The sequence below is a fragment of the Natronococcus sp. A-GB1 genome (genome assembly GCF_029688845.1).
Classification (GTDB): Archaea; Halobacteriota; Halobacteria; order Halobacteriales; family Natrialbaceae; genus Natronococcus.
The window spans coordinates 111365-165847 of record NZ_JARUKW010000006.1; the positions used below are offsets into that span (position 1 = coordinate 111365).

62 protein-coding genes, 1 tRNA gene and 2 pseudogenes (2 of these 65 only partly in view) are annotated in these 54483 nt (G+C 65.9%); 38 read left to right on the forward strand and 27 right to left on the reverse strand.

Annotated elements, in window-relative coordinates; genetic code table 11:
* Positions 1-643 carry the 3' portion of an FAD-binding oxidoreductase gene (locus QA600_RS08800; protein ID WP_278291576.1) on the forward strand. It extends 524 nt beyond the left edge of the window, so 643 of the gene's 1167 nt are visible here — the last part of the coding sequence; its start codon lies off the left edge, out of view; its stop codon occupies positions 641-643.
* 234 nt (positions 644-877) lie between these two features.
* The gene (locus tag QA600_RS08805; protein WP_278291577.1) at positions 878-1210 is read left to right on the forward strand and encodes a 2Fe-2S iron-sulfur cluster-binding protein; all 333 of its coding nucleotides are present in this window, start codon (positions 878-880) and stop codon (positions 1208-1210) included.
* Here QA600_RS08805 and QA600_RS08810 read toward each other — a convergent pair.
* The 4 genes from QA600_RS08810 to QA600_RS08825 form a co-directional block, all read right to left on the reverse strand.
* Positions 1207-2406, reverse strand: a complete 1200-nt coding sequence (locus tag QA600_RS08810; protein ID WP_278291578.1) for a GNAT family N-acetyltransferase — start codon at positions 2404-2406, stop codon at positions 1207-1209. The genes QA600_RS08805 and QA600_RS08810 overlap by 4 nt on opposite strands.
* 45 nt (positions 2407-2451) lie before the next feature.
* Complete coding sequence (locus QA600_RS08815; protein WP_278291579.1) at positions 2452-3627, reverse strand: aminotransferase class I/II-fold pyridoxal phosphate-dependent enzyme; 1176 nt, start codon at positions 3625-3627, stop codon at positions 2452-2454.
* The gene (locus tag QA600_RS08820) at positions 3624-4109 is read right to left on the reverse strand and encodes an Lrp/AsnC family transcriptional regulator (protein ID WP_278291580.1); all 486 of its coding nucleotides are present in this window, start codon (positions 4107-4109) and stop codon (positions 3624-3626) included. Before QA600_RS08820 ends, QA600_RS08815 begins: the two co-directional genes overlap by 4 nt.
* 92 nt (positions 4110-4201) lie before the next feature.
* Complete coding sequence (locus QA600_RS08825; protein WP_278291581.1) at positions 4202-4906, reverse strand: hypothetical protein; 705 nt, start codon at positions 4904-4906, stop codon at positions 4202-4204.
* A gap of 170 nt (positions 4907-5076) precedes the next feature.
* Here QA600_RS08825 and QA600_RS08830 point away from each other — a divergent pair, with 170 nt between their 5' ends.
* Together QA600_RS08830 and QA600_RS08835 are read left to right on the forward strand one after the other, a co-directional pair.
* A complete protein-coding gene (locus QA600_RS08830) occupies positions 5077-5640 on the forward strand; it encodes a thioredoxin family protein (RefSeq protein ID WP_278291582.1) in 564 nt (187 codons plus the stop codon).
* A 99-nt stretch (positions 5641-5739) separates the two neighbouring features.
* A complete protein-coding gene (locus QA600_RS08835) occupies positions 5740-6906 on the forward strand; it encodes a mechanosensitive ion channel family protein (protein WP_278291583.1) in 1167 nt (388 codons plus the stop codon).
* Between the two features lie 115 nt (positions 6907-7021).
* Here the strand turns inward: QA600_RS08835 and QA600_RS08840 are convergent, their stop codons facing one another.
* Both QA600_RS08840 and QA600_RS08845 read right to left on the reverse strand, forming a co-directional pair.
* The gene (locus QA600_RS08840; RefSeq protein ID WP_278291584.1) at positions 7022-7474 is read right to left on the reverse strand and encodes a twin-arginine translocation signal domain-containing protein; all 453 of its coding nucleotides are present in this window, start codon (positions 7472-7474) and stop codon (positions 7022-7024) included.
* Positions 7475-7580: 106 nt separating this feature from the next.
* Positions 7581-8672, reverse strand: a complete 1092-nt coding sequence (locus QA600_RS08845; protein WP_278291585.1) for an NADH:flavin oxidoreductase/NADH oxidase — start codon at positions 8670-8672, stop codon at positions 7581-7583.
* A 109-nt stretch (positions 8673-8781) separates the two neighbouring features.
* Between QA600_RS08845 and QA600_RS08850 the strand changes: the two genes are divergently transcribed.
* Entirely contained in the window at positions 8782-9633 is an 852-nt protein-coding gene (locus QA600_RS08850; protein WP_278291586.1) for a BtpA/SgcQ family protein, read from the forward strand.
* Between the two features lie 188 nt (positions 9634-9821).
* Here the strand turns inward: QA600_RS08850 and QA600_RS08855 are convergent, their stop codons facing one another.
* The 4 genes from QA600_RS08855 to QA600_RS08870 form a co-directional block, all read right to left on the reverse strand.
* Entirely contained in the window at positions 9822-11051 is a 1230-nt protein-coding gene (locus QA600_RS08855) for a tripartite tricarboxylate transporter permease (protein WP_278291587.1), read from the reverse strand.
* 118 nt (positions 11052-11169) lie between these two features.
* On the reverse strand, positions 11170-11508 hold the full coding sequence (rpl12p, locus tag QA600_RS08860) for a 50S ribosomal protein P1 (RefSeq protein ID WP_278291588.1): 339 nt from the start codon (positions 11506-11508) through the stop codon (positions 11170-11172).
* Between the two features lie 19 nt (positions 11509-11527).
* Positions 11528-12568: a 50S ribosomal protein L10 gene (locus QA600_RS08865; protein ID WP_278291589.1), complete on the reverse strand. Its 1041-nt coding sequence runs from the start codon at positions 12566-12568 to the stop codon at positions 11528-11530.
* A gap of 1 nt (position 12569) precedes the next feature.
* A complete protein-coding gene (locus tag QA600_RS08870) occupies positions 12570-13202 on the reverse strand; it encodes a 50S ribosomal protein L1 (RefSeq protein ID WP_005555399.1) in 633 nt (210 codons plus the stop codon).
* Positions 13203-13391: 189 nt separating this feature from the next.
* Here QA600_RS08870 and QA600_RS08875 point away from each other — a divergent pair, with 189 nt between their 5' ends.
* The 6 genes from QA600_RS08875 to QA600_RS08900 all read left to right on the forward strand — a co-directional run bounded on the left by QA600_RS08875 (position 13392) and on the right by QA600_RS08900 (position 18130).
* On the forward strand, positions 13392-13772 hold the full coding sequence (locus tag QA600_RS08875; RefSeq protein WP_278291590.1) for a hypothetical protein: 381 nt from the start codon (positions 13392-13394) through the stop codon (positions 13770-13772).
* Entirely contained in the window at positions 13769-14518 is a 750-nt protein-coding gene (locus QA600_RS08880; RefSeq protein WP_278291591.1) for a CDP-alcohol phosphatidyltransferase family protein, read from the forward strand. Before QA600_RS08875 ends, QA600_RS08880 begins: the two co-directional genes overlap by 4 nt.
* A 115-nt stretch (positions 14519-14633) precedes the next feature.
* Complete coding sequence (locus QA600_RS08885; protein WP_278291592.1) at positions 14634-15647, forward strand: zinc-binding alcohol dehydrogenase; 1014 nt, start codon at positions 14634-14636, stop codon at positions 15645-15647.
* Between the two features lie 96 nt (positions 15648-15743).
* Positions 15744-16121: a 6-carboxytetrahydropterin synthase gene (locus QA600_RS08890; RefSeq protein WP_278291593.1), complete on the forward strand. Its 378-nt coding sequence runs from the start codon at positions 15744-15746 to the stop codon at positions 16119-16121.
* The gene (locus tag QA600_RS08895; RefSeq protein ID WP_278291594.1) at positions 16122-17198 is read left to right on the forward strand and encodes a glycosyltransferase family 4 protein; all 1077 of its coding nucleotides are present in this window, start codon (positions 16122-16124) and stop codon (positions 17196-17198) included.
* Entirely contained in the window at positions 17195-18130 is a 936-nt protein-coding gene (locus tag QA600_RS08900; protein ID WP_278291595.1) for a class I SAM-dependent methyltransferase, read from the forward strand. Before QA600_RS08895 ends, QA600_RS08900 begins: the two co-directional genes overlap by 4 nt.
* 59 nt (positions 18131-18189) lie before the next feature.
* Here QA600_RS08900 and QA600_RS08905 read toward each other — a convergent pair whose 3' ends face one another.
* From QA600_RS08905 to QA600_RS08930, 6 genes are all read right to left on the reverse strand, one after another.
* The gene (locus tag QA600_RS08905) at positions 18190-18666 is read right to left on the reverse strand and encodes a 50S ribosomal protein L11 (protein WP_005555412.1); all 477 of its coding nucleotides are present in this window, start codon (positions 18664-18666) and stop codon (positions 18190-18192) included.
* Between the two features lie 74 nt (positions 18667-18740).
* On the reverse strand, positions 18741-19043 hold the full coding sequence (gene cutA / locus QA600_RS08910) for a divalent-cation tolerance protein CutA (RefSeq protein WP_278291681.1): 303 nt from the start codon (positions 19041-19043) through the stop codon (positions 18741-18743).
* A gap of 76 nt (positions 19044-19119) precedes the next feature.
* Complete coding sequence (locus QA600_RS08915; protein WP_278291596.1) at positions 19120-19314, reverse strand: HEWD family protein; 195 nt, start codon at positions 19312-19314, stop codon at positions 19120-19122.
* A 207-nt stretch (positions 19315-19521) separates the two neighbouring features.
* The gene (locus tag QA600_RS08920; RefSeq protein ID WP_278291597.1) at positions 19522-21081 is read right to left on the reverse strand and encodes a hypothetical protein; all 1560 of its coding nucleotides are present in this window, start codon (positions 21079-21081) and stop codon (positions 19522-19524) included.
* A 301-nt stretch (positions 21082-21382) separates the two neighbouring features.
* A complete protein-coding gene (locus QA600_RS08925) occupies positions 21383-22894 on the reverse strand; it encodes a phosphoenolpyruvate carboxykinase (ATP) (protein ID WP_278291598.1) in 1512 nt (503 codons plus the stop codon).
* Between the two features lie 302 nt (positions 22895-23196).
* Positions 23197-23562: a cupin domain-containing protein gene (locus QA600_RS08930; protein WP_278291599.1), complete on the reverse strand. Its 366-nt coding sequence runs from the start codon at positions 23560-23562 to the stop codon at positions 23197-23199.
* Positions 23563-23713: 151 nt separating this feature from the next.
* On the opposite strand from QA600_RS08930, the gene QA600_RS08935 reads away from it, so the two are divergent.
* The 3 genes from QA600_RS08935 to QA600_RS08945 all read left to right on the forward strand — a co-directional run bounded on the left by QA600_RS08935 (position 23714) and on the right by QA600_RS08945 (position 24837).
* The gene (locus QA600_RS08935) at positions 23714-23950 is read left to right on the forward strand and encodes a hypothetical protein (RefSeq protein WP_278291600.1); all 237 of its coding nucleotides are present in this window, start codon (positions 23714-23716) and stop codon (positions 23948-23950) included.
* Positions 23951-24005: 55 nt separating this feature from the next.
* Positions 24006-24581 (forward strand): class I SAM-dependent methyltransferase, encoded by a 576-nt coding sequence (locus QA600_RS08940; protein WP_278291601.1) that lies wholly within the window; start codon positions 24006-24008, stop codon positions 24579-24581.
* Between the two features lie 118 nt (positions 24582-24699).
* Positions 24700-24837, forward strand: coding sequence for a rubrerythrin-like domain-containing protein (locus QA600_RS08945; RefSeq protein WP_278291602.1), 138 nt, complete (start codon positions 24700-24702; stop codon positions 24835-24837).
* Positions 24838-24884: 47 nt separating this feature from the next.
* On the opposite strand, the gene QA600_RS08950 is transcribed toward QA600_RS08945, so the two are convergent.
* Together QA600_RS08950 and QA600_RS08955 are read right to left on the reverse strand one after the other, a co-directional pair.
* On the reverse strand, positions 24885-25355 hold the full coding sequence (locus QA600_RS08950) for a hypothetical protein (protein ID WP_278291603.1): 471 nt from the start codon (positions 25353-25355) through the stop codon (positions 24885-24887).
* A 118-nt stretch (positions 25356-25473) separates the two neighbouring features.
* The gene (locus tag QA600_RS08955) at positions 25474-25968 is read right to left on the reverse strand and encodes a small multi-drug export protein (protein WP_278291604.1); all 495 of its coding nucleotides are present in this window, start codon (positions 25966-25968) and stop codon (positions 25474-25476) included.
* Between the two features lie 247 nt (positions 25969-26215).
* Between QA600_RS08955 and QA600_RS08960 the strand changes: the two genes are divergently transcribed.
* Entirely contained in the window at positions 26216-26995 is a 780-nt protein-coding gene (locus QA600_RS08960; protein WP_278291605.1) for an HAD-IIA family hydrolase, read from the forward strand.
* Position 26996: 1 nt separating this feature from the next.
* Here the strand turns inward: QA600_RS08960 and QA600_RS08965 are convergent, their stop codons facing one another.
* Both QA600_RS08965 and QA600_RS08970 read right to left on the reverse strand, forming a co-directional pair.
* The gene (locus QA600_RS08965) at positions 26997-27323 is read right to left on the reverse strand and encodes a hypothetical protein (RefSeq protein WP_278291606.1); all 327 of its coding nucleotides are present in this window, start codon (positions 27321-27323) and stop codon (positions 26997-26999) included.
* Between the two features lie 24 nt (positions 27324-27347).
* Positions 27348-27806, reverse strand: coding sequence for an acyl-CoA thioesterase (locus tag QA600_RS08970; RefSeq protein WP_278291607.1), 459 nt, complete (start codon positions 27804-27806; stop codon positions 27348-27350).
* Positions 27807-27923: 117 nt separating this feature from the next.
* Here QA600_RS08970 and QA600_RS08975 point away from each other — a divergent pair, with 117 nt between their 5' ends.
* Genes QA600_RS08975 through purM form a run of 3 tightly spaced genes read left to right on the forward strand, consistent with a single transcriptional unit; the run spans position 27924 to position 31378 of the window.
* Positions 27924-29693: a TraB/GumN family protein gene (locus QA600_RS08975; RefSeq protein ID WP_278291608.1), complete on the forward strand. Its 1770-nt coding sequence runs from the start codon at positions 27924-27926 to the stop codon at positions 29691-29693.
* A complete protein-coding gene (locus QA600_RS08980) occupies positions 29690-30325 on the forward strand; it encodes a metalloprotease (protein WP_278291609.1) in 636 nt (211 codons plus the stop codon). Before QA600_RS08975 ends, QA600_RS08980 begins: the two co-directional genes overlap by 4 nt.
* A gap of 57 nt (positions 30326-30382) precedes the next feature.
* Positions 30383-31378 carry a phosphoribosylformylglycinamidine cyclo-ligase gene (gene purM, locus QA600_RS08985; RefSeq protein WP_278291610.1) on the forward strand — a complete coding sequence of 332 codons (996 nt, stop codon included), beginning with the start codon at positions 30383-30385 and terminating at the stop codon, positions 31376-31378.
* Between the two features lie 73 nt (positions 31379-31451).
* Here purM and QA600_RS08990 read toward each other — a convergent pair whose 3' ends face one another.
* Together QA600_RS08990 and QA600_RS08995 are read right to left on the reverse strand one after the other, a co-directional pair.
* Positions 31452-31874 carry a universal stress protein gene (locus QA600_RS08990; RefSeq protein ID WP_278291611.1) on the reverse strand — a complete coding sequence of 141 codons (423 nt, stop codon included), beginning with the start codon at positions 31872-31874 and terminating at the stop codon, positions 31452-31454.
* Between the two features lie 118 nt (positions 31875-31992).
* Positions 31993-32487, reverse strand: coding sequence for a macro domain-containing protein (locus QA600_RS08995; protein WP_278291612.1), 495 nt, complete (start codon positions 32485-32487; stop codon positions 31993-31995).
* A gap of 129 nt (positions 32488-32616) precedes the next feature.
* On the opposite strand from QA600_RS08995, the gene QA600_RS09000 reads away from it, so the two are divergent.
* A complete protein-coding gene (locus QA600_RS09000; protein WP_278291613.1) occupies positions 32617-32784 on the forward strand; it encodes a hypothetical protein in 168 nt (55 codons plus the stop codon).
* A 110-nt stretch (positions 32785-32894) separates the two neighbouring features.
* Here the strand turns inward: QA600_RS09000 and dpsA are convergent, their stop codons facing one another.
* Positions 32895-33440, reverse strand: coding sequence for a DNA starvation/stationary phase protection protein DpsA (dpsA, locus tag QA600_RS09005; RefSeq protein ID WP_278291614.1), 546 nt, complete (start codon positions 33438-33440; stop codon positions 32895-32897).
* A 212-nt stretch (positions 33441-33652) separates the two neighbouring features.
* On the opposite strand from dpsA, the gene QA600_RS09010 reads away from it, so the two are divergent.
* The 11 genes from QA600_RS09010 (at position 33653) to QA600_RS09060 (ending at position 44348) form a co-directional block, all read left to right on the forward strand.
* Positions 33653-34771, forward strand: a complete 1119-nt coding sequence (locus QA600_RS09010) for a YhjD/YihY/BrkB family envelope integrity protein (RefSeq protein WP_278291615.1) — start codon at positions 33653-33655, stop codon at positions 34769-34771.
* Positions 34772-34819: 48 nt separating this feature from the next.
* Positions 34820-35230: a hypothetical protein gene (locus QA600_RS09015; protein ID WP_278291616.1), complete on the forward strand. Its 411-nt coding sequence runs from the start codon at positions 34820-34822 to the stop codon at positions 35228-35230.
* 49 nt (positions 35231-35279) lie between these two features.
* Positions 35280-35756 carry a YbaK/EbsC family protein gene (locus QA600_RS09020; RefSeq protein ID WP_278291617.1) on the forward strand — a complete coding sequence of 159 codons (477 nt, stop codon included), beginning with the start codon at positions 35280-35282 and terminating at the stop codon, positions 35754-35756.
* 215 nt (positions 35757-35971) lie between these two features.
* A complete protein-coding gene (locus QA600_RS09025) occupies positions 35972-36454 on the forward strand; it encodes a hypothetical protein (protein ID WP_278291618.1) in 483 nt (160 codons plus the stop codon).
* A 178-nt stretch (positions 36455-36632) separates the two neighbouring features.
* Positions 36633-37331, forward strand: a complete 699-nt coding sequence (locus tag QA600_RS09030) for a hypothetical protein (protein ID WP_278291619.1) — start codon at positions 36633-36635, stop codon at positions 37329-37331.
* 190 nt (positions 37332-37521) lie between these two features.
* Positions 37522-38901, forward strand: a complete 1380-nt coding sequence (locus QA600_RS09035) for a zinc ABC transporter substrate-binding protein (RefSeq protein ID WP_278291620.1) — start codon at positions 37522-37524, stop codon at positions 38899-38901.
* A gap of 56 nt (positions 38902-38957) precedes the next feature.
* On the forward strand, positions 38958-39698 hold the full coding sequence (locus QA600_RS09040; protein WP_278291621.1) for a metal ABC transporter ATP-binding protein: 741 nt from the start codon (positions 38958-38960) through the stop codon (positions 39696-39698).
* Positions 39698-40714 (forward strand): metal ABC transporter permease, encoded by a 1017-nt coding sequence (locus QA600_RS09045; RefSeq protein WP_278291622.1) that lies wholly within the window; start codon positions 39698-39700, stop codon positions 40712-40714. The genes QA600_RS09040 and QA600_RS09045 overlap by 1 nt, the downstream gene beginning before the upstream one ends.
* A 60-nt stretch (positions 40715-40774) precedes the next feature.
* Entirely contained in the window at positions 40775-42871 is a 2097-nt protein-coding gene (locus tag QA600_RS09050; protein ID WP_278291623.1) for an acetate--CoA ligase, read from the forward strand.
* The gene (locus tag QA600_RS09055; RefSeq protein WP_278291624.1) at positions 42868-43983 is read left to right on the forward strand and encodes a phosphotransacetylase family protein; all 1116 of its coding nucleotides are present in this window, start codon (positions 42868-42870) and stop codon (positions 43981-43983) included. Before QA600_RS09050 ends, QA600_RS09055 begins: the two co-directional genes overlap by 4 nt.
* A 68-nt stretch (positions 43984-44051) precedes the next feature.
* Positions 44052-44348 (forward strand): PRC-barrel domain-containing protein, encoded by a 297-nt coding sequence (locus QA600_RS09060; RefSeq protein ID WP_005555479.1) that lies wholly within the window; start codon positions 44052-44054, stop codon positions 44346-44348.
* On the opposite strand, the gene QA600_RS09065 is transcribed toward QA600_RS09060, so the two are convergent.
* Complete coding sequence (locus QA600_RS09065) at positions 44349-45800, reverse strand: DHH family phosphoesterase (RefSeq protein ID WP_278291625.1); 1452 nt, start codon at positions 45798-45800, stop codon at positions 44349-44351.
* A gap of 168 nt (positions 45801-45968) precedes the next feature.
* Here QA600_RS09065 and QA600_RS09070 point away from each other — a divergent pair.
* The 6 genes and pseudogenes from QA600_RS09070 to QA600_RS09095 all read left to right on the forward strand — a co-directional run bounded on the left by QA600_RS09070 (position 45969) and on the right by QA600_RS09095 (position 50640).
* Positions 45969-46042 (forward strand) — tRNA-Lys (locus QA600_RS09070).
* A 184-nt stretch (positions 46043-46226) separates the two neighbouring features.
* The gene (locus QA600_RS09075) at positions 46227-46889 is read left to right on the forward strand and encodes a helix-turn-helix domain-containing protein (RefSeq protein WP_278291626.1); all 663 of its coding nucleotides are present in this window, start codon (positions 46227-46229) and stop codon (positions 46887-46889) included.
* Positions 46890-47494: 605 nt separating this feature from the next.
* Positions 47495-48196, forward strand: a pseudogene (locus QA600_RS09080) (ATP-binding protein); the annotation flags it as partial.
* A gap of 121 nt (positions 48197-48317) precedes the next feature.
* Positions 48318-48841 (forward strand): annotated as a pseudogene (locus tag QA600_RS09085) (molybdopterin-guanine dinucleotide biosynthesis protein B).
* A 228-nt stretch (positions 48842-49069) separates the two neighbouring features.
* Positions 49070-49738: a helix-turn-helix domain-containing protein gene (locus QA600_RS09090; protein ID WP_278291627.1), complete on the forward strand. Its 669-nt coding sequence runs from the start codon at positions 49070-49072 to the stop codon at positions 49736-49738.
* A gap of 134 nt (positions 49739-49872) precedes the next feature.
* Positions 49873-50640, forward strand: coding sequence for an enoyl-CoA hydratase/isomerase family protein (locus QA600_RS09095; RefSeq protein WP_278291628.1), 768 nt, complete (start codon positions 49873-49875; stop codon positions 50638-50640).
* 50 nt (positions 50641-50690) lie between these two features.
* Here the strand turns inward: QA600_RS09095 and QA600_RS09100 are convergent, their stop codons facing one another.
* Positions 50691-51968, reverse strand: coding sequence for a transposase (locus tag QA600_RS09100; protein ID WP_278291629.1), 1278 nt, complete (start codon positions 51966-51968; stop codon positions 50691-50693).
* 53 nt (positions 51969-52021) lie between these two features.
* Here QA600_RS09100 and QA600_RS09105 point away from each other — a divergent pair, with 53 nt between their 5' ends.
* Together QA600_RS09105 and QA600_RS09110 are read left to right on the forward strand one after the other, a co-directional pair.
* Entirely contained in the window at positions 52022-52159 is a 138-nt protein-coding gene (locus QA600_RS09105; RefSeq protein WP_008528727.1) for a hypothetical protein, read from the forward strand.
* 175 nt (positions 52160-52334) lie between these two features.
* Positions 52335-53057, forward strand: a complete 723-nt coding sequence (locus QA600_RS09110) for a PRC-barrel domain containing protein (protein WP_278291630.1) — start codon at positions 52335-52337, stop codon at positions 53055-53057.
* A gap of 128 nt (positions 53058-53185) precedes the next feature.
* Here QA600_RS09110 and QA600_RS09115 read toward each other — a convergent pair whose 3' ends face one another.
* On the reverse strand, positions 53186-53668 hold the full coding sequence (locus QA600_RS09115; protein WP_278291631.1) for a universal stress protein: 483 nt from the start codon (positions 53666-53668) through the stop codon (positions 53186-53188).
* Between the two features lie 65 nt (positions 53669-53733).
* Positions 53734-54483, reverse strand: the 3' portion of a protein-coding gene (locus QA600_RS09120) for a hypothetical protein (RefSeq protein WP_278291632.1). Its footprint extends 87 nt past the window's final position; 750 of the gene's 837 nt are visible here — the last part of the coding sequence; the start codon falls outside the window, past its right edge; it ends in the stop codon at positions 53734-53736.

A 54483-nucleotide genomic window follows, 5' to 3' on the forward strand; every position in this document is an offset into this window, starting at 1 on the left:
GGACGACGGGACCGAATCGGGCGGACGCGTCGTCGGCGTCGAGACGCCCGACGGCCGCCTCGAGGCCGAGTACGTCGTCAACGCCGCGGGGCCGTGGGCGCGTCGGGTCGCCGCGATGGCCGACGTCGACTTGCCGATCGCGCCCAAGCGCCGCCAGATGATGGTCGTCGACTCCGAGACGCCCGTTCCCGAGACCGACCCGCTGACGGTCGACCTCGAGACGGGCACCTACTTCCGGCCCGAACGCGACGGCGAGGCGCTGGTTGGGGGCCACCTCGCGAACGACGATCCGGACCGGGACCCCGACGGCTACGACCGGGGGATCGACTTCGACTGGGCGGCCGACGTCCTCGAGACGACCGCGGAGTGGGCGACCTACTTCGGACCCGACTCGCGGATCAAGCGCGGCTGGGCGGGGCTGTACGCCGTCACTCCCGACGACAACGCCGTCCTCGAGGAGACGGTCCCCGGCCTGATCACGGCGGCGGGTTTTTCGGGCCACGGCTTCCAGCACGCCCCCGCGACGGGACGGATCGTCGCCGAGTTGATCGCCGACGGCGAGGCCTCGCTGGTCGATATCGGCGCGCTCTCGAGCGATCGGTTCGGGACCGAGCGCGAGCGGCTCGAGCGGAACGTCGTCTAGCGTCGGGACTTCGATTCGTGATCCTGGCTCGGGCCAACACGACGTCCTCGTGTACGATCACAATAACTGGCCTCCCGTTCGGTCGGCCAGTCGACAGCGTACGCCACCACAGCCAGACCGGGACTCGAACGGTTCCATTCGGGAGGAGAAGCGAGAGACAGACTGCAGTACTCGACAGCAGTTCCAATCCGTCGTTCCAGTAGAACCACGTGGCGTGAAACCGTACCGAAACCTATGGCCGAGGGAATTCCGGTACGGGTCGTCGCCGGAAACGAGGAAACGAGTATCGAGGTCGAACCCGGCACGAACCTCCGGGAGGCGTTGCTCGAGCGCGACTTCCCGGTGTACGGCACGGTGTCGCAGTACGCCAACTGCGGCGGCCGAGGACTCTGTTCGACGTGTACTGTCGAGGTCGATCCCGCACCGGAACCGGTCCACTGGCACGACGCTGCCGCCGTTCGGTTCGGCTATCCGCGGCTCTCCTGTTGTATCACGGTCGAGGAGCCGATGACGGTCAGACTCCTCGACAAACACGTCTGGGGACAGGTCGTTCCGCGCCGGTTCTAGAAGAAATGCCCGAAGTAGACGTCCGTCTCGGGAAAGAGCGTCTCGAGCGACCCCACCGTCTCACTGTCAGCCTCGAGCCGGCCCGCGTACGCGAGATCGCTCGCCGAGCGGGCGCCGACGGCGAGCTGTGAGAGCGCGCCGACGTCGAGGGCCGCGACGGGCTCGCCGTCCGGGTCGTTGCCAGCTCGCTCGCAGGTCGCGGTTCCATCGGCCGTCTCGAGGACGAACCGATCGTCGTTCCAGTCGGCAAGCGGGTCCGCGACCTCGAGTGAGAGCGCCGCGTCGACCTCGCCCGACGTCAGCGCGGGAAGCCCTTCGACGACGTCGACGAGCCGGACCATCGGGCCGTTCTCGACGGTCGTCTCGATCTCGTCGGGCTCGAGTGCGAGCTCCCGAACGGGGACTGCCTCGGAGACCCGCAGCTCCACGCGGTCGACCTGCGAGTCGTGGTCGGCACAGAAGGCAAACAGCGCGAGCAGCGCTTCGCCGTCGACCGCCGCCAGCTCCGAAACCCGCATCGTCCGCGCGCCGTCGTCGCGTTCGATGCGGTAGACGAGGTAGCCCGCGGGCTCGCCGTTGCGCTCGTAGCCGTAGACGAACGGATCCGTCTCGTGGCCCGCGAAGATCCGGTGGCGCCACCACGCCTCGTCGCGCTCGAGCGCCAGGCCCTCGCTCGCGGCGTCGTACACCGGCTCGAGGACGTCGTACTCGTCGGCTGCGAGCGGGCGGAACGAACCGTCGTCGGCACCCCTGGCGAATGCGAACACGTCGGGCGACGCGGCGTGGGTGACGATCCGGTTGGCGGTGTCCCAGCCGTACTTGCGGTAGAAGCGGTACTGGAACGGCCAGAGGATCGAGAGGCGGTCGCCCCGGTCGCGGTACTCCTCGAGCGAGCCCGCCAGCAGCTCGCGGACGTTGCCCTCCCGGCGGTACTCCGGGGGCGTCGCGACCGACGCCAGTCCAGCCACCGGATAGGTGTCGTCCCGGACGCGGGCCTCGAGCCAGTAGTGACGGCAGACGGTTCGCGGTCGGTCGTCGCCCGCTACGAAAACCCCGCGGCGAGCGCCTCGCGTCGACCGGGGATCCTCGTGCTCGTCGGGGTCGTAGGGTGGGATGCCCCCTTCGGGCCTGAACGCGTAGCTGCGGTACTCGTGGAAGATCTCCGGCTCGTCCGGGATCGGGCGATAGTCGGCCATACGAACGACCGCGTCGCCGGCGGAAAAGAAGGTTCTGGAGCGGGCCTACGTGTTGTTCTCGACGAACGACTCGATACGGGCCAGGGCCTTCCGGAGGTCCTCGAGCCCCGTCGCGTAGGAGATCCGCAGGTGGCCCTCCCCGCCGGGGCCGAAGACGTCGCCGGGGACGACGGCGACCCCTTCCTCGCGGAGGACCTCCTCGGCGAACTCCTCGGCGGTCCAGCCCTCGGGCACCTCGGGGAAGCAGTAGAAGGCGCCCTTGGCCTCGAAGACGTCCATCCCGATCTCCCGGAACCGCGAGAGCACGAACCGACGTCGGCGGTCGTACTGGTCGACCATGTCGCGGACGTCGTTCTCGCAGGACTCGAGGGCCTCGAGGGCGGCGTGCTGGGCGGTCGTCGGCGCCGACAGCATCGTGTACTGGTGGATCTTGTTCATCGCACCGATCGCCTCGCTCGGTCCGAGCGCGTAGCCCAGCCGGAGCCCGGTCATGGCGTGGGCCTTCGAGAACCCGTTGAAGACGATCGTTCGCTCGCGCATCCCGGGCAGGGTCGCGATCGACGTGTGATCGACGCCGTCCTTGCCGTCGTCGCCGTACGTTAGCTCAGCGTAAATCTCGTCGGACAGGACGGTCATGTCGTGCTCGCGGACGAACTCGGCGATCGGCTCGAGATCGCTCTCGCGCATGATCGCCCCCGTCGGGTTGTTCGGGTAACAGAGCACGAGGACGTCGGCCTCGTCGGCACCCGCCGCCTCGAGGGCGTCGACGGTGAGCCGAAAGTCGTCCGTCTCTTTCGTCGGCACCGACAGCACCTCGCCGCCGGCGAAGATCACGCCGGGCTCGTAGGAGATGTAGGAGGGCTGGGCGACGGCGACGGTGTCGCCGGGATCGACGAAGGCTCGAAAGGCCAGGTCGACGGCCTCGCTCGCGCCCGCAGTAACGAGGATCTCCTCGGCCGGATCGTACTCGAGGTCGAACCGGTCGGCGACGTACTCGCCGATAGCCTCGCGGAGCTCCCTCGTCCCGCGGTTTGCGGTGTAGGAGGTCCGCCCTCGCTCGAGGGAGGCGATCGCGGCGTCGCGGGCGGCCCACGGCGTCGAGAAGTCGGGCTCGCCGACGCCCAGCGAGATGACGTCGTCGCGCTCCTCCGCGATCTCGAAGAACCGCCGGATACCCGAGGGTGGCACCTCCTGGACCCGCTCGGAGAGTTCGAACGTCATGGCGAGAACGAGAGCCGGTCGTCCTCCTCGCCGTCGCCGAACTCGATCCCGTTCTCCTTGTAGGAGGTCATCACGTAGTGGGTGACCGTCTGCGTGATCTCGGGGACCGGGGCGACCTTCTCGCTGACGAACTGCGAGACCTCCCGGATCGAGTCGCCCTCGACCTCCATATCGAAGTCGTAGTCCCCGCTGACCAGCCGCAAGGCGGTCACCTCGGGAAACCGTGCGAGGCGCTCGGCGATCTCGCCGTAACCCGTCTCCCGGTCGAGGTGGACGTTGAGCTCGACCTCGGCCCGGACGCGCTCGTCCTCGAGTTTGTCCCAGTCGACGACGGCCTGGTAGCCACGAACTACGCCCGCTGCCTCGAGCTCCTGGATGGTCTCCTCGACCTCGCGCTCCTCGAGGTCGGTCATTCGCGCGATGTCGTCGGCCGAGTACCGCGCGTTCTCACGGAGCAACTCGAGCACCTCGCGTTCGCTCATATCCCTCCCAAGCGCGAGGGTGAAGTAAAACGTTGTCCATCCCCGGTTTTTTGCGTCCGGCGAGGCCCGGACGAGCCGGCGGAGTCGTCGCCCTACCGATAGTTCTTGAACAGCAGCGCGCGAACGTCGTCTTTCGTCTGGACCGTCTCGACCGAGCCGTCCGGGAGCGTGACCGCATACCTCGCCTCGCCCGACGGCGCCTCCTCCCACTTGTCGTCGTGGGTCCGAAGGAGGTTCATCATCTCGTCTAACATCTCGTCGTCGTCGGCGGCGCCGTCCGTTCCGTCGCCGAGCGGTTCGGGGTCGTCGTCGCCGTCGGTTCTGTCGCCAGGCGGTTCGGACTCGTGGTCGTCACCGGAATCGCCGTCGGCCGGCACGCCTGGCGTTCCCGCGAGCCCCTCGTCAGCGGAGGTGGCCGTGTCGTCGGCTTCCCGGTCGACGGACGGTCCCGGTTTCGCGTCGCCGTCGCCGGTGATCGGTTCGTCGGAGTCGACGGCGGAGGCATCCCGGCTCTCGGCGGGTTCGGCGTCGCGTCCCTCGTCGACCGACTCCGCCTCGTCGTACGAGACCGTCTGCAGGTCCGCGTCGTCGGCAGCGGTGACGTCCTCGCTTACCTCCACGTCGTCGCTTGCCGTTCCGGGCTCGAGCTCGAGTTCGTCGTGGAGGTTGTCGATCAGGAACTGCACGGCGTCGCGTTCCCGGACGTGGCCGTACTTGCCGACGACGTGGTCGCCGATCTCCTCGCGTAGCTGCTGGACGATCGCGTACTGGTCGTCGGTTACCTCGAGTGCCTGCATACCGGACCAGTCACCCTGCTGGTACAAATATATTCCTGGGGATTCAATACAGAATACTATAACGTAAGGGAGCGCGGCGTTCGCGAAGAGACGGTCGTTCCCGACGCGGCGACGGCGACTCGACGGCCGACGGCGTATCCTATAAGGGCGAATGGCTGTTACGTGCGGGTATGGCACTCCAGTCCGATTCCGAACTCGAGGCCGGTGACGTTGCCCCCGACTTCGAACTCGAGGGCGCGGATGGCGAGACGCACACGCTCGAGGAGTTCGCCGACAGCGAGGCGCTGCTCGTGGTCTTCACCTGCAACCACTGTCCGTACGCGGAGGCGAAGTTCGACCTGCTGAACGAGCTAGCCGACGAGTACGACGCGGTTTCGGTCGTCGGGATCAATCCCAACGACGCCGAGGAGTACCCCGAGGACTCCCTCGAGAAGATGCGCGAGTACGTCGCTGACGGTCGCATCGCCTACGACGCCTACCTCCGCGACGAGAGCCAGGACGTCGCTCGAGCCTACGGTGCTGTCTGTACGCCGGATCCGTTCCTGTTCGAACAGGACGACGGCGCGTTCCGGCTAGTTTATCAGGGTCGACTCGACGACGCGTTGAATCCCGAGGACGAACCGACCCGATTCCACATCCGCGAGGCCATCGAGAGCGTCCTCGCCGGCGAGGAGGTCGACCTCGAGTGGCAGCCCTCTCAGGGCTGTTCGATCAAGTGGACCGACGACGCGTAGGATCGAAACCGTCGGTGAACGACTCCGGACGATCCGACCGCCGCCGGACCACAAGAGATTCGTGTCCGGACCACCGTTCGTCTGACAGACTCCGCTCGCATGGCCGTCGATCTCTCCCTCCTTCCGTCGTCGCTCCCGCTCGACCTCGTGCTCCAGCCCGACGTCGTCGAGTGGATCCAGGAGACTTACCTCGACACGCTCGGCCCGAAGCTGCTTGCGACGGCTCTGCTTCTCGTGCTGATTCTGATCGGCGCCGCAAGCGCCTCTCGGGTCTATGACGCGCTCCGCCAGCGATACGGGCCGAAGCTCGGCGAGGTCGTCTCGCTTCTCATCCTCGGTATCGTGATCGTGATCGTCGTCTACAGCTTCAGCGCGATCTGGGAGGTGCTGTTCGTCCTCGAGTTCACCCTCCAGACGGCGACGATCGACCGGTGGGAGGCCGCCCAGCAGATCATCACGCTCGGCATCGCGGCCACCACGTATCTGGCGATCCGGTTCGTCAATCGCTCGATCGACACGCTCGCGGAGACGAGTGCGGTTACGAAACACCAGAGCGAGGTCGCCCACCACGTCGCCGACGTCGCGATCATCGCCGCGGCGGCGACGGTGATCCTCTCGCTGTGGGGGATCAACCTCACGAACATCTTCCTCGGCGCAGGCGCGATCACCGCGATCGTCGCACTGACCGCCCGAGAGACGCTGGCGGCGATGCTCGCGGGCTTCGTCCTGCTGTTCTCACGTCCGTTCCACGTCGGCGACTGGATCGAGGTCAACGAGACCAACGGGATTGTCACCGACGTCACCATCTTCACAACCAAGATCCAGACGTTCGACGACAAACACGTCCTCGTCCCGAACGACGAGGTGACGAGCAGTCAGCTGACGAACTACTCGCGGAACAACCAGCTCCGCGTCGAGGTCGAGGTCGGTGTCGACTACGACGCCGACGTCTCACGAGCTCGAGAGATCATCGTCGAGGCGGTCGACGACCTCGAGATTATCAAGAGTTCGCCGAACCCTCAGGTCGTCACGAAGGCGTTCGGCGACTCCTCGATCCTGCTCGAGTGTCACGTCTGGATCGGGAACCCGACGAAGCGCCGCACCCACGACGCCCGCACCGCGGTCATCGAGGCCGTTGCGGACGCGTTCGACCGGGAGGACATCTCGATCCCCTACCCCCATCGCGTTCACTCCCCGCGCGGGGACGGGTTCCGGATCGAGAACGGGACCCGCGAGGAGGCGGGAATCTCGACGACCGACGACTGAGGCCCCTGTCCGGTCGTCGTCGTGGGTCACTCGTCTCGACTCGTTCGGCGTCGCGTGCCGGTCGACTCGTCTCGAGGCGTCGATCGGAGAACCACCCCATCCCGCCGGAAAAGCGCTATTCGACGCGGATTTCGCCTTCCATGCTGCCGTGGGGTCGACACCGGTAGGCGGCCATCTCTTCAGTGGCCGTGATCGTGAGGATCTGGTCGTCGCCGGGGTCGTCGGTGAGGTCGGTCTCGTAATCGTCGACGACGTCGCCGTTCTCGTCCCAGATCTCGATGTTGTGCCGAACACCGTCTCCCTCCGGCCAGCCGATTTCGTACTCCTCGCCCTCCTCGAGGATCAACGTCGGGTTCTGCTCGCCCTCGATCGCTTCGGGCTCGATACCGACCCAGCCGCTCGTCCGCCCCTCGAACAGGATCGTCGTTCCGGGCTCGATCTCGTAGCCGTCGTCGGTCTCCTCGGCGCCGCCGTCGTCGTCGCCGTTGCTGGAACAGCCGGCGGCCGCCGTCACGAGGAGAGTCGCACCTGCACCTTTGAGCACCGTTCGTCGCGTCGGTCGCGTCATACCCAGTCTTGGTATCGAGGAACCAGAACGTTATCGATGACTCCCGGAAAGCGGGAGCGGTTCGATCGCGATCCGAGTTCGACTCGAGTACTCGAGCCGACTCGAGCTACTTGACGGCGCGTCGGTACTGGATCGGCCAGGACTCGGGCTCGTCGGCGAGTTCGTCGGCGGCCCGGAGCCCGAAGTACGGGTTACGAAGGAACTCCCGACCGACGAGGACAAGATCCGCGCGGCCGTTCCGAACGATCGCGTCGGCCTGCTCGGGCTCGGTGATTCCGCCGACCGCGCCGACGGCGATCCCGGTCTCCGCCCGGATCTGCTCGGCGAGGGGGACCTGGAAATTCGGTCCGCCGGGCGGGTTCTGGTCGGGGTGGAGCCCGCCCGAACTGACGTCGATCAGGTCGGCGCCGAACTCCTCGAGTTCCCGGGCCAGCCGAACGGACTGCTCGATATCCCACGACGGACGGTCGTCGAGCCAGTCGGTGCCCGAGATCCGAACGAACACGGGCTTGTCCTCGGGCCAGACCTCCCGGACGGCCTCGGTCACCTCGCGGACGAGCCGCGTGCGGTTCTCGAAGTTTCCACCATAGTCGTCCTCGCGGCGGTTCGTCGCCGGCGAGAGGAACTCGTGGAGCAGGTAGCCGTGGGCCGCGTGGACCTCGGCAATCTCGAAACCGGCCGACAGCGAGCGCTCGGCCGCGGTCCGGTAGGCGTCGATCACGCCCTCGATATCGTCGCGAGTCGCCTTCCGGATCGAGGGGTCGTCGCCGTCGAACGGCGGGTAGCCCGCTGGCGAAGGCGAGAGCACTTCCCAGGCCTCGTCGGTCTCCTCGGGACGGATCGGAACGTTCCCATCCCACGGACGGGTCTTGCTCGCCTTGTGGCCCGCGTGGGCGAGCTGGATCGCGGGGATGCTGCCCTGCTCGCGGACGAACTCGGTGATCGGCTCGAGCGCCGCGGCGTGTTCGTCGCTCCAGATCCCCAGGTCGGCGGGCGTGATCCGCCCGCGGGGTTCGACGGCCGTCGCCTCGGTCATCACGATCCCGGCGCCGCCGACGGCGCGGCTGCCGAGGTGGACCCGGTGCCACTCGGTCGCCAGCCCGTCCGGCTCACAGGAGTACTGGCACATCGGCGAGACGGCGAGCCGGTTCGGTACCTCCAGATCGCGCAGCGACAGCGTCGAGAACAGCTCTGACATCGGTCGTCGTTACGACTCTCGAGGGTTAACCACCCCGGAGGCCGACGCGCTTGCCGGTGTGTGACGGGAGAACGGACCGCTTATTTCGTCTCCGGAGACAGGAGACGGTATGATCGGCGACTGCGGTACGGCCACCGACTTCCTCGAGCGCTTCGACGCCTCCCGTCCCGTTATCGGAATGGTACACCTTCCCCCGCTCCCCGGCGCGCCGGGGTACGACGCGGACGCTGGCCGCGAAGCGGTCCACGAGCGAGCCCTCGAGGACGCCCGCCGGCTCGAGGCCGGCGGGATCGACGGGATCGTCGTCGAGAACTTCGGTGACGCCCCCTTCTACCCCGAGGACGTGCCGAGCCACACCGTCGCGGAGCTGACCGCTGTCGCCGCAGAGCTGACCGACGCGGTCGACGTCCCGGTCGGCGTCAACGTGCTCCGCAACGACGCCGAGGCTGCGCTCTCGGTCGCCGCGGCCAGCGGCGCCGACTTCGTTCGGGTCAACGTCCACGTCGGGACGGCGGCTACAGACCAGGGCCTCCTCGAGGGCCGGGCCCACGAGACCGTGCGCCTCCGCGAGCGGATCGCTGCCGACGTCGCGCTCCTCGCTGACGTCCACGTCAAGCACGCGGCGCCCGTCGGCGGGGACGACATCCGACGGGCCGCCCTCGAGACCACAGAGCGAGGCTGTGCCGACGGCGTGATCGTCTCGGGACCCGGAACGGGTGCGGAGACCGCCCTCGAGGACGTCGAGCGAGTCGCCGAGACACTCTCGGAACACGGGCACGAGGTACCGTTGTTCGTCGGCAGCGGCGTGACGAGCGAGACGGTCGGGGACTGTCTCGCAGCCGGCGCCGACGGCGTCGTCGTCGGCACGGCGCTCAAAGAGAGCGGTGAGACGACGAACCGAGTCTCGAGCGAACGGGTCGAGGAGCTCGTCGCGGCGGGTCGAGAGTTCGAGTCCGAGTAGCGGTGAAATTCCGGTTCCAGCGTTCGTGGCGTTTGAGCACGACTATTCACGCGGGTCGCCCAACTGCGGTTTCGCGCTCCGCTCGCTCGCTTCGTTTGCTCGTCCCTTCCACGGATTCGAGCCGCCTCGAGCGACCCGGTCCGTGGCGCGTGCCGAGGGACGGCTCGAGGTCACACTGCTAGTTACGTCTAGATCCCGAACATCAGCGGACCGATCAGCACACCCATCAAGTGGACCCGTCTGGCCCGGAGCCGAACGGGGACCATCCCGATCGCCGCCGCGACGACGAAGACCAGGATCCCGAGAAGGCCGGTAAAGAGGTAGGAGAGAACGACCAGCAGGCCCAGAACCGCCGCCGAGATCTTCCAGTACTCCGTTCGGCCGACGAGCTCGAGGTAGGCGTCCCCCGCGGTGATCACGACGACGAAGCCGACGACGCCGGCGATGAGCACGCCCGACAGCAGGACGGGAAGCTCGAGGGGCGCGCCGACGTTCTCGAAGGCGACCATCACTCCGGTCCGGGGCTGACCGATCGCGAGCAGGGCAAACAGTGCAAAAATGGTGTTCGCCGTGTCGACCCCGCTGGTGGCGACGATGTACCCCCGGTCCCCCGCGTCGCCGGGGACGAACACGAGCACCGCGACGGCGGCGATCGCGGCTGAGATTCCCGGCAGGTAGCCGACGACCGCGCCCGCGACGGCGCCGGCGAGTGCGGTCGCGCCGACGAGCCAGCGCGGCATCGCGATCGTCGCCGACTCCTGGGGCGGGATCCCGCTGCCCCGGATCGCGTCGATCAGCACCGGCGCGCCGAACAGCCCCGCGAACAGCGGCGCGAGGGTACCCCCGGCCTCGAGCGGTGCGTCCGGCGAGAGGTCGAGCGTCGCCGCGCCGAGGAGCGCTGCGAGGGCAAAGGAGAGCGTGCCGCCGGCTCGGCCGCGCCAGGTTCGTTCGGAGGCGATCAGCGCGACGACGATCGCCGCGAGCAGCAAGGAGAGGTTGCTCCTGATCGTCGGATACGCCGCGGTCACGCCCCAGGTGATCGGCACCGCGAGCGGGATCGCGACGAGGACGGCGAGCAGGCTGCCGAGCGCCGAGAGGCGGATCGCCTCGTACCCCCGCCCCGCGAGCACCATCCGGTGGCCCGGCAAGGCGGTGACGGCCATCTCGGCGTCGGGAACGCCGAGCGCCATCGCGGGCACGGCGTTCAGAAAGGTGTGGACGACGCCGGCCGCGAGCATCCCCGCGCCGACGAACAGCGGCGGTCCGGGAACCGCGGGGGCGATCCCGGCGAGCAACAGCGCGAAGTTGTTGGCGTGGAGCCCGGGCACGAGCCCGCTCAGCGTGCCCAGCGCCGAGCCCGCGAGGATCCAGGCGAGCAGGTGTAGCGCCAGCCCCGGATCTCCGACGAGCTCGACCATCGCCGCAGTTGGCCCCGGCTTCGGATTTAAATTCGAGCGCCGATCCGCCGCGCGGCGCTATCGCTGAGACGTCGCGGCTCGAAAAATACGGGATCGATCGAAGTCGTCGCGTCGCGACTTAGCCGAAGAGCTCGCCGAGGCCCTCGCCACCGGCGTCCTCGTCGTCGTCGTCGTCGTCCTCTTCTTCCGCTTCGGCCTCGTCGGCCTCGTCGGCTTCCTCGTCGGCTGCGCCCTCGTCGGCTGCAGCGCCGCCCGCGGCGGCGCCGCCAGCGGCGGGGACGGCTGCGGCTTCCGAGACCGCGTCGTCGATGTCGACGTCCTCGAGCGCGGCGACGAGCGCCTTGACGCGGGACTCCTCGACGTCGACGCCGGCGGCGTCGAGCACGTTCGTCAGGTTGTCTTCGTTGATCTCTTCGTCCGTCTCGTTCAGGATGAGTGCAGCGTAAACGTATTCCATTGTAGTTACCTCGAGTTAGTTATCCGAACATCGCGCCGAGTCCTTCGCCGCCGGCACTGTCGTCGTCGTCATCGTCATCGTCGTCGTCGCCGTCGGCCTCGGCTTCCTGGTCGTCTGCCGGTTCGTCTGCCTCGTCCGTGTCGTCAGCCGACGCGGGCTCGGCGGGTGCCTCGACGCCCTGCAGTTCCTCGGGCAGGGCGTCCTCGTCGTCGATCTGGGCCGCGAGCGCGCGAAGCTGCGCGTCGGCCTTGCTGACGAGGTCGGGCATGAGCGCCTCGTCCTCGATCGCGGCCTGCAGGCCGAGGCTCTTGGCCTCGCCCGTGGCCTTGGCGATGAGGGTCGGCGCGGTCGCCTCGGTCGGGTAGCTCGCGTTGATCGAGAGGTTCCGGGCGCCGGCGGCGGCGGCCTGGATGTCGCTCTCGTAGGCCTCGACGTCGATGTCGAGATCCTCGGGGTCGAAGAGGGTCCCTTCGGCCACGACGGCGCGAAGGTCGAGCCCGACTTCCTTGGGCTCGATACCCAGCTCGTTGAGGACGTTCGCGAGGTCGGCGGAAACCTCCTCGCCGGCCTCGAGGACCGTCGAGTCCTCCATGACCTTGATCGAGCCGTCCTGAATCCGAGCGTTGGCGCCGATGCTCTGGAGCTCACCGACGAACGGCCCCGGGTCGACACCGGTGTCCCCTTCGGGGATCACGATGTCGTTGGGCGCCACCTCGCCCTCGTTGATCGGGGCGGGAGTCTTCGACGCCTCGAGCTCCTTGTAGAGCGCGAACGGGTTGTCGTTCGTGCCGACGAGCCCGACCTGTCCCTCGATCTGTTCGACGAGGTCGTCGAGGTCGGCCTCCTCGAGCGCACGGACCTGCAGGGTGTTACGGCTGACTCGCAGCTCGGCGCTGCCGTGCAGGTCGCGACGCATGTCCTGGAGCTGCTTGCTCGGAATGCCGGCGATGCCGACGATACCGACGCTCTCGTAGCTCTCGATGAGTTCGCTGAGCTCGTCGACCTCCTCTTTCTTCCACTGGGGAAGATTCTGGGTCTTACGCTCGGCCTCTGCGCTCATCTCAGGCCACCTCCACGGACGGGCCCATCGTCGTCTTTACAAAGACGGAGTCGATGTTCTGGGGGCCCTTCTCGAGGTCGGCGTGCAGGCGCCGGAGGATCACGTCGATGTTGTCCGAGATGTCCTCGGCGTCCATGTCCTCGGCACCGACGCGCGTGTGGAACGTGCGGCGGTCCCGGGAGCGGATCTGCACGGTGTTTTTGAGCCGGTTGACGGTCTCGACGACGTCGTCGTCGGGACCGAGCGGGTCCGGCATCTTCCCTCGAGGACCCAGGACGGTACCCAGGTATCGAGCGATATCTTGCATCATCGCCTCCTCGGCGATGAAGAACTGAGTCTCGTCCGCGAGGTCTTTGGCCTCGTCGTCGTCCAGATCGGCCACGTCGCTCTCCGAGAGTACCTCGTCCGCGACCTCTTCGGCGCGGACTGCGGTCTCGCCCTCGGCGATGACGACGATCTTGGTCTCTTGGCCGGTTCCGGACGGCAGGACGACCGACTCATCGACACGGTTCGACGGTTCGTTCAGGTCGAGATCGCGCAGGTTAATCGCGAGGTCGACCGTCTCGGTGAAGTTCCGATCGGGTGCGTCCTCGAGTGCGCGAGTGACTGCTGTTTGAATATCCGAATCTGCCATCGTTCACCTCCGTAGTACGCAGGAGTGCTCCTACGGGTCAGTGAAACAGGCTGCGCCTGTCTCTGTTGAACGAAGTGGGATGCCGGACTTAAACCCGTCGAACTGTCCTGCCCGTGTGTCTCCGGCCCGTAGCCGGGCGACGAGCCCGCGCGCCGAAAGGCGTTTTTCCCTGCTTCCGGTACGTTCGGTATGGCCGACCCCGCCGCCGACCTCGAGCTCGAGTCGCTCACACCGACCCACTGGGCGGCGATCGGACTGGCCGCGGTAACTGCCGCGGTCCACCTGCTCCTCGGCCTCTCCTTTCTCCCCCACTGGATGGGCGGCGCCTTCCTGGTCGCGACCGCGGGGTTCCTGGTCGGACTCTGGTTCATCCTCACCGACCGCCGACGCCGTCTCGTCTATCTCGCCGGCATTTCCTTTACCGGCGCCCAGATCGTCCTCTGGTACGTCGTCAACGAGCCGACGGGAATTGGCGACGTCACGGTCGCCGGCGCAGTCGACAAGGTCGCACAGACGCTGTTGATCGTCGCGCTCGTCGTTCTGCTGGTCCGTGGGGAGCGAGGGCCGTGACGACCGATCCCCTCGAGCGACGACGCCGAACCATCCCCCAGTGGGGACGGGCCACGGCGGGCTGTGTCACGGCCGCGCTCCTCGCGCTGGTCGCCCTCGAGACGGTCTGGACAGACGGGCCGTCAATCGCCTTTCTGGGGGTCGTCACGGGCGTTCTCGTCCTCGAGTCCGTGCTGTTGTTCCGGACGATCGATCGCGCCAGCGCCCGGCCACTTACATCCGCGACGTGGGTGACCCTGACACGTGGCGGGGCGGTCGCGGTTCTGGCCGGGTTCCTCGTCGTCCCGACGCCCGACGGCCCCGCTGCGTGGGCGCCGGCGGTCCTCTTCGCGCTCGCGGCCGGGCTCGACGCCGTCGACGGCCTCATCGCGCGGGCGACCGACTCGGCGACCGAACTGGGCGCGCGACTCGATGTTGAGATGGACGGGCTGGTCGTCCTCGTCGGCTCGGTCGTCGCCGTCGTCGCCGACGCGGTTCCGCTCGCGTTTCTCGCCGTGGGCGCGGCCCGGTATCTGTTCGTGCTGGGCTCGTGGTGGCGACGGCGACGCGGCCGGTCCGTGCTCGAGTTGCCGCCCAGCCGGGTGCGGCGCCCGCTCGGCGCGCTGGCGATGATCGCCGTCTGGCTCGCGGTGGCGCCGGTTCCCGGTCGGCCGATCTCCTACGCGGTCGCCGCGGTCGTAACGGTGCCATTTCTTGCGAACTTCTGTCGGGACTGGCTCGCGGTCTGTGGCTACGACTTACCGTAGCACGGACAACGACCAAGTATCTTCCCGCGGAACCGTCCCGTACCGTGACCGATCGCTACGACGAACCGGACGCCTCCGTTGACGTCGATGCCGACGCTGACGCTCGAGGGAACGAATGAACGCGCGTCGACTCTCCTTTACCGCCCCTGGCTCGGTAGCCGTTCGGACTGGCCCAGTTCCGGAACCCGGCCCCGACGAGGTGCGGGTCCGAACGATCGTCTCGGCGATCAGCGCGGGCACGGAGGGACTGCTCTACCGGGGTGAGGCGCCCGCCGATCTCGAAGCCGACGCCGAACTCGAGGCTCTCGACGGGGATCTCTCCTACCCGCTCTCCTACGGCTACGCCGCGGTCGGTACCGTGACTGCCGTCGGCGACCGAGTCCCCGAGGACTGGCTCGAGCGACGGGTCTTCGCGTACAACCCTCATGAGAGCCACTTCTGTCGTTCCACCGACGAGCTGCTGTCGATTCCGGAGACCGTCGAGTCACGCAAGGCCGCGCTCTTCGCGACCCTCGAGACGGCGACCACGTTCGTCCTCGACGGCCGTCCGCTGCTGGGCGAACGGGTAGCCGTATTCGGACAGGGGGTCGTCGGCCTCCTGACGACGGCGCTGCTCGCCCGCTTTCCACTCGAGGCGCTCGTCGTCTTCGACCGGCACGAGCGACGGCGCGACCTCGCGACGGCGTTCGGCGCGGACCGGGCGCTCGATCCCGAGGGCGGCGACGTCGCCGAACGGTTCGCCGAGGTCGCCGGTAGCCGGGCGGATCTCACCTACGAGCTGTCCGGCAACCCCGACGCGCTCGACGACGCGATCGCGACGACGGGGTTCGACGGTCGGGTTCTCGTCGGCTCGTGGTACGGGACGAAGCCGGCGACGGTCGATCTCGGCGGTCGCTTTCACCGTAATCGGATCGACGTCCGGAGCAGCCAGGTGAGCACCCTCGCGCCCGCTCTCTCCGGGCGGTGGGACCGAGACCGGCGCCACGAGACAACCTGGGACCGACTTCGGGAGCTCGAGCTCTCCGGACTGATATCCCACGAGTTCCCGCTCGAGGACGCCGGCGAGGCCTACGAGCGCCTCGAACATCGGCCGGAGTCGACGACCCAGGTGCTGTTGACGTACGGCTGACGGTCGTCAACCGTGATGGCGATCGGCCCGGGTTCCGACGGCAAGCGGAGGCGTTCCGGCACAGCAGTTTACGGGATCCGCGTCGTACGCTATCGCATGTACGCCGTCTCGGTCGACCGCTCGCTCGTCGCCCAGCACTACCTGACGGTTCCCGATCCGGGACCGGAAGGAGAACCCCACTCCCATCACTTTACCGTCGAGGCAACCTTCCGGGGTCCGGAACTGAACCGCTTTGCGTACCTCGTCGACATCGACGCGGTGACGGCCACGATGGACGCCGTCGCCGACCACTACCGGGACCGGCTGCTCAACGATCTGCCGGAGTTCGAGGACGTGAACCCGAGCGCCGAGCGGTTCGCCCGCGCGTTCGGCGACCGGCTGCTCGACGAGCTCGAGCCCGACGGTGCGACCGAGCTTCGGATCGAAATCGCCGAGGACGACGTCGCCCGCGTCGCCCACGAGCGGGCGCTGTAGATGGAGGTCGGACTCGTCGTTCCCGACGACCCGGAGACGACCTCCGGCGGATACCGGTACGATCGCCGGCTCATCGCCGAACTTCAGGCTCTGGGGGACGATGTCGAGGTAATCGTCCTCTCGGAGACGACCGGGGACGACCTCCGCTCCCGACTCGATCGTCGGTTCGACGTCCTCTTGCAGGACGAACTCTGCTACGACCGCCTCGCCGACTGCAGTTCGAGTCTCGAAGCGCCCGAGCTCGTCGTCTCGATCGTCCACAACCTCCAGTCCGACGATCCCTCGCTCGCGAGCCGGAAGCGAGAGCGGACCCGCGACCGAGAGGGTCGCTACCTCGAGACGGTCGACGCGGCCGTCTGTACGAGCGCCCACACTCGGGACCGGGTCGCCGAGCTGGCCGACCTGCCGACGACGGTCGCCCCACCCGCGGGTCGCCACGAGACGGTCCCGGTCGACCGTTCGGCGGTCGTCGCCCGCGCGAGAAGGGGCCCGCTGCGGATCGCGTTCGTCGGGAACCTCGTTCCGCGGAAGGGTCTCGAGGCGCTGGTCGAGGCGGTTTCCCGACTCGAGGGCAACTGGGAGCTAACGGTGGTCGGTGACGAGGCCGATCCCGAGTACGCGACGGGGATGCGCGAACGGGCCGCCGCGCTCGAGGTCGCTGACAGGATCGAGTTCGCGGGACGCGTCCCGGACGACGCCCTCGAGTCGATCTACGAGCGGAGCCACGTGCTCGCGGTCCCCTCCCGACACGAGGCGTTCGGCATGGTCTACCTCGAGGGTATGGAGTACGGAACGGTTCCCATCGCCAGCCGAAACGGAGGCGCGAGCGAGTTCGTCGCCGACGGCGAGAACGGCTTTCTCGTCGCGCCCGAAGCCCCCGATCGTCTCGCGGCCCGTCTCGAGGAACTCGCCGCCGACCGGGACCGGCTGGCGAGCCTCGGTGGCCGAGCGCTCGAGACTGCGGCCGCCCACCCCTGGTGGACCGAGACGGCGACGACGGTTCGGTCGTTCCTGCGACGCGGACTCGAGGAGGGGTTCGGATCACCCGCTGCCGAGAGCGGAGGGGCGAGCCCGTGACCGACCAGCGAACGTACCTCGAAGTAAAACGAACCGTCGACGACCGGGCGCTGAACCGACGGGTGCTCGAGCGCTTCGTCGCGGAACTCGACGCGCGCTCGAGTCCGGTGCGGATCGTCGAGATCGGCGCCGGGATCGGCACGATGATCGCCCGACTGGCGGCGTGGGATTGCCTTCCGGAGGAGGTCGCCTACCGCGCCGTCGATCGGGATGACGAAAGCATTCGGCGCGCACGCGAGCGCGTCCCCGAGTGGCTCGAGGGGGCGGGCTACGCGGTCGAACGACCCGAGGACGAGCGGGGAGAGACGACGCTGCTCGCCCGCTCCGACACTACTCGGATCGAGGTCACGCTCGAGGTCGCAGACGGGTTCGAGATCGAGGACCGGGCCGACGCCGTGATCGCGTCGGCGGTGCTTGACATCGTCGACCTCGAGCGGGCGATGCCGGCGATCGAGGGGCTGCTCGAGCCCGACGGCCTGCTGTACGCCCCGATCACGTTCGACGGCGGGACGACGTTCGCGCCGCGGGATCCGGTCGACGACCGGATCGAACGCCGCTACCACCACCACATGGACGCGGTGCGATCGGCGGGCGGAAGTCGAGTCGGGCGCGAGCTCCTGTGGCGGCTCCCCGATGCCGGGTGGTCGGTGCTCGAGGCCGGCGGTTCGGACTGGGTGGTTCGGCCCCGCGCCGAGGGTTCGGGGGCGAAGACGGGATATCCCGACGGGGAACGGACGTTCCTCGAGGGCCTGCTCGAGACGATCGATGGCGCACTCGCCGAGCTCGCGGGCAACGAGCTCGACTCCGAGCTTGTGGACCTCGTACCCGGCGAGCGACGGCGCTGGCTCGAGCGACGACGGAATGAACTCGAGCGCGAGGAGTTGGTGTTCGTCGCGCACAACCTGGACGTCCTCGCGCGTCCGCCCGAGTAACGGACGGAGCCGATGCTACGGTGCGTCCACGAAGAACCGCAAAACGAAATCCGAGCGACTTACGCCGACAGCGCGTCGTCGTACTCGCCGGCGTCGACCTTCTCCTTGAACTCGCGGGCGTCCTCGCCCTCGATGGTGACGCCCATCGAGGCGCAGGTGCCGACGACCTCCTTCGCGGCGTTTCGCGTGTCGTAAGCGAGCAGGTCGGGGTGTTTCTGCTCGGCGATCGTCTTCACCTGATCGATCGAGAGGTCGGCGACGAAGTCCTTCTGGGGTTCGCCGCTGCCGGTGTCGAAGCCGGCCTCGTCCTTGACCAGCGCGGCAGTCGGCGGGACGCCGACGTCGATCTCGAAGGAGCCGTCGTCGTCGTAGTCGACGGTGACGGGTACTTCAGTGCCGTCGAACGCTTCGGTCTGGTCGTTGATCTCCTGTACGACCGCCTGCACGTCGACGGGGGTCGGTCCGAGCTCGGGACCGAGCGGTGGGCCAGGGTTGGCCTGGCCACCCGGAACGAGCACTTCGATGGTTCCAGCCATACCCGTCACAACCCGTGCGCGAGTTTTAAGGATTGCTTTTTCGGGTAGTCGAGCCTGTCACCGACTGGCGCACGCTACTCGACGCTGTCGGCGCGCCACTGGGCGAACGACTCGAGGACGTGCGCCTCGTCGAACCGCTCGATACAGGGGACGTCGTAGGGATGCAGCTCCCGAACGCGGTCGACGAGGTCGGCGTAGGCGTCGTCGGTCGTCTTGGCGAGCAGCACTACTTCTTCGTCGCGGTGGACCTCCCCTTCCCACCGGTAGGTCGACGTCGTCGATAACTCGTTGACGCAGGCTGCCAGTCGTTCCTCGAGCAGCGTTTCGGCGATCCGTTCGGCCGCCTCGGGCGGTGCCGTGACGTAGACGGTCGGCATGCTCGTGAGTACGTCGGTGACGGACAAAAGCATGATCGATCGGCGATCTGGCTGGTCGAGGGCGGTCGAGACGCCCTCAGCTGTCGCCGTTTCCGACGACCGGATTGAACGTTCCGGTGATATCCCACTCGTGAATACAGTGGGGGTTGCCGACCCGTTTCTCCCCGTCTTCGAGAACCAGCTGCCACGCTCCGAGGTCTTCGTCCCATCGTTCTGCTCGTTCGCACGACTCGCATACTCGCATCGTCGGTTTCCGTACCTGTGCGTTCATTACCAGGTGTGCGAACTCGACGCACATAACGGTGTCTCTGCGCGGCAATTGCTGCCACTTGCTTCGAACTCGGACGGTACCGACGCCGTGACGGTACGAGCCCCGTAACTATACGTCTGAGCAGGGTTAACACGGGACAGTGAGAGCGGGTCGCGAACAGCCGCGGCTCGAGGTCGCAGTTATCGAAAAATTGTAATTCGAGCGTCGTCAGCAGGCGGTGGCTGCCTTCTCGTCGTCCGCATTAACGGGCTCCTCGAGGTCGTCGTTCTCGTCGATCGGCTCCTCTACGGGCTCTTCATCCGCCGGTTCCTCTGCGGGCTCTTCCTCAACCGGCTCCTCCTCAACCGGCTCCTCCTCTACAGGCTCTTCCTCAACCGGCTCCTCCTCGAGTTCGCCGGCGTCGACGATCATGACGACGATGGTCGCCTGTTCGATCGTCACCTGTAGCACGTCCTCGTCGGGCGCATCGACGGGTTCGTCATCGACATCGTTCTCGTCGGTCGGTTCCTCTACAGGCTCTTCATCCGCCGGTTCCTCCGGGTCGACCGGTTCTTCGGGCTCAGCCGGTTCCTCTACGGGTTCTTCCTCGGCTTCGTCGTTCTCGTAGTCGTCAGCCTCGTCGTTAGCTTCATCGACCGGTTCATCCTCCACCGGTGCGTCCTGGTGGACGCCGAGGTCAACGATGGTCGCCTGTTCGATGGTTACCTCGATCGTTCCCTGGTAGACGAACATGCCGTCGTCCTCGTCGACGCCGTTATCATCGACGGGTTCGTCGTCAGCGTAGTCGTCGTCGACGCCGTTGTCCTCGAGTTCGTCTTCTTCGTCGATATCGTTCTCGTAGTCGTCGGCTTCGTCGTTCTCGTAATCGTCAGCCTCGTCGTTGTCGTCAGCGTAGTCGTCGTCGACGCCGTTGTCCTCGAGTTCGTCGTCTTCGACATCGTTCTCGTCGGCGTAGTCGTTCTCGATGTCGTTCTCGTCGATCTCGTCGGGGAGGTCGTCGACGTCTTCGACGATAACGAAGATGGTCGCCTGATCGATCGTCACCTGCTGGTCGTCAGGTGCGTCGGCGGGGTCATCCTCGAGTTCGTCTTCTTCGTCGACACCGTTGTCGTAGTCGTCAGCCTCGTCGTTGTCGTAGTCGTCAGCCTCGTCGTTGTCGTAGTCGTCAGCCTCGTCGTTGTCGTAGTCGTCAGCCTCGTCGTTGTCGTAGTCGTCAGCCTCGTCAGCCGGTTCGTCCTCGAGTTCGTCCTCCTCATCGACCGGTTCCTCATCGACCGGATCCATTGCCGGCTCCTCCTCGAGGAGGACGAGCGCGGTCGCCTGGCCGATCGAGATCTCCTGGGCGTCGTCGATGTCGTTCTCGTCGACGCCGTTCTCTTCGAGATCGTTCTCGTCGATACCGTTGTCCTCGAGGTCGTTCTCGTCAATAGCATCGTTTTCATCGACCTCGTCGTCCGCGTAGTCGTCCTCGTCGATGGCGTCGTTCTCTTCGTCGGTCTCGTCGACGTCCTCATCGAGTTCGTCCTCCTCGTCAACCGGCTCCTCCTCGAGTTCGTCGGCATCCTCGATCAGGACGAAAACGGTCGCCTGTTCGATCGTCACCTGTAACGCTCCGTCGTCAGGCGCATCTGTCGGTTCTTCGTCGGCTTCGTCGTTCTCGTAGTCGTCGACGCTGGTTACAGCGGGACCCGCTGCAACGGCTGCGGCTCCGCCCGAGCCCAGCACCATCAGCGCGACAACTACGACGAGTATGTTACGTACGCTCATGTCCCGCGTTCGTGATACGGGGAGTCGTAGCGCTTAAACTGGGACTGCCATTTCAGTGATAAATATTCCGTTCCGCCGGGTAACCCAGGCGCTATTGGCCACTGGCCGTAGAAAATACCAATTACGTTTACCTTTCCCGACCGACCGAATTTGGATGATGGTGTCGCGACGAGCCGTCGAACGGCATCCCTAGTGTCTTCTTGCCGACGGCTCTGGTACGCCTCTCAGATCTTGTTTCCTTCATCGGTTCACGTCGATCAGTATTGATACAGATACCGAATCCTGAACGATAATGCGACGCTCAGTACACCGACTCGAGGATCTCCGTGCGGAGTTTGTCGAACTGGGCGAGGTAGTCCCGTCGCTCCCGCCGTAGCTCCGCGAGGGCTGACTCGTAGTCGTCGACGTAGTCGGGGACGTAGTAGTCCTCGACGTCGATGCCGGGGACCGACTCGGGAATCGTTAGCCCGGTCGCGTCGTCGTCAGTCCACTCGACGGTTCCGCGGGCGGTTTCGGTGAGGATCGTCACCGACTCGGTGACGCCGACATCCTTCGCGTCGTCGCCGAGATATCCCGTGTTGAGCAGGTAGCAGTCGACCTCGAGCGCCTCGATGAGGTCCTTGAACAGGTTCCCCTCCTCGCCCTCGGGACCGACGATGAAGGGGTTCGTCCCGACGACGCGGATCGACTCGCCGGCCCGCGATGGATCGCCGGCGCTGGTTTCGATCGACTCGCCGAGCATGAACGCCGCGGCGGCCTGGGCGGTCGAGAGCTTCGAGACCGGCGGCATCAGCGGGTTCCGAGTGATGAAGAAGACCTGGTCGACCCGGTCGAGGTCGATCTCGTCGGCCGCACTCGAGAGCTCGTCGCGCTGGACGGTCGCGCGTGCGTTGGTCGTGTACCGAGGCTCGTCGAAGTCGACCGTCCCGTTGTCGTCGACGGCGACGTTCTCGAGAATCGCCGACTCGTCGGTCGCGGCGTCGTAGAGGGCGGGCTGTTCGTCCTCGCCGAGTCCGATCGTCTTGATGAACAGTCCCTTCCCCTCGCTGCCGGGAACCGTCCCGTCGGGCAACAGCGCGCAGACGTCGTCCTGGAGCATGGTCGCGCCCTCCTCGCCCTCGAGCCAGCAGCCGTGGGCGGTCAGCGTCGACTTGCCGGTCGCCGACAGTCCCATGAAGAGCTGGCCGACGTCGCGCAGGTCGCCGTCGGCGTCGCGAACGCGGACATGTTTGCTCCCGGCGTGGAGCCCGAGTCCACCCTGCTGTTTGATCCGGTACATGAACAGCCGGAGGAACGATTTCTTGGCCTCGCCGGTGTAGTCGCTACCCAGCACCGCGGTGAACCCCTCGTCGGGCAGGATCCGAATCGCGGTCTCGTCGTGGTCGGGTAGCTGTACCGTCTGGAGGTCCGGCTCGCGGCCGTCGCTGGGTTCGAACAGGCTCGCCCAGGCGAACGCGATCCGAGCGTGTTCGACGGGGACGTAGAGCCGACAGCAGAACGTCGCCTCCGGGTGACGTCCCATCAGGCGGTCCACACAGAGCAGCTCGCGGGTTTCGGTGGCCTCGACGGCGGTCTCGACCAGGTCGTGGTCGCGCTCGCCGAACGCGTGATCGACGGCGTTTTTCGTTCGATCGGAACTCCGCGAGCGAACGTCGCTGACGTACGACGGCGAGCCGAACTCCGTCGTCGTCTCCTCGTGTTCGGCGAGCTCGCGCAGCTCCTCGAGCGACGGATCGTACCGGACGTTCGATGCGGTCGCTGGGTCGGGAAGCGCTCGGCTCGGCGGACGCGGCTCCGCCCCGGTTTCGGACATACGGTTCGGTCATCATCTTCCTTATGTATAAACATGGTGGCCTTTGATTCGAGCGTGTCAGTTTCTATCGTACGACTGAGAGAGATAGGCCAAACCTACGTATTACTGGCCGAGGTGCCGAATACCGCACGGTCGGATAGTAGTAACATATCATACAACTATGGAAGTAAACTCGCCTAAGAAGTAATTCTAATTCGGTTTCGAACGAGGGTACTCCTGTAGAGACGAGAGTGACAGCTTAGCGAAATAGCGATCGAAGAAGCTCGTCGGTCGCGATCCAGTTCCAGTTCGTTGCCGTCCGGCTACTCCTCGAGGATCCCGTCGTCCTCGACGTTTGGCGCGCCGACGACCAGCACTCGGCTCTCCTCGGCGGCTCTGAGCTGTCGCCACGACTCCGGCGGGACGACGAGCACCTCGCCGGGGGTGAGTTTGACGACGTCGCGTCGGTCCTCGCGTTCGATCGTAACGTCGACGGTCCCCTCGAGGACGACGTACAGCTCCTCCTGTTCGTCCTGACGGTGGTAGGCGTTCTCCTCGCCTTTCCGGTAGTGCCAGACGCTCGGCCGCATCCGCTCGGTGCCGAGTTCGGACCCCACGTCGAGCAGCGTCGGCGCCTCTCCGTCGAACTCGCGAGTGTCGGCGTTCTCGGGATCGATCAACGAGTACATGATCGCCGGTTCGAGGACCGAACGCAAAAAACCGATGCCGGCGGGGACGTGTTCCCGTGTCGCTCCCCCAGCATCGCCCTGCAGAGGGGGTCGGCATCCGAACTCGAGTAGCGACCACGTTACCAATATTCTCTCGGGTCGAAGGTCGAGTATGGACCCGTACTTCCCCAGTCCGAACCCACCCTGCGCCCCGAAACCCTGCCAGCGGTGTGGGACGCGCGTCGACGGCGACGAGACGGAGGGCTGGTGGCTCGAGCGCCGACAGTGGCAGGGGCCGAACTACTACCAGCTGCTGTGTCTCTCCTGTTGTGTCGTCGTGATGAACGAGGAGCCGATCCACCCCGACGTCGGCCACGAAGCTGACGCTCGAGACGCTCTCTACGACTGATCGGAACCGACGGGAGTGGGGGAACCGGGAAGTACCGGCGGCACTAATTCCCGCCATGGGTTTTCACACGTTTCCGCTCGAACGCGCCGACGAACTCGAGGATCCCTCGCGATACCGGTACTGCTCGCGCGAGGAGCTGCTCGAACTCCTTGCGCCGACCGCCGAAGACGTCGTCGCCGATCTGGGTTCGGGAACCGGGTTCTACACCGACGACGTCGCGCCGTTCGCCGGAACGGTGTACGCGGTCGACGTCCAGTCGGCGATGCACGACCGGTACCGGGAGAAGGGCACGCCCGAGAACGTCGAGTTCGTGACCAGCGAGGTGTCGACGCTGCCGTTCGCCGAGGACGAACTCGACGGAGCGTTCTCGACGATGACCCACCACGAGTACGCGACCCCGCCAGGATCGGCGTCGCCGGACGACGCGCTCGAGGAACTCGCGCGGGTCCTCCGGCCCGGCGGTCGGCTCGTCACGGTCGACTGGTCCGGCGATGGGGACGGCGAGGACGGTCCCGCTCTCGAGGAGCGGTTCTCGCTTGAGGAAGCCGTCGACGGGCTCGAGGCGGCCGGCTTCGAGGTCGAAACCGCTCGAGGGCGTCCCGAGACGTTCGCGCTGGTCGCGGTCCGGTGACGGAGAGGTTAGACATTCGGTCAGAACTATGCCTTCTTCCCTGGATATGAAGGCATCACAATTCCCTTGGACAACACATACAGAGCACTTTTCCGCTCCGAGACGACTTTTCGTCCGCATGGGTATCGATCCATACACGCCGACGGAACCGTCCTACGAATGCCCTGGGTGCGGGTACAGAGGCGATACGGATTCGGGGCTGCTCTGCCCTGACTGCGGTGGGCAGCTCAGAAACATCGCCGTCGCTCGAGAGTAGCCCTTCGTCACTTCGAGGCACAGACCGTCGGGTTACAGCAAACCGTCTCAGTCGAAATCCGGCAGATCCTCGGGAGGTTCGTACTCGGCCTCCCAGTCGATGTACTCCTCTTTGAGGATCACCGAGACGATCTGGCCGAACTCGGTCAGTTCGGCGTTGATCGCCGAGACGGTGCCCCAGGTGTCGAGTTCGGGGTGGTACTCCCGCTCCTGCCAGTCCTCGGGGATACCGGGAGCGTGGTAGCCGACCCGGTCGGCGAAGTCGTCCCAGAAGAAGTCGAACTCGGCGAAGAGGTCGAGATCCCGGGCGATCCCGTACTCACGGTCGTCGAGATCGGTATCCTCGCGCCACTCCGCGAACGCTTCCTCCCAGGCGCCCTCGCGGAGAAAGTCCTGTAGCTCCTCTCGTCGGTAATCGATCTCGGTCGGATCCTCGGCGCTGATCGTCGCGTCGTCGTACTCGTTCGGATCGACGAACGACAGCTCCGGCGGCTCCGGCGGATCGACCTCGAGTGCCATAGCCGCCAGTACGGCTGGTCGTCGGATAAGGATTCCCACAGCGGATAGGATGCCGGTTTCCGGAGCGGCCCCCTGGACGGCTACACCCGCTCAGGGAAACCGATACAGCCAGCCCGTCTCAGACGATTCCGAGCGCGGAGAAGCCGGCGACCGAAGCGCCCGTCAGCACGACGGTCCAGACGGCGATTCCGGCGGTCATCCAGGTCGCGACGAGCCGACCTCGGCTGCCGGCGAGCAGGGCCACGAGAGCGGCGATGTGGACTCCGGTCATTACCGGACCGGCAAGGGAGACGCCGGGGAGCCCGTATCGATCCCAGAGCCGACGGGCTCGTGCGTAGCGATCGCTGGGCTCGTCGTTCTCGGTACGGCTCTGCCACCACGCCAGCAGCCGTCGGTAGCTCAGGATCAGCGCGTACACCGAACCGACGTTGCCGGTGAAGGCGACGACGGCCGTCATCACCGGGTTCAGCCCGAGTCCGATCGCGACCGGAACGACGACGAGGATCTCGACCACCGGGATCGCCGCGAACAGGAACACGAGCGCGTACTGGACGATACCCGTCGCTTCCTCGAGGGCGGTCCCGACGTCGACGAGCAGCGGTGTGAGCGACATCAGAACGTCTCTCGTCGAAGTAGGCCACGTGCTGATGAAATACCTGCCGTTGTAGTGACAACCGAAACGTCCACACGCTCGCACAGCTGACGGCTCCCCCGTTCTCTGGCCGCGATGTCGCGGTTCTCGCTCACCTCGTGTTCGCGGGTCGCGTTCGCTCCCCGTCTGCTCGCGGGCGTCTAGCGCCCGCTCGCATTACAGCTCCCATATCCGAACACTCAACCCCGCCCTCACCGTACGCCCGGTGATGACAGGCTACGAGGCGGCGATCCTCGACGTCGATGGGACGATCGTTCGGGGGGAGCAGCTCCTTCCGGGCGCGACCGACGGGCTGGCGGCCCTCGACCGGGCCGGCTGCGACCGGTTACTGTTCTCGAACAACCCGACGCGGGGCAGCGCCCACTACCGGGAGAAACTCGAGCCCCACGGAATCGCGGTCGAACCCGAGAACGTCCTGACGTCGGCAACGGTCTCGGCGGAGTATCTCGCCGCGACCCACCCCGACGCGACGGTGTACCTGGTCGGTGACGACCGTCTCGAGTCGATCCTGGCCGACGCGAACGTCGCGCTCGCCGATGACCCCGAGTCGGCGGACGTCGTCGTCGGCTCGTTCGACAGCGACTTCTCCTACGGGACGCTGTGGGAGTCGCTGCGGGCCCTCGAGAACGGAACCGAGTTCTACGGGACCGACCCCGATACGACGATCCCGGTCGACGACGGGCTGATGCCGGGTTCGGGAGCGATCCTCGCGGCGATGGGCGCCGTCGCCGGCCGCGAACCCGACGCGATCCTTGGCAAGCCCTCGAGCGTCGCGGCCGAGGCGGCGATCGATCGGCTCGGCGTCGACCCGGCGGACGTGCTCGTCGTGGGGGACCGTCTCGACACCGACATCGAACTTGGCAACCGTGCTGGGATGGAGACCGCGCTCGTGCTCACCGGGATCACCGACGAGACGACCGTCGAGTCTGCGACCGTCGAACCAGACCACGTTCTCGATTCGCTGGCCGACGTCGAACGATTGCTGTAGCCTACTCCTCCGGCGTCTCGAGGAGCTTCGCGACCGTGACGAACGCATCGAACTCTGGAGGAGAGCCGTTGATCTGGACGAGGTTTCGGGACGGGTCGTACTGGATGAACTCCACCTCGGCCGATTTCGGGAGGTGGACGTGTTGCAGCTCCAGCGCGATCTCGTCGACGGAATCGAGCTCGGGAGCCGTTCCTTCGTCTTCCCACTTCTCGACCGTCTCGACGAGTTCGTCGACCGAGACGGGACCGTTCCGTTCGTAGAGATAGTACAGTGCGTACCTGCGGCGCTCCTCTCGCAGAAGCTCGAAGACCGTCTCCAGCTCGACCATGGGAGCGGTTGGCGCAGTAGCGGTTTAGCTCTTGTCGCTATTTCCGTCGGTTTCTCCCTCGAGCGCGTCCCAACGGAGCCGTTCCCCCGCCTCGCTGTCGACGGTCAGCTCCGGGACGGTCGTCGGCCGGTTCTCGTCGTCGATCGCGACGTAGACGAAGTACGACTCGGTGGTCTTCTCGCGGTCGCGGGTTCGCAGATCCTCGCGCTCGGTGATCAGACGCACCTTCACGCTCGAGGTGCCGGCATCGTAGACGTAGGCTGTGATGTAGGCGGTGTCGCCGACCGGAATCGGTCGTTCGAAGTCCATCCGGTCGACCCGGGCGGTGACGCAGGTTTCGCCAGAAAAGCGCATCGCCGACATCGCGCCCACCTCGTCCATCCACTTCATCACGTTACCCCCGTGGGCGACCGCGAGCATGTTCGCGTGGTTGGGCTGGACCATCTCACGGTTCTCGATCAGCGTCTCCAGTAGATCGGTCATCGAGAGGGAGTTGCCCGCGTCCGCAGTTAGGGGTACCGGGACTCCATTGCTGGCCGTGAACACGTCCCGTTCGAGCCTTCGATACTGGTAAAAGTCGGCGACGAGTTGGCACTCCTAATGAGTGATGCAGGCGACGCCGACGTTCCGGAGCCCCCTACCCCGGATGAGGGGCGGGGCTCCGTCGACGTCCTCGGGACCGCCCACGTCTCGAAGGCGAGCGTCGACGAGGTCCACGAGACCGTCGACGAGCGGAAGCCGGACGTCGTTGCCGTCGAACTCGACGAGAACCGGTACCGCCAGATGCAGGGCGGCGCTCCGGACGATATCGAAGCGAAGGATCTGCTCTCGGGCAACACCGTCTTTCAGTTTCTGGCCTACTGGATGCTCTCGTACGTCCAGTCGCGACTCGGCAGCCGGTTCGACATCGAGCCCGGCGCGGACATGCGGGCCGCGATCGAGGCCGCCGAGCGAAACGCCAGCGGCGTTGCGCTGGTCGATCGGGACATCCAGATCACGATCCAGCGGTTCTGGACGCGGCTGTCGTTCGCCGAGAAGCTCAAGATGGTCGGCGGGCTCGCGCTCGGCGTCACCGATCCCCGGACGATCGGGCTCACCTTCGGCGCGGCGCTCGGCGCCTTTCTCGGACTCGTCTTCGGCGCCTTTCTCGCCCCGGCGTTCGGCCTCGGTGACCTGCTCGCCCTGGGGATCACCGATCCCGCGACCCTGCAGTACGTCGGCGCTGGCGGGGTCGGGATCGTCGGCGGACTACTCGTCGGACTGATCTTCCTGCCTTCCCTCGAGTCGGCCGGCCGCTCCGCCGGCGGGCTCGTCAGCGGGTTCTCGCTGCGCTTGCTCGCCGGGGCCGTCCTCGGGGTCGTCGGCTGTCTCGCGCTGGTCGCGACGGGAACCGGGATCGGCCCGTTCTCCCCGGGGAGCTTCGAGAACTGGGGCGGGTACGCCGTCCGGGGCGGCGTCGGCGCCCTGGCGGGGCTGGGGATCGGCGTCTCGGTCGGCGCCGCCGTCGGCTTCGTCCTCGACGGGCTCGCCGAGGACACCGAGGAGCTAGACGAGATCGACATCGAGGAGATGACCGACGGCGACGTCGTCGCCGCGATGATGGAGGAGTTCCGCCGGTTCAGTCCCCGCGGGGCCGAGGCCCTGATCGACGAGCGCGACGCCTACATCGCCCACAAGCTCCACGGGCTCCGCGAGCAGGGGTACCACGTGGTCGCCGTCGTCGGCGCGGGCCACAAGGCCGGCATCGAGCGCTACCTCGAGAACCCCCGAGAGCTGCCGCCGATGGAGTCGCTGACCGGTACCGCGTCGGGCCGGCGGTTCTCGCCGGTGAAGATCGTCGGCTACCTGGTGATGTTCGCCTTCGTCGGCTTCTTCTTCCTGCTGATCATGGCTGGGGTCCAGAACACGTTCCTGCTCCAGCTGTTCCTGGCGTGGTTCGCGTTCAACGGGATCTTCGCGTTCGCGCTGGCCCGGCTGGCCGGCGCCCGCTGGATCAGCGCCGGCGTCGGCGGGTCGGTCGCCTGGCTCACGAGTATCAACCCGCTGCTGGCGCCGGGCTGGTTCGCCGGCTACGTCGAGCTCAAGTACCGTCCGGTCAACGTCCGGGACGTCCAGCAGCTCAACGAGATCATCGGCGACGCCGACCGTCCGATGGGCGAGGCCGTCGAGGAGATGTTCGACGTCCCGCTGTTCCGGCTGATCATGATCGTCGCGCTGACGAACATCGGGAGCATGATCGCCACGTTCCTGTTCTTCATCGTCGTCATCCCGTGGCTCGCACCCGAGATCGGCGGCGTCGATGCCCTGATGAACGAGCTGATTCGGGGCGCCGAGAACAGCCTCGATCTCATCCGCGGGGTGGTGACGTGAGCTACTCGAGTCGGACGTCCGAGCTGACGTTCAGCGACAAGGAACTGTTCGACCTCGCCGTGGCGTGGGTCGCCCTGAGCGTCGCGTTCGCGCTGTTGCTGGCGCCGATCCACCGCTTCGACATCGAACTCGGCTGGTTCCTCACGATGATCGGGTTGAGCTTCGTCACCGTCGGCGTCGCCTTCCTGCTGCACGAGCTCGCCCACAAGGTCGTCGCGATCGAGCACGGCCAGACCGCGGAGTTTCGCGCCGACTACCAGATGCTATTTTTAGCGATCATGAGCGCCCTGATCGGCTTCCTCTTCGCCGCGCCGGGTGCAGTCTACCACCGCGGCCGGATCACGGTCCGGGAGAACGGCCTCATCGCGCTCGCGGGACCGGTGACCAACCACCTGCTCGCGCTGTTGTTCCTCCCACTGATGCTGTTTCCGGGCATCATCGGACTGGTTGGCCATCTCGGCGTGTTGATCAACCTCTTCCTGGCCGCGTTCAACATGATCCCGTTCGGGCCGCTGGACGGGAAGTCGGTCCTCGAGTGGCACAAGCCGATCTTCGGGGCCGTCTTCGGGCTGAGCCTGTTGTTGTTGGCGGGCTTTTACGTCGTCTTCGGCTTTCCGGCGCTGTTCGGATAAGCCCCTTCCTTTCCGGGGACCGGTGATCTTTTGCTCGCCCCACGCAGTCGTTGAGCCATGACGGACCACGACGAGGACGGGAGCGAGGGGGACGAACTCACCTACGCCGACACCGGCGTCGACATCGAGGCCAGCGAGGACGCGACGGCGGCCTTGCTCGAGGCCTTTGGCAGCGACCTGACGACCGAGTACGCCGGTCTGCTGGACATCGGCGATCGGTACCTCGCGCTGGCGACCGACGGCGTCGGCACCAAGCTGCTCGTCGCCGAAGCGATCGAGGACTTCTCGACGATCGGAATCGACTGCATCGCGATGAACGTCAACGACCTGGTCGCGGCGGGAGTTGAGCCCGTCGCCTTCGTCGACTACCTCGCGATCGACGAGCCCGACGACGAGCTCACGAACGAGATCGGCGAGGGGCTCGCGGTGGGCCTCGAGCAGGCTGACCTCACGCTGCTCGGCGGCGAGACGGCCGTGATGCCCGAGGTCGTCACGGGCTTTGACCTCGCAGGGACCTGCGCCGGCCTCGCCGGAAAGGACGAGATCTTCGACGGCGAAGCGCAGGTCGGCGACGCGCTCGTCGGCTTCCCCTCGAACGGGATTCACTCGAACGGGCTGACGCTGGCTCGAGAGGCCGTCACCCGCGACCACGAGTACGCGGAGCCGTTCCCGCTAAACCCCGAGGTATCGATCGGCAAGGAGCTGCTGCGGCCGACCCGGATCTACACCGACCTGCTCGAGCCGATGCATGACCACGACGTCCGCGCGGCGGCCCACGTCACCGGCGGCGGCTGGACCAACCTCTCGCGGATGGGCGAGCGCCGGTACGTGATCGACGATCCGCTGCCGGCCCAGCCGATCTTCGAGTTCGTCCAGGAGGAAGGAGCGGTCTCCGACGAGGAGATGCACCGCACGTTCAACATGGGGACCGGGTTCGTCGTCGCGCTCCACGAAGAGCGAGCCGAGTCGCTGATCGCTGAAACCGACGGGAAGCTCATCGGACGCGTTGAGGAGGGCGACGCCGTCGAGATCCGCGGCCTCTCGCTGTCCTGAACGCAACCGCTCTCGAGGGGGCAGTTCGAGGCTCGAGGCCTCGGGCCGACCGTGATACGATCGCGTCGACCGTTCAGACCGCCTGTACTGGAATCTCGGTCTGGCGAACGACCCGTTCGGTGACGCTGCCAAGCGGCGTTCGACGATCGTTGGTCGCCCCTCGTCGTCCCATCACGATCAGGTCGGCGTCGTCCCGCTCCGCGTAGCCGATGATCTCCTCCCAGGGGAGTCCGCGGCAACACTCACACTCCGCTTCGAGACCGACCTCGCGGGCGCGGTCGGCGATTCCCTCGAGCATCTCGACGGCCTCGTCCTCGATTTTCTCGTGTTCGGCCTCGACGCTGCCGAGCGCCGGCGGTCGTCCGTGACGCCGTTCGTCGACGACGTAGAGACACACTACCGACGCGTCGTACTGCTCGGCGAGGTTCAGCCCGTGATCGACGCCACGGGACGCCTGTTCGCTACCATCTGTCGGGACGAGGATCGTATCGTACATCTTCGTTCACCCATGTGTTACTTCGACGTCCTGTCTGGTAAAGACTGACAACGGTTCTCAGCGAGAGGGAATCCCCTCACCGGTCGGCTTCGCTCACACCCTGCTGTGACTCGATCGCCTACCCGGTCGCCGCTCGGATCGCGTCGTACTCCTCGTCGCTGTAGGCGATGAGCCAGACCTCCTCGAGCGAGTCGGGGTCGTAGCCGCCGATCTCCCCGCCGATAACCCCGGCGCCGTCCTCGAGGTCGAAGCCGGCGACGCCGCAGCCGAGCGCCGGCAGCACGAGCGACCGACAGCCCAGCTCGTCGGCCGTCTCGAGGGCGTTGCGGGTCGCCTCGCGGATGCTCTCTTCGCTCGCCCGTCCCTCGCCGTAGTGGGGCATCGCCGCGGCGTGAACGACGTAGTCGGCGTCGAGATCGTAGGCGTCGGTCGCGACGGCCTCTCCGAGGTCGATCGGCCCTTTCTCGGTGGCCGCCTCGTTGAGTTCCTCGCCGGCCCCGCGCCGGAGCGCGCCGGCGACGCCCGACCCCATCTCGAGGCTCGTGCCGGCGGCGTTGACGAGCGCGTCGGCGGACTGTTCGGCGATGTCACCCTGAACGACGTCGAACTCCATACGCGCGCTTACGACGGTATCGGGCTTGAAAGTACGCCCGACCGGGAGAACGCTCCTCGAGGTGTCATCGTCCCCACGGTCTTAGGTCGACCAAAACCTTTTATATTTAGGTCTACCTAATCCCTCGTAATGGACGTACCCGCCCGCAGGGAGGAGACGGATACCGAGGAACCGACCGAAGAGCCGCCCGCAGTCGTTTCCAGTCACGAACCCCGCCCAGGCAAGCTCGTAATCACCGAACGCGACAACAAAGAGGGCTGGATCGCGACCGACTGCGCCGTCGACCTCGAACCGTAACGGCTCCGACTCTCTCGTCGACCGAGCTGTCGAGAGCGGGCTCTCTCCTTCTGACGGGCGCAAAAAGCAAAAGTGAACGCGAGTACCGTCGCCGTTCCGTCGTTCGGCCGTTACTTCGTCGCCTCTTCGAGCACGAGGGTGTCGTCCTCGAGGTAGTGCTCGAAGTGGTGACCGTCGTCCTCCAGGGTCACGAGAATCTCGCGGAGGATCTCGGCGGTCGCGTAGTCGCCGAGGTTCTCGGCGAGTTCGATGCTGTCGCGCATCGACTCGATGATGTCGCCGTACATCTCGAGGTCGTTCTGGAACATCGTGCGGACGTCGTAGACGTCCTCGCCTTCGAACTCGACGGTCGCACGGGCTTCCTGGTTCGACGGCCCGGAGACGGGAACGCCGCCCAGCGCCTGGGCGCGCTCGGCGATGACGTCGGCACCTTCCTCGACGTGTTCGTACGCCTCCTCGAGGAACTCGTGGAGCGGGAGGAACTCCGCACCCTCGACGACCCAGTGGTGTTTTTTGAGCTGGTGGTACAGTACGTACGCGTTCGCCAGCTCCGTGTTCAGCGCCTCGACGACCTGCTCGGCCTTCTCCTGGTCGAGCCGAAGCTCGTTCTCCTCGACGACATCTGCCTGCTGACGGACGGTCTTCTGGGTGCTCATCGTACTACAGGATACAGTCGCCTCGCTCTTAAAGCTTACCCATGCAAAAATATTTTTTGTGATTGTGGAAAGATAACTTCCCAGTTTCCCCTCCATACGGAGGGTCCGGGCGGCTCGGATCGGGCCGGTGGGGATGCTCGAGGCCCCTACGCACACCGCAGGCAGTCAGTGCAAGCGGGTGATCTTTCACCCCTCGAGCGGATTCGTACCGTATGTCCGGCGATACCCAGGGTGCTGTCCCGTTTGCGAAATCGGTCGTAACGGGGATTCAGGAGAAAAACGTTCCGTTCATGGCCGCGAGCATCGCGTACCACGCGTTCATCTCGTTGATTCCGTTGCTCGTCTTGCTGTTCTTTCTCGTCTCGCTGCTCGGGGACGAACAGCTCGCGGCCGACGTCGCCGCGACGACCGAGGACGTCCTCCCCGAGAGCGGCCAGATCATGCTCGAGGACGCCCTCACGGAGTCGCCGGCGACGGCCGGCGCGTCGATCATCGGGCTCGTCACGCTCGTCTGGGGATCGCTGAAGATCTTCCGTGGGATCGACACCGCGTTCTCCGAGATCTACGGAACGACCGCGGAGAGCTCCCTGCTCGGTGAGGTTCGTGACGGGATCATCGTCCTCGGTGCGATCACCCTGGCGCTGGTGGCCGCGTCGGCGGCGACGATCGCCTTCGCGATCCTGCCGGACGTGCCGTTTCTCGGGCTGATAAACCCGCTCCTGTTGATCGTGGGGCTCTCGATCGCGTTCATGCCGATGTACTACTTTTTCCCCAAAATGGAGGTCACTGTCCGCGAGATCCTTCCCGGGGTCGTCGTCGCCGCGGTCGGCTGGGCCGCGCTCCAGTCGCTGTTCCAGGTGTACGTCTCGCTGGCGGCCGACTCCGAGTCGGCGGGTGCGATCGGTGCCATCCTCCTGTTGCTCACCTGGCTGTACTTCGGGGGCATGATCCTGCTCGTGGGCGCCGTCGTCAACGCGACCCGATCGGACGAGGTCGCACTCGCCGAAGACGACGACGAGCTCACCGTCCAGAAGCGGAAGTTCGACCGGAGTCGGCGCACCAACGAGCGCCTCCGTTCGGAACTCGAGGAGCTCCGCCGCGAACGAACCAAGCTTCGCCAGGACCTCGAGGCCCACCGGAGCCGACGGTACGACCTCGAGGATCGGGTCGACGTCCTCGAGGACCGGACTCGAACCCTCGAGGACGAGAACGAACGGCTCCGGGCGGAACTCGAGGTGCGCGAGGAGCCCGAGTGGAAGCAGGCGGTTCGGGCGGCGGCGTCCCAAGTCGAGACGATCAACGTCGGCACGGTTCGCGACCGACGACGGTAGCACGCGAAAGTCGTGAGAGCTTAGTGGGAGCCCGTGGCAGTGACGGTCGTGTCTCACCCCGTCCGGGCGACCCGACGCCGGATCCAGCGCGAGTGGGGAGCCGTCGTCGAGGGCGTCGACGACTGTGCGGATCTGGTCGCCGAGCCCTGGGATACCTCCCGGACGACGAACGCCGATCGGGTCGTCGTCCCACTGCGAGCGGCCCTCGAGTCGGCCGGCCTGCTCGAGCAGCTGTCGGCCCTGCTGGTCGACGCCGTCGACGCGACCGGCTGCGAGCTCGGCGCGAGCCCGGTTCCCGCCCCGCCGTACGTCACTGTCACCAGTCGGGGACCGATCCTCCGGGCGACGATCGATCCCGGACGCCTCGTGATCCGGTTCGACGCGTTCGAGGTCGTCCGCGACCCGGGTCCCGCCTACCGACGGCTCGACGGCGTCCGCCTCGATGTCTCGCTCGAGTAGCGGGTCCCCGTCCGACGACTTTTTGTCGCGCGTCTCGGTGGTGTAGCGCATGCATCCGCGCGCAGCGACGTTCGCCGAACGGGCCCACGAGGATTACGGGTTCGAGCCCGATGTCGAGGAGTTTCCGGAAGGGACGAAGACTGCGGAGGACGCGGCCGACGCCGTCGGTTGCGACGTCGCCCAGATCGCCAGCTCGCTGGCCTTCGACGTCGGCGGCTCGCTGGTCGTCTGCGTCACCAGCGGCGCAAACCGCGTCGACGAGTCGGCTCTTGGCGCCGTTTCCGACGCGTCAGCCGGGGACGTCGAGATGGCCGACCCCGGTCGGATCAGGGAGACCCTCGGCTGGTCGATCGGCGGCGTTCCGCCCTTTTGTCACGACCGGGAGGTTCCCGTCGTGATCGACGAAACGCTGCTCGAGTTCGACACCGTCTGGGCGGCAGCGGGGACGCCGACAGCGGTCTTCCCGATCGATCCCGACCGACTGTGCCGGTACGCCGACGCCGAGCCGGCTGCCGTCGCCGACTGAGACGGTCTCCCGTTCGCCATCTCCGAAGCGATCCCGAGCCGCCTGCAGCCACTCCGGGCGCTCGTCATTTCAGCGGAGCGTACGAACCGTCCGGAGCCGCCGTCGCCGTACCCGAAAGCACTTGAGTTGGTGGTAATTCAGACATCTAGTAATGAATCCGGATTCGTCGCCAGCTGATCGGCCCCTCGATCACCCCCGCCGAGACGCCACGAGCGATGGCGACTGAACGGACCCGGCGAGCGGTGCTCGCGGCGTCCGGCTCTCTCGCGACGCTCGGACTCGCCGGCTGTTTCGGCGACGACGACGGGGACGACGAGGAGTACGTCGCCGTCGAGGCGCTTACCCTCACGGATCCCGAGACGGGAGAGTCGCTCACCGCGATTGACGGGGACGGATGGGAGGTCGAACCGCTTCTCGTCCCGCTCGAGGGACGGCTTCCGGTCGGCGCTCGAGTCGAGGACACGAACGGGGAGTTGCCACTCGGCGAGGACGGGAGCTACCACGTCGGTGCCGTTGCCGTCGAGGAGGGTGACGAAACTGTCGCGATCGAACCCGACGGCGACCGCGTCGGTCTGGTCGGTCGATCGGCGGGAAAGACCGAGATCACCGTCGAGCTCTGGGACGGCGATCGGTTCGGGTGGGACTCCCCGCCGCTCGAGGTCGAGGTCGTCGACGACTTCGAGGGGCCGGTTGCGTAGCGGTTCGGCTCGTCGGCGCTGTCTCCCCCCGAGCCCGACTATGGGTGCCTTGTCGCACTCTACGGATCTTTGTGTCTTCTGTTACGCGCTACCACTATCGTTCGATCGCCGCCCCATCGATTAATAATATCGCCAGGTTCATTATCAACCCCTCTCACTCTACGAGTGGTATCTAACAATGACGATCGATCGCACCAGCTCGACCCGTCGGAAGCTGCTCGCTGCGTCCAGTTCCCTCGCGGTACTCGGTCTCGCCGGCTGTGTCGGCGACGACGACGAGGACGACGAAGCAGGCGCTGATGACGGTGACGACGATCAGGACGACCACGACGACGATCATGATGATGATGACGACGATCACCACATGGACGTCGAGGAGTTCGAACTGCTCGACCACGAGTCCGGCGAGCAGCTCGCGTACGTCCACGACGACCACTGGGATCACGGTCCGCTGTACGTCCCGCTCGAGGACGGCGTCGCCGTCGAGGCCCACGCCGAGGACGCCGACGGCGAGGAGATCGACTTCGGCGAGGACGAGGAGTACCAGCTCGAGGCCGAGGTGGCCGAGGGTGCCGAGGAGAACGTCGAGATCGAGTCCCACGGCGACCACGTCGAGCTAACCGGCGAGGAGGAAGGAATCACCGAGGTTATCTTCCAGATCTGGCACGACGACCACTCCGACTGGGATTCACCGGAGCTCGAGGTCGAGGTTGTCGAGGACTTTGACGCCGAAGAGAACCACGCCGACGGCGACTACCACGACGACGATCACGACCACGATCACGACGACCACGACGACGACCACCACGACGACGACCACCACGACGACGACCACCACGACGACGACCACCACGACGACGACCACCACGACGACTAGCGACTCGGCCCCGCCCTCCGCACCCGCAACCGACTCTCGTGTCTTTCCCGTTTCGCCCGCCCACGATCCCCTTTTAATCCGCGCTCGAGATCGCCGCCCGTTGTTATCACACAGCCGGTCGCTGCAACGAGTTATTAACCAACCTCGGCCACATAATAACTCTTTTACCCACCCGCTCGTATCTCCCTGTATGACACGGTCACGCCGCGCAGTGTTGCGCTCGAGCGCCGGTGCGCTCTCCCTCGGCGTTCTCGCGGGCTGTCTGAGCGAGCCCGACGACGAGGGTGGGGACGCGGACGAGGGGTACGCCGCCTTCTTCACGCTCGCCGACTGGACGGAACAGATCGTCGGCGACGAACTGACGATCGAGAACCCGGTCGAAACCGGAGAGATGGGCCACGGCTGGGAGCCGCCGGTCGACCTCCAGCGCGAGATCACGGAGTCGGCGTTTTTCGTCTACCTCGATTCGCCCGAGTTCGCCTGGGCACAGGACGTCGCGGCCGACCTCGAGAACGAGGACGTCGAGCTGATCGACGCCCTCGAGACCGTTGAGGACCAGCTGATCCCGATGGACCGCGAGACCGACGAGGATCGCGACCCCGTCGAGGAGTACGACGACGACCCGGCCGCCGTCGAGATCGCCGAGTTCGAACTCTACGACGGACGCACCGGCGAGGAGGTCGCCTACTGGCACGACGACCACTGGCACGGTGGGGTTCCAGACGTCCCGCTCGACGGACAGCTCGCGATCGAGGGCGTCTTCGAGGACGCGGAGGGACGCGTCCTCCCGTTAGGCGAGGACGAGCCGTTCGCACTCGAGGCCACGATCCCCGACGGCGCGGATGAGGACGCCATCGAGATCGAGTCGCAGGGGGACCACGTCGAGTTCCACGGCCTCGAGGAGGGTCGAACGATGGTGGTCTTCGAACTCGTCGCCGACGGCAAGGTCGTCTGGGACACGAGCGCGGACAACCTCTCGGTCGCGGTCGCCGAGGACGACGACGAGGAAGCGACGGAGTTCGCCGACCCCCACGTCTGGGTCGACCCCGTGCTCGCTCAGGAGATGGTCGAGACGATCGCAGCCGAGTTGGGCGAGATCGATCCGGACAACGCCGACACCTACGAGGAAAACGCCGCCGACTACACCGATCGGATGGACGACGTCCACCGAGAGCTCGAGGAGGTCGCCGAGAACGCAACCCGGGACGTCGCGGTTCTGGCGGGCCACCAGTCGTTCGGCTACCTCGAGGAGCGTTACGACTTCGAGATCCGAACCCCCGTCGGCGTCTCGCCCGACGCCGTCGAGTCGAGCGAGGACGTCTCGGAGCTGATCGAGGCGATCGAGGCCGAGGACATCGACACGATCCTCTACGACCCCTTCGAGAGCACCGACAGCGACGTTCCGCAGATGGTCGAGGTGCTGCTCGACGAGACCGATGCAACGGACGCCGAACCGGTCACGCCCGCGGAGGGAACGACCGAAGAGTGGAACGAACAGGGGTACGGCTGGATCGAGCAGCTAGAGGAAATCACCGTACCGTCGCTCGCGAAAGCACTCGGCGCCGAGTAGAACGCCGAAATGGAAGACATAAGCATATCCGCGTTCGATACGCGAGTGAGAGTTCCGTGAGTTCGATCGTCGACATGGAGCACGTGACGTTTTCCTACGGCGAGACCGTCGCCATCAGAGATGTCTCGCTGACGATCGAGGCGGGCGACTTCCTCGGACTGGTCGGGCCGAACGGCTCGGGGAAGACCACCCTATTGCACCTGATGCTCGGCCTGCATAGTCCCGACAGCGGACGGATCGAGCTCTTTGGCCAGCCCGTCGACGAGTTCGACCAGGGCGGACGCATCGGCTACGTCTCTCAGAAGGCCACCAGTCGGGGCGGAACGATGCCCGTCACCGTCCGCGAGGCGGTCACGATGGGACGGTTCGCCCACGCCGGCCACTCGCGGCTGACCGACGACGACCGCGAGATTGTCGACGACTCCCTCGAGACGGTCGGCATTACCGACCTCTCGGACCGACGGATCAACGAGCTCTCGGGCGGCCAACGCCAGCGCGCCTACATCGCGCGGGCGCTGGCCTCCGAGGCCGACCTGCTGGCGCTGGACGAACCCACCGTCGGGGTCGACGCCGAGTCCCGGGACGCGTTCTACAAGCTGCTTGACTCGCTCAACGACGCCGGGATCACGATCGTCCTGATCGAACACGACATCGGCGTCGTCACCGATCGGGCCGATCGGGTCGCCTGCATCAACACGGAGCTATTCCACCACGGGGATACCGAATCGTTCGTCGAAAGCGACGCCTTGGAGCAGGCGTACGGATCGACCGGACAGGTCGTCCACCACCACCACTGATGGAGCGGACAACAAGACGCCACCTCGAGCGGGTCGGGATCGCGCTCACGGGGCTGTTCGCCGTCGTGATGATGCTCTTTCTGGCCCTCGAGTGGCTTCAGGAGTACCCCTACGCGGGGACGCTGTACGACCAGTACACGGTCGCCGGAATGTGGCTCGACTACTACCTCGGAACGAGCGTCTTCGGCTACTCGTTTATGCTGCGGTCGATCGCGACGGGCGTCCTCGTCGGGATCGCCGCCCCGCTGGTCGGTACGTACCTCGTCCATCGGGAGATGGCCCTGATCGGCGAGACCCTCGCTCACACCGCGTTCGCGGGGGTCGCCATCGGGCTGCTCTTTAGCGCGACGACCGACTGGGACGGCTCCCTGCTCGCCGCCGCGCTCGTCGTCGCCGTGATCGGCGCCCTGCTCGTCCAGTTTCTGTCCGAACGGACGAACACCTACGGCGACGTGCCGATCGCGATCATGCTCACCGGGAGCTTCGCCGTCGGGACGCTGATCATCAGCTACGGCCGTGGCGGCTTCTCGGGGGTCAGCATCGAGGACTACCTGTTCGGGAGCGCGGCCGTCATCCCCGCCGAGGGCGCGCGGCTGGTCGCGATCCTGACCGTCGCGGTCGTCGCCGTCGTCGCGATCACCTACAAGCAGCTGCTCTTTATTACGTTCGACGAGCAGGCCGCCCGGGTTGCCCGCCTCAACGTCACCTGGTACAACACGCTTTTGATCGTGATGACCGCCGTCGTCGTCGTCGGCGCCATGCAGATCATGGGCGTGATCCTCGTCGCCGCGATGCTCGTCATCCCGGTCGCGGCCGCCTCCCAGGTCGCCCACGGCTTTCGCGAGACGCTCTCACTGTCGATCCTGTTCGGACAGCTGTCGGTGCTCGGCGGGTTCGGCTTCGCGATCTCGCAGGGGCTCCCCCCCGGCGGCTCGATCGTCGTCGTCGCGATCGCGATCTACGGGCTGGCGATCCTCGCCTCGAGCCGCTCGGGGAATGCGATCTCGATGCACTAGGTTCCCGGGCTGCGGGACCACGCTATACCTTTAACCAACTGGTGGGCAAACATCCAGGCGATGGGACGGTTATCCGACCTCTTTGCACCCGAGACCGTCGCCGTGGTCGGCGCCACCGACCGCGAGGGCGCCGTCGGTCGGGCGATCCTCGAGAACCTGCGAGACGAGTTCGCAGGCGAGGTGATCCCGGTCAACCCTACCCGCGACGAGGTTCTCGGGCTCGAGTGTTACCGCGACGTACAGGCCGCACCGTCGATCGACTTGGCGGTGATCGTCGTTCCGCCGACGGCCGTGATCGACGCGATCGAGGACGTCGCCGAGGCGGGCACCGACGACGTCGTCGTCATCACCGCCGGCTTCTCGGAGACCGGCGGTGAGGGCGCCGAGCGCGAACGGCGCCTCCGCGAACTCGCCGCCGAGTACGACCTCAACGTCGTCGGCCCGAACAGCCTCGGCGTGATGTCGACCGCGAGCGGGATGAACGCGACTTTCGGCCCCGAGAACGCCCTCGAGGGCTCGATCTCCTTTATGAGCCAGTCGGGAGCGTTCATCACTGCCGTGCTCGACTGGGCCAACGAGCAGGGAATCGGCTTCCAGGACATCGTCTCGCTCGGTAACAAGACCGTGCTCGACGAGACCGACTTCGTCCGCGAGTGGGGCCAAGACCCCGACACCGACGTCATCATCGGCTACCTCGAGGACATCGACGACGGGCAGGGGTTCGTCCGTGCGGTCCGCGAGGTGACCGACGACACGCCAATCGTGCTCGTCAAGTCCGGCCGAACCGACGCCGGGGCGCAGGCCGCCTCCTCGCACACGGGGGCGATCGCCGGCAGCGAACGCGCCTACGAGGCCGGCCTCGAACAAGCGGGCGTCGTGCGGGCGACGTCAGTCCAGGAGCTCTTCGACTACGCTCGAGCGCTGTCGGGACTCCCGCAACCGGACTCCGACGGCGTCGCCGTCGTTACCAACGCTGGCGGTCCGGGCGTACTCACGACCGACGCGGTCGGGGACTCCTCGCTTCGGATGGCCGACTTCACCGACGAGACGATCGACGCGCTCGCCGAGGCGATGCCCGACGAGGCCAACGTTTACAACCCGATCGACGCCATCGGCGACGCCGACATCGAGCGCTTTCGCGAGGCGCTCGACATCGCGCTCGAGGATCCGAACGTCGGGAGCGCGGTCGTCGTCAGCGCGCCGACCGCCGTACTGCAGTACGACAAACTCGCCGAGGTCGTCATCGAGAAACGGGAGGAACACGGCAAGCCGGTCGTCACCTGTATGATGGGCGGCGATCGCGCACGGGCCGCCGAGGAGGTGCTGCGGGAGTTCGGCATTCCGAACTACTTCGATCCCTCCCGCGCGGTCGCGGGACTCGACGCGCTGGCTCGCCACCGGGACATCAGCGACCGACCGATCGACGAACCGACCGAGTTCGACGTCGACCGCGAGCGCGCCCGGGAGATCCTGGAGCGGGCCCGCGACCGCGACGACAACCGCCTCGGCGTGGAGTCGATGGACCTGCTCGAGGCCTACGGCATCCCGACGCCAGAGGGGGAGATCGTCGACGACCCCGACCGGGCCCGGGACGTCGCCGAATCGATCGAGGGCGACGTCGTGATGAAGATCGTCAGCCCCGACATCTCCCACAAGAGCGACATCGGCGGCGTCAAGATCGGGGTCAGCGACGAGGACGTCTACGACGCCTACGAGGACGTCGTCGCGCGGGCGCGTAACTACCAGCCCGACGCGACGATCCTCGGCGTCCAGGTCCAGGAGCTACTCGATCTCGAGGAGTCGACCGAAACGATCGTCGGCATGAACCGCGATCCGCAGTTCGGCCCCCTGCTGCTCTTTGGCCTGGGCGGCATCTTCGTCGAGATCCTGGAGGATACCTCGGTCCGGGTCGCCCCGATCGGCGACGGCCAGGCCCGGGAGATGGTCGACGAGATTCGGGCGGCGCCGCTGTTGCGCGGCGCCCGCGGGCGCGAGCCGGCCGACGTCGACGGCGTCGTCGAGACGATCCAGCGGCTCTCCCAGCTCGTGACCGACTTCCCGTCGATCCTCGAACTCGACGTGAACCCGCTCGTGGCCGGCCCCGATGGCGTACAGGCGATCGACCTCCGACTCACCGTCGACACCGACGAACTATGACTGACACCGACACCGACACCGACACGGACAGCGAACCGACCGCCGACAGCTCACAGCCGCCGATCCTCGTCGCCTCGCTCGAGGAGAGCACCGGAAAGACGGCGATCGCGCTGGCACTCGCTAGCCTCGCCCGCGAGCGCGGCGAGGATGTCGGCTACATGAAACCCAAGGGCACCCGCCTGCAGAGCAACGTCGGAAAGACCTTGGACGAGGATCCGATGCTCGCCAAGGAGTTGCTCGAACTCGAGGCCGAGATCCACGACCTCGAGCCCGTGGTCTACTCGCCGACGTTCGTCGAGCAGGCGATCCGCGGCCGCGAGCAGCCCGACGAGATCCGCGAGCGCGTCCGGGAGGCGTTCGACGAGCTTGCGGCCGACCACGACCGGTTGATCCTCGAGGGCGGCGGCAGCTACGACGTGGGCGAGATCGTCGAACTCGCCGACGCCGACCTCGCGGAGCTGCTCGACGCCCGGGTTCTGCTCGTCGCGCCCTACGAGGTCCCCGGCGACGCCGACGACGTGCTCGCGGCGGCTCGGACGTTCGGCGACCGGCTCGCGGGTGTCGTCTTCAACAACGTTTCCGACGCGGCCTACGACGGGCTCGAAACCGACGTCGTTCCCTTCCTTGAGGGTCGGGGAATCCCGGTCCACGGCGTGATCCCGAGCGAGCGGACGCTGTCGGGCGTCACCGTCGCCGAGTTGGCGAACGAACTCGGTGCGTCGACGCTCGTCGACGCGGGTGACGACGCCTACGTCGAGCGCTTTACCGTCGGGGCGATGGGCGCCGACAGCGCCTTGCGACACTTCCGACGGACGAAAGACGCCGCAGTCATCACCGGCGGCGACCGCGCCGAGATCCACACGGCCGCCCTCGAGGCGCCCGGCGTCCGCTGTCTCATCCTCACGGGCGGACACCGCCCCTCGGGAGCGATCGTCGGGCAGGCGACCGAAAAGGAGATGCCGATCCTCTCGGTCCAGACGGACACCCTGGCGACGGTCGAGCGAGCGGAGGACGTCGTCAGGAGCGGACGCACCCGCGACGCCGAGACGGTCGAGCGGATGGCGGAGCTGCTGGCCGATCACGCGACCGTCGACGAGCTCCTCGAGGAGTAACGCCCCCGGTCGGTGCCACTCAACTCGTCTGACCAAGAGTTAAGAGTCACGCCTGCATCCCACCTATCATGGACGACACACACCAGGAGGTCACCTCGCTCGTCGGCCGCGAGGTGTACTCGAACAACGGCGTTTTCGTCGGCGAGGTTGAGGATCTCCAGCTCAACATCAGCGAGGAGACGATCGAGGGACTCGCGCTCGGCCAGCTGAACGAGGAGCTGTTCCCGGAGGAGTCTCGCGCCAGAAAAGGCGTCATCGTCCCCTACCGATGGGTCCGGTCGGTCGGCGACGTCATCCTGATCAACGACGTCGTCGAGCGCGTTCGCGACCCCGACGACGAGGAAGAGGACGAGATCGTCGCCTGATCAGTTTCCGTTCGATCCTTCGCTCCCGTCGACGCCCATCGCGTCGAACAGCGTCCGCTTGACCGCTTCTTCGGTGAGCTCGAGCAGGGTGTCTCGAGTGCCCTCCGAAATTTCGATCCCGGTAAAGATACCCAGCGGAATCTCCGCGCTGGCCTGCGTGGAGTGGCCCGCCGTCTCGCCCATCTCGCCGTAGGCGTCGTCGAGGACCTTTCCGATGTTGATGCGGATGTCCTTCGAGCGACCCGCGAGGAAGATCGTCTCGTCGGCGATACCGAAGACGGCGGTCGTCGTCACGCCCTCGAGATCGAGCAGGTGGCCCGCGGCCTGGGTCAGCGCCTCGCGGTCCCGGACGAAGCCGGCGTTCGAGACGAGGTGGCTCCCCTGGACGTCCCGGTTGGTGATCGCCTCGGCGAGGACGTCCAGCGTCTCGGGGGACATCGACGGCGATTCGACCTGCTCTAAGGTGTCGTGGTTCGCGAACGGGTAGAGGTAGGCGGCAGCGGTGAGGTCGGCGGGGGTAGTGTCGCGTTTGAAATCCAGGGTCTCCGCGCGGATCCCGTACAGCAAGGCGGTGGCGACCTCCTCGGAGACGTTCATATCGAACTCCTGGATGTACTTCGTCATGATCGTCGATGTCGAGGACATGTTCGGGCGGATGTCGACGAACTCGGGGTCGTAGGTCTCCTCGGCCTCGTGGTGGTCGATGACGATGTCGATCTCGAGGTTCATCTCGGAGGAGGTCGCGTGATCGACCAGCGCGACCGTGTCGTACACCCCGGGGTCGTCAATCTCGTCCCACTGAACCAGATCGATTCCCAGCAGGTTGACGAACGCCCTGTTTTCCTGGTGGCCGACGTCGCCGAGGTAGACGATGTCGGCCTCGACTTCGAGGTGGTCGGCGATTGCCTGCAGGGCGGCGGCGCTGGCGATCGAGTCCGGATCCGGGCTGTCCTGGGTGAGGATCGCCATCCGCGAACCGGTCTCCTCGACCAGCCGGGCGAGTTTCCCCGCGTTGTACTCGAGTTCGCCCGACTCGAGCGCCCGCAGGGCGGACTCGGCAATCACCGACGAGGGATTGATGACGATGTCGGCACCGAGCTCGGAGAGCTCGTCGCCCGAAACGGGGTCGCTCGCGCGCGCGACGAGGAACTGACTCTCGTCGTTTTTCGTGCGGATATGCTCGACGGCGGCCTTGTTTGCCTCGACGTCGGAGGCGAGAATCAGGACGACGTCTCGCTCGGCGACGAGGTCGGCGGCCTCGGGTTCGCGGATGTCGGCGGTGCGAGCGTCCAGATCCTGGTCGCGCAGGGATTCGACACGGCTCTCGTCGCGATCGATGATCACGACGTCCTTCCCCTGCTCGACGAGTTCTTCGGCGACGGCGTAGCCGACGCTCCCGCAGCCGAGAATCGCATAGTCCGAGATCGACGAAATAGTAACCCCCGTGCTCATGTGAGAGTGTGGTCGAACCGACCGTACTTAACGGTCCCGAAGATTGGAACGTCGGCATACGCTCGAGGAGAAGTCGATTCGACACGGCTCTCGTCGCTTTGGAGACGCCTGACACGGCGCCTCCCAAGGGAAACGTATATTTATCCAGGTCCGAAACTCGGAGGTACAGGGCCGGTAGCTCAGTCCGGCAGAGCGTCTGACTCTTAATCAGACGGTCGCGTGTTCAAATCGCGCCCGGCCCGCTTTTGCGACGAACGGTTTTGTGAGGAGCAAAGCGGCTAGAGCGATTTGAAAAAGACCAGAAAGGCGCAGCGGAGCGAGCAGTTCTGGACGTAGTTCACAATCGCGCCCGGTCCGTCTTCCTCGAGAACCATCCCTCGAGCGCTCCGCAAGAGCGATATCGGTTCCGGCGAAGTGAACGGATGCATGAGTATCATCGCGGAGTTCACCGTCCCGTCCTCGGAGTTCGTCTTCGGCGACGTCTTCACCGAGGCGCCAGACACCACCATCGAACTCGAGCGAATTGTTCCGGCGACGGGGTCGATGATGCCGTACTTCTGGGTTCGGTGTGAGGATCCAGAGGAGGTCGAGCGGGCGATCAGAACGCATCCGGCGGTCCACGATCTGACGCGGCTGGATTCGGTCGACGATTACGCGCTCTACCGAGCGAGCTGGGACGGCGACGTCCACGACCTGCTGTATGGGATCGGCGAAGCCGATGGGGTGATTCTCGAGGCCTACAGCACCGATAGCTGGTTTTTTCGGCTGCGGTTCCCGAACCACGACGCGCTCGCAGGATTCTACAACTTCTGTACGGATCACGAGATTTCGGTTCACCTCGAGCGGGTGTACTCGCTGTCCGAGCACGTCAACTCGGGGCGACAGCTGGGACTGACGCCCGAACAACGCACGGCGCTCGTACTCGCGCTCAATCGAGGGTACTTCGACACGCCGAGCGAGGCCTCCCTGTCGGAGCTCGGCGCCGAACTCGGAATCACCCAGCAGGCGATGTCCAAACGGATCCGGGGTGGGACCAGGCAGGTCCTCATGACAGTGTTGCTCGATTCGGTCGATCGGGCTCCGAGATAGCTCCCCGGTTATAATTCCGTTGTTCGGACCACCCCCCATACTATTTTGGTTTGTGCCGGACGCGTTCGTACGGAATGAGTGGCACCCACCCCGCCGATGTCGGCGTCGAACCGCCCGTCTCCCGTCCCCACCGACGGATACTCCGACTCCTTCGCTCGAGGGACAAGCCCCTATCCGTAACCGACCTCGCGACGCGTTTCGCCATGAGGACCCCATCGTGCGAACTCGAGGACGGGTCGCCCGAGCGGATGCGAGTCGCCCTCGTTCACGTTCACCTCCCAAAGCTGGCGGATTCCGGGCTCGTCGAGTGGGATCGTGAACGTCAGGTGGTCCGGGCGGCGGACGCTCGAGAGTGTGCCGATGATGCCGGAGACGACACGGATCAAGACCACGGGCAGCCCTTCGACGGGCGTCAGCTCGGGGCGTGGCTGTGCTGTCCGAGCTGTGGCCGCCGCGACGTAACCCGCGTTCGCGTGGGCGCCGACCTCGAACTCGAGTGTCACGACTGCGGACGCGATGAGACGCTCTCGCTCGAGCGACGGCCCGAGGGACAGTCCGGCGATTCCGAGTCGAACCCGTCCACGGGTGGCGACAGAAACGCTCGCGAGCGGGCGCTCAAGGCGTCGAACGAGCGGTTAGAGCAGTTCGCCTACGCCGCCAGTCACGACCTCCAGGAGCCGCTGCGGATGGTTTCGGGGTACCTGCAGCTGATCGAGGGGCGCTACGGGGACGAACTCGACGCCGACGGCGAGGAGTTTCTGGCGTACGCGGTCGACGGCGCCGACCGGATGCGCGAGATGATCGACGGGCTGCTCGCGTACTCGAGGATCGAGACGCAGGGAACCGCGTTCGAACCGGTCGCCCTCGAGGCGGTGCTCGAGGACGTGCGCAAGGATCTGGAGGTTCGAATCGAGGAGACCGACGCGGACGTGACGATCGGATCGCTGCCCCGCGTCGAGGGCGACGAGACACAGCTACGCCAGCTCTTTCAGAATCTCGTCTCGAACGCCCTCGAGTACAGCGGCGACGACCGACCGATCGTTCGGGTCGAGGCCGAACGCGACGGCTCCGAGTGGCTCGTCGCCGTTCGCGACGAGGGGATCGGGATCGAATCGACGAACCAGGAGCGGATCTTCGACGTCTTCGAGCGGCTTCACGGTGACCACGAACGGCGGGGGACGGGGATCGGGCTCGCGATCTGCGAACGGATCGCCGAGCGCCACGGCGGCGAGATTCGGGTCGACTCCGAGCCCGGCGAGGGGGCGGCGTTCGTACTGACGCTGCCGGCACTCGGATGCCGTCCGTGATCGTCTCCTCGACCGAACCGCGATCGAGTGAAATCGAACCCGAACGGCTATTGTCGAACGGCGACCACGTCCGCGCGTGAACGCTGATAGCCCACGAACGACTCCCACCGAGGAGACGGCTATGAGAGTCGTCTCTCTCACGGGACCGAGCGACTCGGGGAAGCGACGCTCGTCGAGAAGCTCGTTCCGCGACTGGCCGAGTCGGGTCGAGTCGCGACCGTCAAGTCGATCCACCACGATATCGAGATCGACACACCGGGTGCCGACACCTACCGTCATCGAACCGCGGGTGCCGAAGCGGTCGTCGGCGTGACGCCCAAGCTCACCTTCGACATCACCGCTCGAGGGAAGCGCGCCCCGCCCGACGAACCCGGCGAGGTGTTCTTCCGGACGGACAACCCCGAACTTCGGGCGCTCTCGAGTACCCTCGGCCGACTCGAGCGCCGCGGCTACGACATCGTCGTCGTCGAGGGGTTCCCAGCGGCGCCGCTGCCGACGATCCTCGTCGGCGACCGGGATCCCGAGGCGGTCGGCGGTGAGGTCGTCGGCACGGGGAGCGAGGACCTTGCCGGGCTCGTCGAGACGGTGCGCGGCCTCGAGCCCCTCGCGACGCGTGTGGAGTCCTCGGACGCAGGCGAGACCTGATTCGCCCGGTCGCCGATCCCGAAGATGGGACTGGGGCATGTCCCACCGATGCTGTTGGCTTTCGCGGACCGCTATGCTCGCAGCCGTCGTCGATCGGCTTCGTTCGTTCCGTCTCCCAAACTATAGATAAATCAGACTATTATCTATAGTTGATTTTCACTTCAGTAGATGCTGATAAATTTGGAAGTGCGGTTATTGTGTTTCCTCCTGTATCTGTGAGTGAGAACAATGACATCCATTGCGGACCTCGAGATTCCGGGCGACGGAACCGGACTGGCCGAGCTGTTCGACGCCGTCCCATCGCTCACCTGCGAGATGGAGCAGGTCATCGCCTCGAGCGGCCACGGACTGTGGCTGTCCGGTCCCTCGAAGGAGGAGATCGAAGCCGCGATGGCGGACGCTGCCGCGATCGAGGACTACTCGCTGATCAGCAGCGACGACGACCGCTGGCTGTACGACATCGAGTTCGATCCCGGGACGGTCGACCCCCTCGAGCTCGTCCTCGAGGAGGACGGCACCGTCCTCAGCGCGTCGGCCTCGGGCGGCTCCTGGCTTCTGAGCGTACGCGTCCTCGAGCGCGAGGACGTGAGCTCGCTGTACGACCGCCTCGTCGACAACGACGTGACGCCGACGATCGTCCGCCTGTTCGACGTCGCCGACGAGAGCCACTCCCAGTGTGGCCTCACCCAGCGCCAGTACGAGACGCTGGTCGCGGCGATCGACCACGGCTACTTCGAGATCCCCCGCGAGGTCTCGATGCAGGAGCTCTCCGAGGAGCTCGGCATCTCCCACCAGGCGCTCTCCGAGCGCCTGCGCCGGGCCTACCGGGCGCTGGTCACCTCCGAACTCAACGTCGCTGAGGAGGAGGCGACCGCCCCGCCAGTCCCGTCCGACTGACGACAGCACCGTCCCCGGCCGGCTCTCGAGTTCTGCCCCTCGCGTTTTGCCGTAACGGCCGCGCAACTGACCACACCGCGTACCGAACCGACCACACCGCGTACTGTTATTAGCCGTCCGCGACGTGTTGGCGTATGCACGTCGATACCGATGATGGCGTCCTCGAGATCAGGTTCGATCGACCCGGCGTTCTCAACGCGATGAGTCAGGCGGTCGCCACGGAACTGGCCGAAACGATCGAGCGGGCCGATCCCGACGACCACCACGCGATCGTCATCTCAGGAGAGGGCGACGCGTTCAGCGCCGGCGGGGACATCGAGGCGATGGCCGAACCGCCCAGCCCACCTCGTGAGTCCTACGAGGAGGTCACCGAGACGTTCGGCCGAGTCGTCGAGGCGATGCTCGAGTCACCGGTGCCGATCGTCGCGAAGGTAAACGGCGACGCCATCGGGGCCGGGCTGGCCGTCGTCGCCCTCTCGGATATCGCCTACGCCAGCGAGGACGCCACCTTCTCCTGTGCGTTCGTCAGGGTCGGGCTCATCCCCGACACCGGCGGCACGTTCATGCTGCCTCACATCGTCGGCCTGCGGGCCGCCAAGAAGCTCGCGTTCACCGGGGAGTTCTTCGACGCCAGCAGAGCGGCCGACCTCGAGTTGGTCAACGAGGCCGTTCCCGCGGACGAACTCGACGACCGGGTCCGAGAGACGGTCGAGCGACTCGGACGCCGGCCAACCGACGTGATCGGGATGACCAAGCAGGCGCTCCACGAGAACATGGCCCGCCACTGGCGGGAAGCCGCCGACTACGAGAACACCCTCCAGGTCCAGGCCCGGGGCTCGGACTCCCACGAGGAGGGGGTCGCGGCCTTCCTCGAGGGGCGTGAACCGGAGTTCAACGAATGACATCCTCCCCGCCGTGAACGGCGGGGTTTCCTCGCGCTGGGGGGTATCGACTACCGGCCCACGGAGGCAACTTGCGGGTTCGTATGCTCCTCGTTGGGACGGGGGGAGCGTGATGACTCCAACCATTCGTGGTTGTCCCACTTGAGGCATACAGGCCGTGCCATCGACCGTGTTACCGCTGTCTGCCGTCTCAAGAACGTCTCTGACGCCACGAGGTCGGCGTGCCCCTCGAAGCCACACGGACACGTCAGAGTGTCTCTGTGACGTGTCGTGTCCTCTGTCGAACCGCAGTTCGGACACTCCTGACTCGTCCACGCCTCAGACCGTACTTCTACCGAGATACCGTATTCCTCAGCGGTACACGCCAGTCGATTCACGAACGCTCTAAACGCCCAGAAATTGTGCGTCTTGGCGTTCGTCTCTACCGACCAGTGCGTCTCAAGCACGTCCGTCAGCGCCCCGACGTACACTGTCGAAACACCCTCGTCGTACAGACGTTCGATGAGGTCACGCGCGAGTGCGTCTTGAGCGTGGTCACGTCGCTTGGTGCGCCGGTCGTACAGGCGTCGGATTCGGTGACTGCTGTATCGACCGTCTTCCAAGAGTGATTGGAGGCGGGCAATTTCTCGCGTGGTTTCGCGGAATCGTTTGAACAGGTCTCGTCCTTTGTACAGGTATTGCTGGCCGGTTGTAGTTGTGCAGGCGACGAGGGTGTTTGCACCGATGTCCAGAGCGGCTTCTTCCGAAGCCAGTGGTTGTGCCAGTCGAGAATCATCGACGGTGACTGGCTGAAAGGCCCTGAATGCCTGTGCTTGCTCGTCGTAGAACAACTCCAACCGGCCCTGCTTCTCGTACTCCTTCCAATTGGGGTCGCCTCGAACTTCAAGGAGGAGACGTTCGCGGTGTCCCAACCCGTATTCGTCTTTCAGGTCTTGACCGACGAGAATTTCGAGGCGGGAGTATTCACCCCATTCGACAGAGTACGATGTGTTTCGGATATACGTGCGGAGTTCTCGCCCTTCATCTGCGTTACCCCAGAATCCGGGCTTACCGTTGGCTTCACCCGTCTTCTTGAGGCTGAAGAACGATTTCCACGCTTCGCGGTTCTTGCGTTCGATTTGCTGAACCGTGGACGCGCCGAGAACCCCGCCATAGCGACCGCGATACTCGCTGATTTCCCACACGTCGGCGTCTGGGTCTTCATAGTTCTCGCGGCGCTCGTAGTTGAGTTCGTTCCAGAGAGCGGCAGAAGCGTCCAAGAGGCGTCGAAGCAACTCCTCGTCCTCGTCGGACTGCGGAATCACCTCGAACGTGTTGGCTCGCTTCATCGGCTACTGTTTGTATCGGAACACACATAAAAATGTGGTTTATGTGTTACTGTATGGTCGAAGTTCGCATCGAGTTCGATGACGATGAACAGTACGAGCGGTTGAAAGAACTGAAGACGCACCGTGGATTAACGTGGAAGGGATTGCTCCTTGAGGGCGAAAAGAAAGTCCGAGAGGATACCCCGGAGTAATCGTCGAGCGTGGATTGTGAAGTGGAGTGTCGGATTCACGCCCGCCCTAAAGGGCGGGACTCTCTCCTTGAGTCAGGTAGTTGACCGACGCCCGATTTCGCCCGCGAGAACACTCGAGTCGCAAGCCACCGCAAGCAACACCATTGTACGGTTCTTCGTCGTGTTTCAAATCGCAATGTCCCCAGAGTTTACCGACGACGACATCGGAAAGACAGTGATCAACGCCGACGGCGAGGAGGTCGGTCTCGTCGCCGACGTCGAACACGGCACCGCACACGTAGAGCCGGACCCCGGAATCACGGACACGATCAAGGCGAAACTCGGCTGGGGCGACACCGACGAGAACGCCTACCCGCTCCAGGAGCCCGCGGTCGCCGAGGTAACCGACGACGAGATTCACCTCGAGCGCGACCTCGAATCCAGCTCCGGGGTGGACACCGGCGCGGCCGGTGCCGGGACGACGGCGGGTGCCGAATCGACGACCGGCGCCACCGACACGGCGGATCGAGGCGACGACGACCTCATCGGCGACGACGACGACGAATTCGTCGACGACGATGATGACGACCTGATCGGTGACGACGACGATGACGATCTGATCGGTGATGACGACGATGACGATCTGATCGGTGATGACGACGATGACGATCTGATCGGTGATGACGATGATGACGATCTGATCGGTGATGACGATGATGACGATCTGATCGGTGATGATGACGACGACCTCATCGGTGACGACGATGACGACGACCTCATCGGTGACGACGATGATGACGACCTCGTTGGCGACGATGACGACGACCTCATCGGTGACGACGATGATGACGACCTCGTTGGCGACGATGACGACGACCTCATCGGTGACGACGATGATGGCGCCCGCGACACGCGATAGCGCCGCTGGCCGACTCTTCGCTCGAGCGAAGAGTCGACTTTCCCGATCGCTCGCCGTTCGGAGTATCGATCAGTAGTAGAGGGGACGTTTCGAACTCGAGAACCGCGTTCCGGGGACGGATGGCCGTCTCACGCCTCGAGGCGGTGTCGAACCGTCAACACCGGCACGTCCGAGAGCCGAACGACTTTCTCCGTAACACTCCCGACCAGGTATCGGTCCAGCCCCGTTCGACCGTGCGTTCCCATCACGATCAGGTCGATGTCGTGGTTCTTCGCGTAGGAGAGAATACCGTCGTGGGGACGGCCGTGGACGACCGCGCCGACGATCCGTTCGTGGCCCTGATCGCGGAGTCGCTCGACGAGGCTATCGACGGTTGCCGACCCGGTTTGCTCGGCCTGCTCGAGCGCGGGTCCCGTCTCGACGTCCGCGGAGACCCTCGTCGTGTCGACAACGGTGAGGACGTGGAGTTCCGCCTCGTACCGTTCGGCGATGTCGAGTGTGGCCTCGAGCGCCCGCTCCGGGGGTTCGCCGACGTCGGTCGGGAACAGCACGCGCTCGTACACGAACTCGGGTTCGATCCCGAGGACCAAAAGTGGTGTGTTAGTTGTCATCACTGTACGGTCTCGAAATCGGACGTCGACTCCCGTCGCCGGGTGTCGATCCCCCCGGAGTCCGATCAGGTGCCGTCGGGATCCCCGTGGGTGACGCCGTCGCGCTCGTCCGCGCTGCGGCGGCGCAACGCGGCTCGGGCGTTCGACGCCTGATAGCCAAAAAAGACGTTTTCTCCGTAGGCCTCGGCGACCTCCGTCGCGTGGATCAGATTGTCGACGTCGACGTCGACGGCGTATAACTCGATGCTAAACGGCGTCTCGAGCGCGCTCTTGAACCCCTTCGCGATCGTCTCGAGCCAGTAGGTCGTCCCGTAGGCCGTATCGTACAGGGGCACGACGAACTCATCGACGTACTCCTCGAGGGCCTCGAGGTCGATCCCGGCGCGCTCGTAGAGGTGGCCGGGGTAGGGATCCGGATACAGCGTCATGTAGACCCGACCGGGGATGTACTCGACGGCTTCCGCGACGAACTCGGTGATGACGCTGGCGCGCCACTCGAGACGGTCGTCGTACTCGCTCTCCTGAAAGTTCTGTTCGCAAACGCCACAGCGACAGTACTCCTCACGGGGGAAGCCGATGTCATCTAACCGTACGTCCTCGTTGGCCGCGGCGCAGTCGTCGATGATCTCGAGCAACCCCTCGCGATAGTCCTCGCGGGAGGGACAGACGTACGCCCAGTCGAAGTACTTCCGATCACGCGTGGCGGGCCGACCCAGGTCGTCGACGGGGACGAGCGACGGATCGGCGTCGGCGGCGGCGTTGTCGCCGAAACACGAGACCATGTTCACCGCGTCTTCGATCGGTTCGGCGGACCT

Coding starts and splice junctions, on each gene's coding strand:
- QA600_RS08845 (WP_278291585.1), bottom strand. CDS start 8,672: ATGTCAGAGCTGTTCTCGACGCTGTCGCTGCGCGATCTGGAGGTACCG.
- QA600_RS08810 (WP_278291578.1), bottom strand. CDS start 2,406: ATGGCCGACTATCGCCCGATCCCGGACGAGCCGGAGATCTTCCACGAG.
- QA600_RS09100 (WP_278291629.1), bottom strand. CDS start 51,968: ATGAAGCGAGCCAACACGTTCGAGGTGATTCCGCAGTCCGACGAGGAC.
- dpsA (WP_278291614.1), bottom strand. CDS start 33,440: ATGAGCACCCAGAAGACCGTCCGTCAGCAGGCAGATGTCGTCGAGGAG.
- QA600_RS09025 (WP_278291618.1), top strand. CDS start 35,972: ATGGCGACTGAACGGACCCGGCGAGCGGTGCTCGCGGCGTCCGGCTCT.
- QA600_RS08940 (WP_278291601.1), top strand. CDS start 24,006: ATGGGTTTTCACACGTTTCCGCTCGAACGCGCCGACGAACTCGAGGAT.
- QA600_RS08840 (WP_278291584.1), bottom strand. CDS start 7,474: ATGACGCGACCGACGCGACGAACGGTGCTCAAAGGTGCAGGTGCGACT.
- QA600_RS08960 (WP_278291605.1), top strand. CDS start 26,216: ATGACAGGCTACGAGGCGGCGATCCTCGACGTCGATGGGACGATCGTT.
- rpl12p (WP_278291588.1), bottom strand. CDS start 11,508: ATGGAATACGTTTACGCTGCACTCATCCTGAACGAGACGGACGAAGAG.
- QA600_RS09090 (WP_278291627.1), top strand. CDS start 49,070: ATGACATCCATTGCGGACCTCGAGATTCCGGGCGACGGAACCGGACTG.
- QA600_RS09050 (WP_278291623.1), top strand. CDS start 40,775: ATGGGACGGTTATCCGACCTCTTTGCACCCGAGACCGTCGCCGTGGTC.
- QA600_RS09055 (WP_278291624.1), top strand. CDS start 42,868: ATGACTGACACCGACACCGACACCGACACGGACAGCGAACCGACCGCC.
- QA600_RS08865 (WP_278291589.1), bottom strand. CDS start 12,568: ATGAGCGCAGAGGCCGAGCGTAAGACCCAGAATCTTCCCCAGTGGAAG.
- QA600_RS08830 (WP_278291582.1), top strand. CDS start 5,077: ATGGCACTCCAGTCCGATTCCGAACTCGAGGCCGGTGACGTTGCCCCC.
- QA600_RS08935 (WP_278291600.1), top strand. CDS start 23,714: ATGGACCCGTACTTCCCCAGTCCGAACCCACCCTGCGCCCCGAAACCC.
- QA600_RS08895 (WP_278291594.1), top strand. CDS start 16,122: ATGGAGGTCGGACTCGTCGTTCCCGACGACCCGGAGACGACCTCCGGC.
- QA600_RS08930 (WP_278291599.1), bottom strand. CDS start 23,562: ATGTACTCGTTGATCGATCCCGAGAACGCCGACACTCGCGAGTTCGAC.
- QA600_RS09110 (WP_278291630.1), top strand. CDS start 52,335: ATGTCCCCAGAGTTTACCGACGACGACATCGGAAAGACAGTGATCAAC.
- QA600_RS08950 (WP_278291603.1), bottom strand. CDS start 25,355: ATGGCACTCGAGGTCGATCCGCCGGAGCCGCCGGAGCTGTCGTTCGTC.
- QA600_RS09065 (WP_278291625.1), bottom strand. CDS start 45,800: ATGAGCACGGGGGTTACTATTTCGTCGATCTCGGACTATGCGATTCTC.
- QA600_RS09095 (WP_278291628.1), top strand. CDS start 49,873: ATGCACGTCGATACCGATGATGGCGTCCTCGAGATCAGGTTCGATCGA.
- QA600_RS08970 (WP_278291607.1), bottom strand. CDS start 27,806: ATGACCGATCTACTGGAGACGCTGATCGAGAACCGTGAGATGGTCCAG.
- QA600_RS09060 (WP_005555479.1), top strand. CDS start 44,052: ATGGACGACACACACCAGGAGGTCACCTCGCTCGTCGGCCGCGAGGTG.
- QA600_RS08870 (WP_005555399.1), bottom strand. CDS start 13,202: ATGGCAGATTCGGATATTCAAACAGCAGTCACTCGCGCACTCGAGGAC.
- QA600_RS08965 (WP_278291606.1), bottom strand. CDS start 27,323: ATGGTCGAGCTGGAGACGGTCTTCGAGCTTCTGCGAGAGGAGCGCCGC.
- QA600_RS08905 (WP_005555412.1), bottom strand. CDS start 18,666: ATGGCTGGAACCATCGAAGTGCTCGTTCCGGGTGGCCAGGCCAACCCT.
- QA600_RS09115 (WP_278291631.1), bottom strand. CDS start 53,668: ATGACAACTAACACACCACTTTTGGTCCTCGGGATCGAACCCGAGTTC.
- QA600_RS08820 (WP_278291580.1), bottom strand. CDS start 4,109: ATGAGCGAACGCGAGGTGCTCGAGTTGCTCCGTGAGAACGCGCGGTAC.
- QA600_RS08805 (WP_278291577.1), top strand. CDS start 878: ATGGCCGAGGGAATTCCGGTACGGGTCGTCGCCGGAAACGAGGAAACG.
- QA600_RS09035 (WP_278291620.1), top strand. CDS start 37,522: ATGACACGGTCACGCCGCGCAGTGTTGCGCTCGAGCGCCGGTGCGCTC.
- QA600_RS08975 (WP_278291608.1), top strand. CDS start 27,924: ATGAGTGATGCAGGCGACGCCGACGTTCCGGAGCCCCCTACCCCGGAT.
- QA600_RS09045 (WP_278291622.1), top strand. CDS start 39,698: ATGGAGCGGACAACAAGACGCCACCTCGAGCGGGTCGGGATCGCGCTC.
- purM (WP_278291610.1), top strand. CDS start 30,383: ATGACGGACCACGACGAGGACGGGAGCGAGGGGGACGAACTCACCTAC.
- QA600_RS08990 (WP_278291611.1), bottom strand. CDS start 31,874: ATGTACGATACGATCCTCGTCCCGACAGATGGTAGCGAACAGGCGTCC.
- QA600_RS08875 (WP_278291590.1), top strand. CDS start 13,392: ATGGCCGACCCCGCCGCCGACCTCGAGCTCGAGTCGCTCACACCGACC.
- QA600_RS08890 (WP_278291593.1), top strand. CDS start 15,744: ATGTACGCCGTCTCGGTCGACCGCTCGCTCGTCGCCCAGCACTACCTG.
- QA600_RS08815 (WP_278291579.1), bottom strand. CDS start 3,627: ATGACGTTCGAACTCTCCGAGCGGGTCCAGGAGGTGCCACCCTCGGGT.
- QA600_RS08995 (WP_278291612.1), bottom strand. CDS start 32,487: ATGGAGTTCGACGTCGTTCAGGGTGACATCGCCGAACAGTCCGCCGAC.
- cutA (WP_278291681.1), bottom strand. CDS start 19,043: ATGCCGACCGTCTACGTCACGGCACCGCCCGAGGCGGCCGAACGGATC.
- QA600_RS09105 (WP_008528727.1), top strand. CDS start 52,022: ATGGTCGAAGTTCGCATCGAGTTCGATGACGATGAACAGTACGAGCGG.
- QA600_RS09075 (WP_278291626.1), top strand. CDS start 46,227: ATGAGTATCATCGCGGAGTTCACCGTCCCGTCCTCGGAGTTCGTCTTC.
- QA600_RS09000 (WP_278291613.1), top strand. CDS start 32,617: ATGGACGTACCCGCCCGCAGGGAGGAGACGGATACCGAGGAACCGACC.
- QA600_RS08885 (WP_278291592.1), top strand. CDS start 14,634: ATGAACGCGCGTCGACTCTCCTTTACCGCCCCTGGCTCGGTAGCCGTT.
- QA600_RS08855 (WP_278291587.1), bottom strand. CDS start 11,051: ATGGTCGAGCTCGTCGGAGATCCGGGGCTGGCGCTACACCTGCTCGCC.
- QA600_RS08945 (WP_278291602.1), top strand. CDS start 24,700: ATGGGTATCGATCCATACACGCCGACGGAACCGTCCTACGAATGCCCT.
- QA600_RS08835 (WP_278291583.1), top strand. CDS start 5,740: ATGGCCGTCGATCTCTCCCTCCTTCCGTCGTCGCTCCCGCTCGACCTC.
- QA600_RS08955 (WP_278291604.1), bottom strand. CDS start 25,968: ATGTCGCTCACACCGCTGCTCGTCGACGTCGGGACCGCCCTCGAGGAA.
- QA600_RS08850 (WP_278291586.1), top strand. CDS start 8,782: ATGATCGGCGACTGCGGTACGGCCACCGACTTCCTCGAGCGCTTCGAC.
- QA600_RS09030 (WP_278291619.1), top strand. CDS start 36,633: ATGACGATCGATCGCACCAGCTCGACCCGTCGGAAGCTGCTCGCTGCG.
- QA600_RS08915 (WP_278291596.1), bottom strand. CDS start 19,314: ATGAACGCACAGGTACGGAAACCGACGATGCGAGTATGCGAGTCGTGC.
- QA600_RS09020 (WP_278291617.1), top strand. CDS start 35,280: ATGCATCCGCGCGCAGCGACGTTCGCCGAACGGGCCCACGAGGATTAC.
- QA600_RS09010 (WP_278291615.1), top strand. CDS start 33,653: ATGTCCGGCGATACCCAGGGTGCTGTCCCGTTTGCGAAATCGGTCGTA.
- QA600_RS08825 (WP_278291581.1), bottom strand. CDS start 4,906: ATGCAGGCACTCGAGGTAACCGACGACCAGTACGCGATCGTCCAGCAG.
- QA600_RS08920 (WP_278291597.1), bottom strand. CDS start 21,081: ATGAGCGTACGTAACATACTCGTCGTAGTTGTCGCGCTGATGGTGCTG.
- QA600_RS08925 (WP_278291598.1), bottom strand. CDS start 22,894: ATGTCCGAAACCGGGGCGGAGCCGCGTCCGCCGAGCCGAGCGCTTCCC.